This is a genomic window from Halomonas huangheensis (assembly GCF_001431725.1).
Taxonomy (GTDB): Bacteria; Pseudomonadota; Gammaproteobacteria; order Pseudomonadales; family Halomonadaceae; genus Halomonas; species Halomonas huangheensis.
Window position 1 is genome coordinate 4,087,571 of sequence record NZ_CP013106.1, and the last position, 56,199, is coordinate 4,143,769.

Below are 56,199 nucleotides of genomic sequence, written 5' to 3' on the forward strand. Positions count from 1 at the left end.
GGTCGAAGCGACGATTGGACACCGATACCTCGAGCACCACATCGGGATGCAGTGACTGGAATGCGGCGAACACCGGCGTCAACATGCCGCCCAGCAGCGTATCGGTGGTGGTCACACGGATCACACCCGCCAGACGCTGATCACGCCCCGCCACACGGCGCGTCGCCCCATCCACTTCCAGGGCGATACGCTCGGCAGTCTGCGCCAGGTCGTCTCCGGCCAGCGTCGGGCTGTAGCCACTCGGCCCTCGCTCGAAAAGCACCACGCCCAGCCGCTGCTCGATCCTCGCCAGACGCCGGAACACCGTGGCATGGCTGACATCGAGCTGTCGTGCCGCCGCGGATAACGACCCTGATTGAGCAATGGCCAGAATGGTATGCAGGTCGTTCCACTCCAGCATCTGTTCATGCATATGATCGTTCTCTCGACACCAAACTGTTCGTTTTTGCAATACCTATTTGCATCTATGAGGAATTATATTGCAATAGCGAACAGTCTAGTGTGATGCACATTCACTGCAAGGGAGCACCGCCATGAATGTGCTGATCGTGTACTGCCACCCGGAACCGCAATCCTTCAATGCGGCACTGAAGAACATTGCGGTCCAGAGTCTCATCGAACTGGGCCATGAGGTGGACGTTTGCGACCTCTACGCCGAAGGCTTCGACCCCGTTGAGCATCCGCGTCACTATCAGAGCAGACGCGATGATCAGCGGTTTCTGCCGCTCAACGAACAGCGCCATGCCTTCGATAACCGCCAGCTTGCTGCAGATATCGACCACCAGATCGCACGCCTGCAATGGGCCGATCTGGTGATATTGCAGTTTCCACTCTGGTGGCACGCGCAACCCGCCATGCTCAAGGGCTGGTTCGACCGAGTGATGGTCTACGGTGGCCTGTATTCCGGCAGTCGCCGCTACGACCGAGGAGTGCTGCGCGGCAAGCGCGCCATCTGTTCCGTGACCACTGGCTCACCGGAGGCAGCCTTTGGCCCCTTCGGGCGCGGCGGGGATATCTCACGCCTGATGTATCCCATTCACTGCTCGCTCTACTACCTGGGCTTCGAGGTCCTGCCGCCGCAGCTGTCCTTCGGTGTTCAGGGCGGTGGACTCAGCTACCAGGCGGAAGATCACTTTCAACAGCACCTGGAAACGCTCAAGGATGACTGGCAGATGCGTCTGCCGCGGCTCGAAAGTGAAGCGCCGATTCCGTTTAGCGGTTGGGATGACTGGGATGAGCAAGGCGTACTCGGGCTGCGCCACCCTCAACGCTGGCTTTAGGCCCTATACGAAAGCGCCAAGTCCCGAGCGGATTCCAGACACAAGAAGGACCCGGGCAATACCCGGGCCAAGGAGGATTCTGTCAGGGGAGAAGCGTCAGCCGGGATCGCCGCCGGCAACCGGCAGGATGCTGCCGGTGATGTAGCTGGCCTCGTCGGAGGCGAGGAACAGGATCGGGCCGACCTGCTCGTCCAGGTTGCCATAACGATGCATCAGGCTCGATGTCAGGGTCTGATCGACCAACTGCTGATACCAGACCTGATCCTGTTCGCTCTGCGGCTCGCTATTGCGTGGTGTCAGCCTCGGCGGCGCTTCGGTGCCGCCCGGTGCCGTAGCATTGACGCGCACGCCCTGCTCCGCCATCTCGATGGCCAGAGTGACCGTCAATGCATTTACACCACCCTTGGCCGAGGCATAGGGCACCCGGTTGACGCCACGAGTGGCAACCGATGACACATTGACGATATTGCCGCCGCTCTCGATCAGATAAGGCAAGGCGGCATGACAACACCATAAGGTCGGAAACAGTGAGCGGCGCACCTCAGCCTCGATCTGCTGGGGTTGATAATGTGTATATGGCTGGGCCCAGATGGTGCCACCAACATTATTGACCAGCACATCGAGACGCCCGAAATGCTGATACGCCTGACGCAGTGCGTCATCGGCTCCGCTCCAGGTTTCCAGATCCGCGTTGAGCGCCAGCACCCTGGTGCCCTGTTGTTCAAGCTCTGCCGCCAGCGCGTGCACATGTTCGGCACGATCGACCAGCGCCAGGCTGGCGCCTTCCTCGGCGGCACGTTCGGCGAGACGCCGCCCGATACCCTGGGCGGCACCGGTGATCAGCATGACCTTGTTATCGAATCGACGCATGGGACTGCCCTTGGTATGGCCTCACGGTGTGTGAGGCTCAGTTGGGAGTGAACTTCTCATAGTGAAAACTGGCCGGGGTGATGCCCTGGCCGTCGAAGTGCTTGAGCACCGCATCGACCATTGGCGGCGGCCCGCACAGGTAGACATCGACGTCACCGTCATGAAGCACTGCCGGATCCATATGGTGGGTCACGTAGCCCTTGAGCGGGTGCGCGCTCTGCTCGTCCGCGACCACTGACACATAATCGAAGTCGAGTGCCTCGCGGGCGGCATCCAACTCCTCGCACTTGACCAGGTGATCATCCCGAGTCACGCCATAGATCATGCGAACCGGTTGATCGCAGCCGCTGGCTCGCAGTTGCTTGAGCATCGACAGGAAGGGCGCCAGCCCGGTGCCACCCGCCAGCATCAGGATCGGGCGCTGCACTGCACGCAGATAGAAGCTGCCCATCGGCCCGGCTACGGTCATCGCATCACCGGGAGCCGCGCCATTGGTCAGATAGCCGCTCATCACACCACCAGGGACGTTGCGGATCAGGAAACTGGCCCGCGAGGAGCCCGGCAGTGAGCTGAACGAGTAGGAGCGATGTACGTCCTGCCCCGGTACCTGCAGGTGCACATACTGCCCCGGCAGAAAACCCAGACCTTCGCCATCGATATCGATCTCGACCTCGATGCTGTCCTCGGACAGCGGCTCGATGCAGGCGACCCTGGCCTGATGGCTGCCGACACCGGTCTTGCACAGGGTCGAGGCCACGGGCACCTGAATCACGCAGTCGGACGATGGCACCATCTGGCAGGTCAGCACCATGCCGCCTGCGGCTTCCTCATCGGTCAGTGCTTCATCGAGAAACTCCTCGCCCAGTTCGAACTCGCCCTGATCGCAATGGCACTTGCAGGTGCCACAGACGCCATCCGAGCAGTCCATGGGCAGGTTGACCTTGTGGCGATAGGCAGCATCCAGCACCGTCTCGCCGGCGTTGCATTCGATAAAGCGCGATACTCCATCCTCGAAGTTGAGCGCAATGGAATAACTCATGTCTGTTGTCCTCCCCCACTTGCCCAGGCCTGCCGACGACCGGCAAGGCGCTGCACGCGTGGACACGCACTCAGATGTGATAGACGTCGATCACCTGGTGGATATAGTCGTTGTTGAGCTGCACCGTCTTGGCGGCGATCAGCGGTTGTTCGCCGGACACATCCAGTTGATAGAAGGACGCACCGAAATAGCTGTCGGTCTGCTTGTAGCGATGGCTGAGGGTGTGCCAGTTGAAGCGGATCTTCACCTGGTTGCCGTCACGCTCCAGCACCTCGATATTGCTGATCTGGTGGGTGGTGCGCGGCTCCGGGGTACTGGCGCCGCTACGTTCGGTCTTGATGCGATAGACGCGATCCTCCAAACCTTCACGGTTGGGGTAATAGATCAGCGAGATTTCCGACTGCGGGTCCTCGACCAGGCGGTCATCATCGTCCCAGCACGGCATCCAGAAGCTGGCGTCCTTGCGGTAGCACTCCAGCCACTCATCCCACTGGCGGTCATCCAGCAGACGCGCCTCGCGATAGACAAAGGCCTGAATCTGTTCATAGGTAATGGACATGGCATTGGCTCCTCGGTCGATACGGCTCAGGATGCGATGGCGATGTAGTGACTACGCTCACGCTCGATGGCACGCAGCATCTCCTCGACCCAGTGCTTGTGATGCAGCACGTAGAGTCCCTCGTCCTCCGGCGACGCCCCGCTCATCAGCGGCTTCATGTCGATGGCCCGGGCATTGTCGTCGGCGCCCTCGATCCATTGGCTGGCCCCGCGCGACAGGTCGTTCCATTCCGCGAGGCCGCCCTGGTAGCCGTTGTGGCAACTACGGAATTCCTCAAGATCGTCCGGTGTACCCATGCCGCTGACGTTGAAGAAGTCCTCGTACTGGCGGATACGCACACGACGACTCTCGGCGGACTCGCCCTTCGGCGCGAAGCAGTAGATGGTGACTTCGGTACGGTCGACGTCGATGGGGCGCAGCACACGAATCTGGGTCGAGAACTGATCCATCAGATAGACGTTGGGGTAGAGGCACAGGTTACGGGTCTGATTGACGATGGAGTCGGCTCGCGCGGCGCCGAACTGTTGCTCGATCCACTCCCGGCGCTGGTGAACCGGACGCACTTCCGGGTTGAGCAGGCGTGTCCACAGCATCATGTGGCCGTTGTCGTAGGAGTAGAAACCGCCCTGACTCTTCGACCAGCCATCGGCATCGACCGCCTTGGTACCACCGGCATCGTAGTTGCGGCGATCCATGGTCGAGGCATAGTTCCAGTGCACCGTGCTGACGTGGTAGCCATCGGCACCATTCTCGGCCTGCAGCTTCCAGTTGCCGCTGTAGGTGTAGGACGAGGTACCACGCAGGATTTCCAGTCCCTCCGGTGCCTGGTCGACGATGTTGTCGATCACCTTCCTGGTTTCGCCGAGGAACTCCTCGAGCGGCATGACATCCTCGCTGAGGCTGCCGAACAGAAAACCCTTGTAGTTGGCAAAGGTCGGCACGCGCTTGAGGTCATGCGAGCCCTGCTGCTTGAAGCCCTCCGGATAGGCACCGGTCTTCTCATTCTTGGCCTTGAGCAGACGGCCATCGTTCTTGAAGGTCCAACCATGGAACGGGCAGGTGAAGGTGCCCTTGTTGCCACGCTTGCGCCGACACAGGGTCGCACCGCGATGGGCACAGGCATTGATCAACGCATGCAGCTCGCCATCCTTGTCACGGGTGATAAGCACCGGCTGGCGCCCCATGGTCAAGGTGAAGTAATCACCCGGCTCGGGGATCTGGCTCTCGTGAGCCATGAACAGCCAGTTGCCTTCGAAGATGTGCTTCATCTCCAGCTCAAAGAACTCGGGGTCGGTAAACATGCTGCGGTGGCAACGGAAGATGCCGTTCTCGGCGTCATCGACTACCGCTCCACGCACACGAGCTTCGATCTGATCGAGTTTATTGTTCATCAGGTGTCTCCTCTGCCGGGAAGCTGTCCGGTCAAGGTGTTGATTGCATCGATTCGAGTCGTCTCAGGCGTCTTCGAGGGCACGAGGACGCTTGTGGCGCTGCTGCAGCTCGGCGGTTTCGGTGGCTGCCAGCTCGACATCGAACACCACCTCGGTGAAGGGGCCCTCCAGACCGCGCTGCCGAGCTGTCGCGGCATCCTCGATACGTGTGGCTTCCACCACCAGTTCCTCGCGGGTGGCGAAGGCAAAGTCGTCGTAGGTATAGGGATCACCGGCCAGGTTGATCTGGGTGGTCAGGTGGCGATGTCCGGGTGCGGAAATGAAGAAGTGGATATGCGCCGGGCGCTGACCGTGGCGACCCAACAGGTCCAGCACCTGCTGGGTGGGGCTGTCCGGTGGGCAGCCATAGCCGGAGGGGATGATGCTTCGGGCACGATAGCGGCCTTCGTCATCGGTCAGGATGGTGCGCCGCAGGTTGTAGTCGGACTGCGAGGGATCGAAGAACGAGTAGTTGCCATGGCTGTCGGCGTGCCAGATCTCGACCCTGGCGCCACGGATCGGCTGGCCTGAGGTATCGCGGACCTGGCCGCTCAGCCACATGACCTCCGCCTCGGCATCGCTGCCATCGTCCATGCGCGCTTCAGCGTGAGACTCCGGCGCTCCAGCCACATACAACGGCCCTTCGATGGTTCTTGGCGTACCACCGGCAAGACCACGAGCGGCATCGGCAGCATCCATGCGCATATCGAGGTAGTGATCAAAGCCCAGCCCCGGAGCCAGCAGGCCAAACTGGGTGTCCTTGCCCAGCGCATTGAGCACCGAGACGCTCTGCCAGAACTCCTCGGGCGTCACATCGAAGTCATCGATCAGGCGATAGATATCCGACAGCAGGCGATGCAGAATCTGCTTGCCTCGATCACTACCGGCCGACTTGTCGAATCCGCTGACGGTTTTGAGAAAGTCCTGCACTTCACTGCTGTCGAAGATGCGGGGCCCGTGCTGCTGAGTCATGCTGTTCATGTTGCGCTCCTCACGGTATGGCGTGTCATTTGTTGTTATTGCTGCGGAATGTCACCGCTTCAGGAATCGTCCCCGCGGACCGAGGATGGATGCCGACACAGCGGCTTGACGCTGATGTCCATGTACGGGAACAGCGGCAGGTTCGAGACCAGCTCCTGCAATTCCGCGTTGTCCTCGACATCAAAGATACTCACGTTCGAATAGCTACCCGCCACGCGCCACAGATGACGCCACTTGCCGCTGCGTTGCAGCTCCTGCGAATAGGCTTTCTCGGTTGCCTTGATCTCGGCGGCTTTTGCAACAGGCATATCCACCGGCAATTTGACCGTCATTTCCACTTGAAAAAGCATTGGCTCTCTCCTGTTCTCGCCGCGCTTCAGCGCGCAAATTCCCTGAGTCGATCTTCATCCAGCTCGACACCCAGTCCGGGGCCCGATGGCAGCTCAACGCCAAATTCTGCGAAGCGCAGTGGCCGGGTCACGATGTCGTCGGTCAGCAGCAGCGGACCGAACATCTCGGTGCCCCACTGCATGGCCGGAAGAGTGGCCCAGGCGTGCAGTGCCGCGACGCTGCCGATGGTGCCTTCGAGCATGGTGCCGCCATACAGGCCGATGCCCGCCGCCTGAGCGAGGTGTGCCAGCTGCAGGGCACCAGAGGGACCACCGCTCTTGGCGATCTTCAGCGCGAAGGCGCCGCTGAAACCCTGTTTGATCAACGCCAGACCATCGGCGCTGTCCTGCACGCCTTCATCGGCGAGCATCGCCACCTCGAAACGCCGTGACAGGCGCGCCATACCGGCATGCTGGTGGGCGGGGATCGGCTGCTCGATCAATTCCACTCCGGCTTCCTGCAGGGCGGCAATCGCTCGCACCGCGGTGTTTTCATCCCAGGCCTGATTGACATCGACCCGCACGCTGGCGTCATCTCCCAAAGCCGCCTTGATCGCGGCCACATGGCGCAGATCCTCAGCGACAGGGCGCAGCCCGATCTTGAGTTTGAAATCACGGTGGCGACGCTCATCAACCAGCCGTTGGGCTTCCTCGATATCACGCTCGGTATCGCCGCTGGCCAGCGTCCACAACACTGGTAGATGGCTGTGACGATCTCCGCCCAGCAAGGTGGCGACCGATACTCCAAGGCGTTTGCCCTGAGCGTCCAACAACGCGGTCTCGAGGGCCGACTTGGCAATCGCATTGCCCTTCGCCACCTTGTTCAGCCGCGCCATCAGCAGATTGATGTTGCTGGCATCCTCGCCAACCAGGACTGGGGCGAGATAGGTATCGAGATTGACCTTCATGCTTTCCGGGCTTTCCGGGCCATAACTCAGTCCACCGATGGTGGTCGCCTCACCGAGCCCTTCGATGCCATCGGCGCAGCGCAGGCGAACGATCACCATGGTCTGGGTGGCCATGGTGGCCATCGACAGCTTGTGCGGACGGATGGTCGGCAGATCGACCAGCAGCGTCTCGATGGATTCGATCAAACAGGACATTGACGTTACTCCTGACGGGCTTGGCCTGACGGGCACTGGAGAGGACATCCCGCCATCTGCCATCAACCACCATTGCCATGGGGCGAGGCTGCCTATCGGTCGGTGGCGGTGTTGTCCTCGGAACTGCTCGCATTCTGGTTGCGGGAGCGGGCGCCAACCAATATGGTTTGAGTGCCATACCATACCCAGGAGGTATCATGGAGCTTCGTCATCTACGCTACTTTCGTGCCGCTGCAGAAGAGTTGAACATCACGCGAGCAGCACAGCGCCTGCATATGGCACAGCCACCACTGACTAGACAAATCAATCAGTTGGAAGAGGAACTTGGAGCAAAGCTGTTCGAGCGCGGCCCACGAGGACTGACCCTGACCCCGGCAGGGCAGTTCTTCTACGAGCACTCGTTGCAGATACTTGAAAAGTTGGACACCACCGTCACCGCGGTACGCCGGATGGTGCGGCACAACCGCGAGCTGTTCGGCATTGGCTTCGTGCCCTCGCTGTTCTACGGCCAGTTGCCGCTGCTGGTGCGTGGGTTACGACAAAAGGACGATGTGGAACTGACGCTGGCCGAGATGACCACCGTCGAACAGGTCCAGGCGCTGAAGGCCGGACGTATCGATATAGGCTTCGGTCGTCTGCGCATCGATGACCCGGAAGTCGAGCAGGAAGTGTTGTTCGAGGAACCGATGATGGCAGCAGTGCCTGTCGGCCATCCGCTGGATGGCAGCATGCCGACGCTGGAAGAACTGGCTCAGTATCCGCTGGTGCTCTACCCCGCCAGCCCGCGGCCGAGTCTGGCCGATATCGTACTGGGGTTATTCAGGAGACGCGGGCTCAAGGTCGAGGTCGCCCAGGAAGCCCACGAGATGCAGACCGCGCTGGGGCTGGTGGTCTCTCACTTCGGCATTACCCTGGTGCCGGAGCAGGTCAAACGTCAGAATCGCGATGGCATCAGCTACCTGTATCTCGCCGAGAAGCACATCACCTCGCCCATCGTCTGTAGCCGTCGACGTGGTGAAGTTCCCAGCGAAACCATGAAGGAAGCCAACGCCATCCTCAAGGTATTGGTCGAGAACCGTATCAGCGGGAAGTATCCGTGAACGTGCCGCAGGCGTATCAGAGTGGCAGGGCCATCGCGCAGCGACTGTCCCTGCGGAAGCCATGGGCGACCTCAGTATCAAGGGTGTTGCGCAAGACCGCCGACAGTTCATGGTCCTCGAGGATGCGAAATCCCAGGCGGGCGTAGAACGGCGCATTCCAGGCGATATCACGAAAGGTGGTCAGGGTCAGCTCTACCACACCCTGCTGCCGCGCCACCTCGATCACATGCTGCATCAGCGCACGCCCCAATCCCTGACGCTGGCGATCGGCATGCACCGCCAGTTCCTCGATATGCAGGCCATCCTCGCCAGGCCGCACGGCGATGAAGGCACATGGCCGGTCGTGCTCATCAGCCACCACCCAACACTGCCCAATCCTCAGTAATTGCCGATGCTGCGCCTCGGAAAGCACAGCATCATCGGCAACCCACGCAAGCTCCGGAATTACCAGGAAAGCCTGGCCCGCCGAGCTCTCGATCATGGGAAGATCGGGGATATCGCAATATCGAGTCGCACGAATACTGATCACGGAACCCTCTCCATAGCTGAGCACGAATTGAAGCCACGACTATCAGGCATCGAGACAGGCAGCGTAAAGGCAATGGGGCCAGGCACACACTGGCGCTGGCCCCATCGGGTGTGTCATTCACTCAGTAGTCGAAGAATACCGTCTCACCTTCACCCTGCAGCACGATATCCAGGCGGTAGCGCGTGCCACCGGATTCATCCGACTCCCTGCAGGCAATCAAGGTCTGGCGGCGCATTGGTGATTCGACGGCATTGAGCACCGGGCATTGGGCATTGGCCTCGCTCTCATCCTCGAAATACAACCGCGTCTGCAGTTGAATGTTCACGCCACGGGCAAACACCGCCAGATTGATGTGCGGTGCCATGATCTTGCCATCGGCGCGAGAAATGGCGCCAGGCTTGATGGTGTGCAGCGTCCACTCACTGTTGCCTTCAGCGGTGGTTGCGGTGCGCCCGAAACTGTTGAAGTTTGCCTGACTGTCATACACGGGTTGATAGTCACCGTTGCCATCGGCCTGCCAGGCTTCGAGCAAGGCATCACGCACCAGGTCGCCGTTGCCGTCGATCACCCGACCAACCACGGTGATGCGCTCGCCATCCGCGCTGTCGCTGGCCATGCGATTCCAGATTTCGTCATCGCGCTCGGGCAGGCCAGCGACATCCAGCGCCAGACCGATATGTACGTAAGGCCCTGCGGTCTGGGACGCGGTCTCGCGCAGCATCAACTCGGCGGTAGGCTTGAAATTAGGCTGTTCCATGGTCATCTCCTCTTGCATCACTGATTCTCGCATCACTGATTTTCGAACCAGGTCTGCAGTTCGCCACGCACCACCAGATCGAAGCGCCAGGCCAACGCGTCCATGGGACGCGAACGCGCCATGTCGAGGCGACCGATCATGGTTTGTACCGCTTCAGGATCGTTGAGGGTCTGGACGATGGGACAGATTGGAATCAATGGATCACCCTCGAAATACATCTGGGTAATCAAGCGTGTGGAGATCGACGGCCCCATGACGCTGACGTGGATATGCGCCGGGCGCCAGCTATTGATGCCGTTGGGCCAGGGGTAGGGGCCCGGCTTGATGGTGCGGAAGCGATACCAGCCATCCTCATCGGTCAGGCAACGCCCGACACCGCCGAAGTTGGGATCGAGCGGCGCGAGGTAGGCGTCCTTCTTGTGACGATAGCGACCACCGGCATTGGCCTGCCACATCTCGACCAACGTATGCGGCACCGGCTTGCCGAACTGATCGACAACACGGCCGAACAGGATTATCCGCTCACCGACCGGCAGCCCCGGTTGTTCAGCATCACGGAAGTTCATCAACAGGTCGTTGTCATGCGCTCCCATGCGCAGCTTGCGGAAGTCAGGTCCGGTCAGCTCGGAGACACTGGGGTTCTGCAGGCTGACCAGTGCCTGAGAGGGAGAACGGGGAATACTGGTCTTGTAGCCAGGCGCATAGGCGGGTGGATGCCAATTGCGATCACGCTCGACGAAGCGGCGTTGAGTTGTCATATCGGTCACTCGGGATGATTGTTGGTTATGTTTCACCGAGTGTGACGCCGAATGCAGCGCATGCCAATTGAGGCTTTCACAGCCCACCATAACCTATGGGTTATAGGAGTATCGGATTGGCGTGGCGAAATATCGGGCAGCGAGTCCCGCCAGACTACTGGGGCCTTTCCAGTGCTGCCAGGCGCAGCACCTCACAGAAGCCATGCAGCGCCGTGGTCGGCTGCATACTGGCATTCAGACACAGCCCCACCGAGCCGCCCTGCTGCTCGAACGCCAGGCTCAATTCCACCAGACTGCCGTCGTCCAGCGCTTCTGCCACCGCCTCGAAGGGCGCGATCCAGATGGCATCGGTGTCCTGCACATAGCGTCGGCTGATCGGCAATGACAGGGTTTCCAGGCATGGGCTGGGCACGCTGATCGCATGACGCGCGCAGAAGCTGTCGACCTGCTGGCGCAACGTGGTGCGTTGCGGCGGTAGCGCCCAGGGGTAGTCGATCAGCGGTTCGGCACCTTGCAACGAGACTCCCGCCAGCGGATGGGCAGCGCGCACCACCAGCCGCAATGATTCGTAGTAGAGATGCTCGAACGCCAGCTCACGGATCTCGCGTGCAGCGGTCATGCGCCCCACCACTATATCGAGCTCCCCCGAGGCCAGTCGCGAGAGCAGAAAGGCACTGGTGCCGGTGACCACCTGGATGCTGACATCCCGTCCCAGGGGCGAGCTCTGCCAACGTTGGATGGCGGTGGGCAACAAGCGACTCTCGACGGTGGATAATGCACCGACTCGCAACCAACGCTGTCCATTATGCGCATCGGCCAGTGCCTCAACCCCCTCCTCCAGCGCACGCACTGCAGGCCCGGCATGCCGCAACAGGGTCAAGCCCGCCTGAGTAAGACTGACACCTTGAGCGGTGCGCTCGAAAAGCACCGCACCGACATGTTCCTCAAGCTCGCGAATCGCCTTGGAAATCGCAGGCTGACTGATCGCCAGCGATTCGGCGGCACGCGCAAAGCTACGCCGCCTCGCCACCTCGAGAAAGGCATTGAGATGGCGCAGCTTGATGCGTTGGTCAAGCATGGAGAAGACCGGAATCCGTCAGCAGATGACTAGCCACGACAAGCGGCAAGAACCCGGTCGATCGGCGCAGAAGCGCCCTGGAGAGAAAAGCGGGCAGGATCGCCCTGATGCGGTGTCACCACGGCCACCTTGCCTCCCTGCAGCGTGGTCAGCAGACCGCGGGGCGCATCGGCGATCCAGATATCGGCCGATGACGAATGGTGTGACTCGAGACGATAGCCAATGCCATCGACCAACACATCCAACGGACGATTGAGGTCGCTACGCGACTCAGCACCGTAACCGCTGAGGGTCAGCGTCGTTTCTCCCTCACGGCACATCAGCGCCAGAGTATGCCCACCGCTGTCCGATGACTGGGCTGTCGCCCCGTCACCCAACGCTTGATGAGAGTCGGCAGAACGCCAATCCGCCCATGCGGATGTCGTCCAACCGGTAATCAGCAGCAAGAGCAGAGTTCTCAACCACATATTGCCTCCTCACCTCGAGAAAAGGGCAAACACGTCAGCGGCGGCATTGCGATGACCACCGGTGCTCGTATCGTCGCCGGCATCATAGCGCAGACGGTCAATGGATTCCCTTCCGGTGTCCGGGGCAGATGCTCGGCCCCGTGTAGTCGCCTACGGCTTGCGTCGTTGGTGCCTACCATAACGACTTCCATGAAAAGAAAACAGTGTTCTGTTAGTCCATTTTCTTCTCTCGAGGTTCCCTGGTCGCTACTCGCCCCAGCCCAGTTCCTTATCCCTTACCCCAGCCCAGTTCCTTTGCCAGCGCAAAGGCGTGGTTGGCCGCAGGCACTCCAGCATAGATCGCGACATGCATCAGTACCTGACGCAGTTCCGCTTCACTCAAGCCTATACGCTTCGCCGTCTTCAGGTGCAACGTCAATTCTTCACGTCCCAGCGCAGCGAGAATGCCAGTGGTGATCATGCTGCGTTCGCGACGTGTCAGGTCATCGTTGCTCCACAGCTCGCCCCAGGCGAGACGAGTGATCATCTGCTGGAAGGGTGCATCGAGTGACGAGGCATTGCGTGTCGAACGCTCGACGTGTTCCTCTCCCAGCACCTGCTTGCGCGTGACCAGCCCGGTATCATAGGCCACGCCCTGAGCGCCGACGTCGCCCAGATCAACGGCCAGCGAATCCAGCAGCCAGGCCGCCATACGTTCCGGAACTTCCACCGAGGGCACGTGGCCGACCTGATCGAATATCTCGACACCAATCTCGACACCAATCTCGACACCACTCCCGGCGCACTCCTCACTCAACGCCTGCAAGCTCTCCGGTGGTGTGGCGAGATCTTCACTGCCTGCCAGCAACTGCACCTTCAGCTCTGCGGCCGCCGATAGTCGGCCTCGAAAATCACTGCGCCCGAGCATTTCGCACAGCTGGGCATAGGACTCATCATCGCCGCAGGCCATGCTGGTCTGCCATCCCGCCTTGAGGGCCGGCTGCGCCTCGAATGCCGCCGGGGCGAACCAGCGCGGTACGATCTCGGCAGACATCGCCGCCAGCCCTTGCTGGCGCACACGCTGGGCGCGGGTGTTCCACATCTCACTGTTGCCGATCACCGCACCGGTATTGGTCAGCGTCACCGACAACAGCCGCTCGGCATGCTGTTCGATCAAGGTCTGGCCAATCACACCGCCGATGGACGTGCCGACATAGTGAAACTGCCCCGCGCCGATATGATCGACCAGCGCCAGCAGCTCCTCAGCCAGCTGTCCCGGGCTGATGTCACCACCTTCTGCCAGCGGTGCACTGGCCCCGTGCCCGGGCAGGTCCCAACTGAGTACACGATAACGCGGCAGCAGACGTGGCAGCAGGTCATCCCATACCGACTGGTTCATCCCCAATGGATGACCCAGCACCAGCACCGGCAGCGCCTCGGCGCCCAGAATACGATAGGCCACACTGCGGCCATTGATCTCGACAAATGCCATGCTGACTCTCCGTTGGCAAAAGCACTGCAGTTATTTCCGAATCAAGCTTACTCGACACGTTCGATCAGCGTAGCAATCCCCTGCCCCACGCCAACACACATGGTGCACAGTGCGTAGCGCTTGTGCTGGCGATGCAGTTCATGGGCCGCGGTCATCAGCAGGCGTGCCCCGGACATGCCCAGCGGGTGACCCAGGGCGATGGCACCGCCGTTGGGATTGACCCGTGGATCATCATCGGCAATATCCAGATCGCGCATGCAGGCCAGTGCCTGGGCAGCGAACGCCTCGTTGAGTTCGATAATATCGACCTCATTGATGCTGACGCCGGTACGTTCCAGCAGGCGGCGTACCGCGGGTACCGGGCCATAACCCATGATGCGCGGCTCGACACCGGCGGTGGCCATGCCGATGATCCGTGCCATCGGCTGCAGACTGTGCTGTTTGACCGCCGCTTCGCTGGCGACCAGCATCGCCGCCGCGCCATCGTTGACCCCGGACGCATTGCCCGCGGTCACCGTGCCGTTGTCACGAAACGGTGTCGGTAGCCTGGCCAGTTTCTCGAGACTGGTGCCGGCACGCAGGTGCTCATCCTGATCGAAGCTCAACGGCTCCTGCTTGCGGCGCGGTATCTGGATGGCAACGATTTCCTCGGCAAAACGTCCAGCCTGCTGCGCGGCTTCGGCTTTCTGCTGGGAACGCACGGCAAAGGCATCCTGGTCCTCGCGAGAGATGCCGAACTGCTCGGCGACATTCTCGGCGGTTTCCGGCATCGAATGCGTACCATGCGCCTTGTCCATCAGTGGATTGACGAAGCGCCAGCCGATGGTGGTGTCCTCGATCTTCTGGCCACGAGTGAAGGCACTATCGGCCTTGCCCATCACATAGGGCGCGCGTGACATGGACTCCACGCCACCGGCCAGTGCCAGGTCCATTTCCCCGGCCTTGATCGCGCGGAAGGCGGTGCCCACCGCATCCATGCCTGAGCCACACAGACGGTTCATGGTCGTGCCGGGCACCGAGCTCGGCACACCGGCCAGCAACGCCGACATGCGCGCCACGTTGCGGTTATCTTCGCCGGCCTGGTTGGCACAGCCCATGAAGACTTCCTCGATGGCAGCAGCATCAAGCCGCGGCGCACTCTCGAGCACCGCCTTGAAGATATCGGCGGCGAGGTCGTCGGGGCGTACACTCGACAGACTGCCACCGAAACGTCCGATGGCACTGCGGCGCGGGTGACAGATATACACAGCGGTCATGTTTCTCTCCTTGCTGCCATCACTGGCCGGCATGGGCACGCGCGGTGCGCGCCTTCAACTCACGCAGCACTTCGAGTTCGTGCGCATCGGGTTCCGGGGTCTGTTCGAGGTTGTCGGCAAAACGAATCTCCCACCCGGTGGCTTCCTGCACCTGCTCGCGGGTCACGCCGGGATGCAGCGAGACCACCGTCAGTTCGCGATCTTCGGGGTCAGGCTTCATCACACAAAGATCGCTAATGACCCGAGTCGGGCCGCGCCCGATGTTGGGCACGTTGTCGCGACCCTTGCCATCACGGCCGAAGCCCAGGGTGGTGATGAAGTCCACGTCACGCACGAAGGCACGCGGTGAGTGCTTGAGGGTGATGAACACCTCACCGGCATTGGTGGCGATTTCAGGCGCACCGCCGCCGCCGGGCAAACGTACCTTGGGAGCCTTGTAATCGCCAATCAGGGTGGTGTTGAGGTTGCAGTAACGATCGATCTGCGCGGTGCCGAGGAAGCCGACATTGACCTTGCCGCCCTGCAGCCAGTAGCGAAACATCTCGGGGACCGACACCGTGGTCAACGCGGACTCGCAGAGTTCGCCATCCCCGATGGATAACGGCAGCACTTCCGGGCGCGTCTGCAGGGTGCCGGATTCATAGATCAGCACCACTTCAGGAGCGTGGGTCAGGCGCGCCAGATTCGCGGCCTCGGACGGCAGGCCGATACCCACAAAGCAGGTCATGCCGTTTTCCAGCGCCCGGGCGGCGGTGACGGTCATCATCTCGGCAGAGCTGTATTCAGGAGAGCGATTTTCAAGAAAACTGCTTTCAAGGCTCATCAGGCATTCCCTCCGGTATTCATGATGTTGTCCTCGATCCAGCGCGTAAAGGCATCGCGGTCGCGGGAAATGCTGTCCCACTCCTTGTAGAAGCGGTTGTCACGCGGGTAGTAGCCATGGGCGTAGGATGGCAGCGAGCCCTTCTCGGCCACGGCAATGGCATCGATTGCCCAGCCCGGAATCACGCAGGCATTGGGATGGGCCTGCAGATCATCGACGATCTCCTCGACGGTCACGATGCTGTGCTTCGCGGCCAGTACCGCCTCCTTCTGCACGCCAACGATGCCCTCGACCAGCACATTGCCGGCACGATCGGCCTTCTGTGCGTGCACGATCGACACATCCGGGCGCACCGAGGGCACCGCGGCCAGGCGCTCGCCGCTGAAGGGGCATTCGATGAAACGAATCTGGTCGTTGACACTGGGCAGCTCACTGCCGACGTAACCACGCAGTACCGCCAGCGGTAAGCCAGCGGCACCGGCTTCGAAGGCACAGGCCATGGCGGCATGGCTGTGTTCGAGAATCTCGATCTGATGGGGCCAGCCCTTCTCGACGGCATCACGCAGACGATGCAGGGAGCCGACACCGGGATTGCCTCCCCAGGAGAAGATCACCTTCTTCGCACAGCCAGCACCGATCATCTGGTCGTAGACCAGGTCAGGGGTCATGCGAATCAGGGTCAGGTCACGCCTGCGCTGACGGATGATCTCGTGCCCGGCGGCAACGGGAATCAGATGGGTAAAACCCTCCATGGCGACGGTGGCTCCGTCCTCGACGTAGCGCGCGACCGCGTCATGCAGGCTGAGAATCTCGGCCATGATGGTTCGCCTCTGTGCTGTTCACCCGCTGCGATCGGTACAGGACGCCAGCGATTCCGGTCACTCTCGTTGCCGGCCTGGCTACCGCATCATCCATCGATTCTCGTATCGATCAATGATGTTCGCTATGTGAACATAGGTTTGTGATACGAACAAAATAATCCTGTGTTTGAGGCGCGTCAAATGCACAAACAACAGCGGGGGTGGCCCATTGCCACCCCCGCATTCATGTTTAAACCATTATTTTCAGATAGTTAAAAAGAATCCAACCACTCGACGGCACGCTTGACCTGGGCCTCGCTGCTACCAAGGTATAAAGCGGGGTCGCTCGCTTTTTCCAACTCAGCCAACGAAACCCGCCCAGCAACATCGGGATATTGCTCGGCAAGCAGTCTCTCCAGCACCTGGCTGTAGGCCTCTGAACTCTGCCGAGCCTGTTCGGAGGCCAGTGAGGCCAGCATCCTGGCCTTGTCCACTCCCAGTTGCGGTGCCAGCAAGCCTGCGACAGGCTCGGCCATGATCGCCCCTCCGGTAATCGCAAGGTTGGCGCGCATGCGCTCCGGAAACACTTCCAGACCTTCCAGCAGCTCGGCACTCAACTCCAGTGCGCCTTCCAGCAACAGGACCATTTCACTCAGCGGTGCCCACTCGGCATGCCATTCTCCCAAACCTCGCTCCAGTGGCTGCGCCATGGCGTTGATGATCACGCCTGTATGACCATGGATGCGCCTTGCCGCCGTACGAATGCGCGCACAGCGCACCGGGTTACGCTTGTGCGGCATGGATGACGACTCACCCATTCCCGGCGCTGAAGGCTCGCTGACTTCCCCCACCTCCGTCTGGGTCAGCAGAGCGATATCCAGCGCCAGGCCATCAGCAGCGCCAGCGATGGCATCCACGGCAGTAGCCAATGCATGTACCGGTTGTCGATCGGTATGCCAAGGCAACACCGGCGTCGCCAGGCCCATACGCTGGGCAACATCATCCATCAACGCCAGGCCTTGCTCTCCCCAGCCGGAATGCACGCCAACGGCACCGCCGAACTGCACCGGCAGTCCCGCTGTACTCAGCGCTGCCAGACGCCGCCGTGCGCTCTCCAATCCCATGGCCCATTGTGCCACCTTGACGCCGAAGGCCATCGGCAGTGCCTGCTGCATCAGCGTGCGACCGACCATCGGCGTCTTCGAGTGGCAGCGCATCAACGCAATAGCCGACTCACGACAGCGCAGCAATAACTCATCAATGCGCGCCAGACGTGGGGTCAGCAGGTGCATCAAGGCCGAATCGATCACGTCCTGGCTGGTCGCACCGAGGTGCCAGTAGCGCCGCAGCTCTTCAGGCAGTGTCGCACGCGCTTGTTTTACGAAGGGAATCGCCGCATTACCTCCGCTGGCGACACCGGCGGCGATGCGCTCGACATCGAATTCATGAGCCTCGAGAACTTCGCGCATCCGCTGACTCGTTCCGTCGGGCATATGACCGTGCTGCTCATGCGCCTCGGCAAGCGCCAGCTCAAAGGCCAGCATCGACTTCACCAGCGCTTCGTCACGGCAGGATTCGAGGGCAGCCTGACTCATGAAGGGGCGGCTCAACAGGGCTGAAGGCATTGATGAATCTCCACAAGTCGTAATGCTGTTGGGCGAGTTGGAAGTAGAGCTATCGGGCAGTCTGGGAACAGGCTACTGGAAAAAAGTCGTACACATGTTCGCACTTCGAACAACTATGCTAGATTACCCGATAGACTCCGGGCAAGCGCCCGGACTGATGTCCTTATCACTGATACCTCTATCACTGATGCTCTTATCAACACGGGGTCAGGGCATGCACAGTACAGCGGTCACCAGCGACGAGAGGCAGGTCACCGCGATTGTTTCTGTGTTTCCCGACCCGCGTAAACCTTGCAGGATGCCAGTATGGATACGGCCCAACAGGATGCCTTGAGCCCCGATGATCGCGACTTTGTGACCGCACTGGCCAGCGGTCTGGATGTCATCCTCGCCTTCGACGACAGCCACCCACGCATGACACTCAGCGAAGTGGCGTCGCGTACCGGCATGAATCGCGCCCGGGCCAGACGCTTTCTGCTGACCTTGCATGCGCTGGGCTATGTGCGCAAGGACCAGCGATACTTCGAACTCGCCCCTCGGGTACTACAGCTCGGTTATGCATTTCTCTCGGCCAACAATTATCGAAGTGTCATCCAGCAGGTACTGGAGGACATTACCGCCGAATCAGGGGAATCCTCATCGCTCGGCGTGCTCGATGGCAATGACATTACCTATGTCGCGCGTTCAGCTTCTCGCCAGCGACTACTGGCCATCACCCTCTCCGTAGGCACGAGACTACCCGCGGCCTACACCTCCATGGGCCGTGTACTGCTGGCCCAGTTCAGCGATGCTGAATTGGACACATGGCTTGAGGGTGTGCAGTTGGAAGGCCACACCGACAAGTCGATCACTGACCCGGTGGAGCTGAAGAAGGCCATCCTGGAAGTGCGCCAGCAAGGCTATGCCATCGTTGATCAGGAACTGGATTCCGGTCTGCGTTCATTGGCGGTGCCATCCTTCGACGCCCATGGTCAACTGATCGGGGCCATCAACATCAGTACCAATGCCGCTCGCGTCAAGATCGACACCCTGCTGCGTCAGTATCTGCCGATGTTGCAGGACAAGGCGCGCCAGATTCGTGCCCATGTCAGCTAACGACGCCCTGAAGAGCCAGTGTCTACTGAATAGCCGATGTCTGCTGAAGAAGCACAGGAGCTGATAGCGTGCTCGATATCCTGACGATCACCGCTCCCATCTTCCTGTTGATTGGCATCGGTTATCTGGCTCGTTGGCGCGGCTTGCTGTCGCCCGTACAGCTCTCGGGAGTCGGCACCTTCGTGCTGTATTTCTCGCTACCCGCTCTGGTCATCAAGGCGCTGACCCAGAGCCCGCTTGAAGACGTGATCAATGCTCACTTCCTGCTCGCCTATGGCATGGGATCCTTGATTACTCTAGCCCTGGTTCTGTACGCCGCGCGCCACTTCATGCGAAAACCGCTTGGCGAGGCAGCAATCCAGGCTCTGGGCATGTCGGCATCCAACAGCGGCTTTATCGGTTACCCGGTGGCAGCGCTGGTGCTCGGCCCTGTCGCTGCGGGCAAGTTTCTGGCGATGTGCATGATGGTCGAGAATCTGCTGATCATTCCTGGCGCGTTGATTCTGGCCGAAGCGGGTCAGCAGCGCGATGTCAGCGCCGGCGTCCTGGTACGCCACACATTACAGCGCCTGGCACGTAATCCGATAATGATCGGCCTGGCCTTTGGGCTTACCGTGGCCATCAGTGGTATATCCCTACCATCGCCGATCGAGAGGGTCATCGAGATGCTGGCTTCCGCCTCGGCTCCTGCTGCGCTGTTTGTCATCGGCGGGACGCTGTATGGGCTCAAGCTCGGCGGTATGTGGCGCGATATCGTCACCATCGCCAGTGGCAAGCTACTGCTCCATCCGCTACTGATCATCAGTTGCTTTCTCGCACTGACACTAGTGGTGCCGGATCTCGACGTCATGTTGCTGGCCGGTGCTCTATTGTTTGCCAGCTGTCCGATGATCAGTGTCTACCCTCTGCTGGGGGCGCGCTTCAACATGGAGGGTGTTGGCTCCGCGGCACTGATGGTCAGCACCCTGGGCAGCTTCATCACATTGAGTGCAGCGATCTGGTTGGTCAACCAACACCTGCTCAACTGACAACGAGCGCCACTCAGCAGAACACTCAATATAGATTCACCTGATGCCCACAATCTTCATCTCACCAACATAAAGATGAACACAGAAAGATGCATTGCTAACGACTTTACCTTACGCTGCGAATTGCATTTCCTGTCACCGCACCATGCTTCGGAGCCTTATGCCCAGTTCTCGCTCTCCTGCCCCCGAAGCGACTCCGATTCAAGATTCAGCGGCCTCCCTTCCGCCCCCCCAAATCGTCAATCGCGACCGTCCTCTCAAGGGCATCGGTTACATGCTGGCGGCGGGACTGCTGTTCACCATGCTCGACACCGGCGTCAAGACGCTGGCTCAGGACTATTCACCGGTACAGGTCGTCTGGGCGCGCTATATCGGCCATGTGGTGATTCTGCTCGGCTACTTCCTGTGGCTGGGAAGAAGTGCTGGCGGAGCCATGCTCAAGACCACCTCTCTGACCGGTCAATGCCTGCGTGGTCTACTGCTGCTCGGCGCCAGCACCTTCGCCTACCTGGCCTTCCGCAGCCTGCCGTTGCTGCAGGTCTACGTCATCAATTTCAGCTCACCGCTGCTGGTCACGCTACTGGCCATCCCGCTACTCAAGGAACGTGTCAGTTGGCGTCAGGCGCTGGCGATTGTAGTCGGATTTGCTGGTGTGGTGATCTGTGTCGGCCCGGTGGATTGGCGCAGCGAGCCCGCCATCCTGCTGCCCTTCGGCCTGACGCTATGCTTTGCGCTCTACCAGTTGACCACCCGACGCTTCGGGCGCGAGGATCATCCGCTGACCTCGCTGTTCTACGCTGGGTTGGCAGGCGCCATCGTCAGTAGTCTGGTAGTGCCTGCGTTCTGGTCGAGCATCGACCCACGGCATCTGCCGCTGTTCATGTTTGTCGGCCTGATGGGAGCAGGAAGCCAGCTAACACTGATTCTGGCGATGCGCTATGCGCCTGCATCACTGGTATCGCCCTTTCTCTATCTGCAGATCATCTGGGCAGCACTGTTCGGATTCGTGTTCTTCGGCGACATTCCGCGCTCTGAAACCTGGATTGGAGCCGCGCTGATCAGCGTGGCAGGCGTGGTGTTAGCGGTGAGCAAGCGGCGCTAACCTGCCAGCGACACCTGACACCAGCACCAGCCGTCAGTCGACCAGCATATCGCTGACCAGAACCCGACCACCCTCACCAGCAGCCCGGCTCACCGCCAGCGTCGCGGCAAGCGTCATCACGCCTTCTCGGGCGCTGACGACAGGCGCGGCCTCGCCACGTGCCACAGCAATGAAATGTGCCAACTGCTCGGGATAACAGTGAGTGCGCGGCGGCTGTAGCCTCTCCTTGAGCAACGCGCCCTTCCAATCCCCTCCACGGTCATGCCGCCAGAGCTCCATGCCCGGCACACTCAAGCTCGCCTGACGCCCGCCAATCACATAGCAGTCATTGGGATAATGTGGAAAGGAAGGAGACTGTCCGGATGCCACGTCCCACATGAAAGGGGATGGCACTGCATCACTGCCGAGGAAGGTACCGATGGCTCCGTTGGCGAAGTTGATGACCACGGCAAAACTATCTTCAACCTCGAAACCACGAGCCCTGGAGCCCGTCGTCGCCTGAACACTTTCTACTTCGCCGCACAGGAAGCGCAGGATATCGATCTCGTGAATCAGGTTGATCAGGATCGGGCCGCCTCCCGCTTCACGACGCCAGGCCTGGTCGAAGTAGTCATCGTTCTTGCGGCATAGCCACATGCCATTGACGGCAATCAGATCGCCGAGCTCACCGGCCTGAATCGCCCGCCGAGCTTCCACCATGTCCGGGCTATGGCGACGGTGATGCCCCACCAGCATGGGCACTCCTGAGGCCTCACTGGCTTCGGCGAGCTCCCGGCCTGCGGCAAGAGTATCAGCAATCGGCTTTTCCATCAGTGTCGGCAGGCCGCGCTCGATACAGGCAAGACCCGCCTCGCGGTGCAGCGCGTTGGGCAGCGCCACAATCACCGCATCCAGTTCCACACTATCGAGCATGGCGTGATAGTCAGCGAAGAAGGCGACACCGGGCTCTGTCGCCAGGGCCCGGCCTTCCTCGGTAACATCGGCAATCGCCGCCAGTTGCGCATCGGCCGATGCCTGTACTAGAGCGATATGCTCACGACCGATGATACCCGCGCCCATCACGCCAATACGTAGCAGTGACATTGTTGATTTCCTGTAATCAGCGTTTTTCCCGAATCAGTTTTCCCGAATCAGTGCGTCCAATGCCGCATGGTAGCCCTGACTACCTAGACCCGCGATAACACCATCGGCACGCAGCGAGACATAGGAGTGATGACGGAAGCTCTCGCGCTTGTGGACATTGGAAAGATGCACCTCGATGACCTTGCCGTCGAAGGCGTTGAGCGCATCGAGAATCGCCACCGAGGTATGGGTATAGGCCGCCGGATTGATGATGATCGCGTCGCTGCCATCGAGGCGCGCCGCATGAATGGCATCGATCAACTCCCCCTCGTGATTGCTCTGCAGGGTGTTGATATCCCATTCCTCGAGCAAGGCATGCTCACGCAGGGCATTATCGATATCGGCCAGCGTCTGATGGCCGTATATCTCCGGCTGACGAGTTCCCAGCAGGTTGAGATTCGGTCCGTGCAATACCAGAACCTTGCCCTTGCTCATCACAGATTCTCCTTCAACAATTCTCGCCGGTAGTGGGCAAACAAGGCCATTGCCTGTTCTTCGGCAGCGGCACGCTTGCTGTCATCCTCACAGAAGTGCTTGAAGGCGTCCACGCCCTGGAACACGAACAGGCTGACTCCACTGATCACCGAGGCCCCCACCGCTTTCGCTGCGGCAATGAATTCCGTCACCGCCGGCACATAGACGGCATCGAAAATCCAGTGATGGGCCTGCACCAGTTCGGGTGGCAAGGGGCAGCCAGGACTCTTTTCATGACCAACTGGCGTGCAGTTGATCAGGCCATCGCAGCGCGGGGCCTCGTCGACGAGCTGCTGTGTCGGCAAGGCTCGAGCCTTGAACCCGAAACGCTGCAGTTCGGCCGCCAGTTGCTTTGCCCGGTCATGATCGAGATCCACCAGCAATACCTCGCTGGCCCCCAACTGGGCGATGCCAAAGGCTACCGCCTTGCCGACACCACCGGTGCCGATCAACAGCACTCTACCGGGCGCACGTTCACCGAGCGTTGCCCGATAACCACGCATGAAGCCGGTAAAGTCGGTGTTCTCGGCGACCACACCATCGGCCTCGAAGACCAGCGTATTGGCGGACCCAACCATGCGGGCACCATCACTGACACGGCCCGCCAGTCCGACCGCCTGCTCCTTGAAGGGATAGGTGACATTGACGCCGCGATAGCCCGCCGCCATGACATCACGCACGGCGGCCTCGAGAGATTCGATGGGCTGCTCATTGGCGTCGAACAGGTCATAGCTGGCTTCGACACCAATCAGCTTACCGAGCCGTACATGCAGGTCTGGTGAACTGGAATTGAGAATCGCCTTACCGATCAGTCCAAGTTTCATCGCATCTCTCCCGATTCAGTTATCGACTCAGTGCCGAGCAGATTGCGCCGCTAGACGGATACCGGCGTTGGCTTCGCCATAGCGTTGGTAGTTGCCACGCCGCTCGACGATCTCGAAGAAGAAGCGTCCAGAGAAGGTATCGGTGTAGGCATGCAGAAAGTCACCATCATCGCGACGGTCAAAGAGGATATTGCGTGAGCGCAACCCCTCGACAAACTCGGGGTCCAGATCGAAGCGAGCTTCCAGATCATCGTAATAGTTGGCGGGGATACGCAGCAGCGGTAACCCTCTGGCCTGTAACTCGTCCACCGTGGCGTGGATGTCATCACTGGCGAAGGCAATCTGCTGCACCCCTCCCCGGAACTCGCTCAGGAAGCGTCCTGGAGAAGTGTCCCGGGCCTGAGAAACGGTCAGCGGAATACGGATGCTGCGATCAGGGCTATTGACGGCCTGACTGACCATCATTCCATGGGGATCAACTATCTCGTGCTCTGTCTCGGCCTCGAAGCCGAGAACGGTGTGATAATAGAGCTGCCAACCCAGCAACTGAGTGGCCGGCAACACATAGGAAAGATGGTCGATGCGCTGCAACCCCGCCTCGTCACGACTGGCCTGGTCGAACAGTTCGAAGTCAGTCCGCCATTGATGGTCCTTCGCCGACGGCTCATCGACCAGATAGATCAAGCTACCCTCGACACCGCGCAATGCCGGAATTTCCATCTCGCCTTCGGCAACCTGGCCGCGATAGACCGGAGCCTTGTAGGCACGCGCACGGGCCAACGCCGTATCGACATCATCGACTCGGAAGCCCACCGCACATACTGAGGTACCGTGCAGTAGACGGAAGGTGTGGGCAAAGCTGTCGGTTTCGAAGTTGAGCACCAGATGGATATCACCCTGCTTCCATAGTTCGACATTCTTCGAGCGATGGCGACCAACATGTCGAAAGCCCAGCGCACCGATGAACTCGCCAAGCGGCGCGGCACTGTCCTCATCAAGAGTGAACTCGATGAAGTGTATCCCGCGATAATCACTCGCGGCAGGAAGCGCGTCAGCCCAATGCCCCTCCGGCACCAGGTTCTCGAGATAGATCAGTGAACGCATGCCATCCATGGCGGTGACATCTGCCGGCGCAGCACGAAAGGCGTCGCTGAATATTTCGTGGGACAGTGGTCCGCGATAGCCAGTCTTCGCCAGCGCTGACATGAAGCTCTTGAGTGGCAACCTGCCCTGACCAGGAAAACAGCGAAAATGGCGGCTCCACTGCAACACGTCCATATCCAGCAAAGGCGCATCCGCGACCTGCACAAAGAAGATCTTCTCGACGGGAATATCGGCAATCGCCGCAGGGTCATGGCCACGCGAGAGAATATGAAAGCTATCGAGCACCAGGCCCAACGCCGGGTGGTCGGCTCGCCTGACCACATCCCAGGCATCACGGTAATCGGAGATATGCCGCCCCCAGGCAAGCGCCTCATACCCGATGCGAAGACCTCGAGCGGCGGCCCGCTCTGCCAGCTCATACAAGTCGGCAACCATCTGATCACGATCATCGAGTGCCTGGGGCGAAACATTGCTGCACACCAACATGAAGTCGGTGCCCAGTTCCTGCATGACATCAAACTTGCGCTCGGCACGTTGCAGATTACGTGTCCGAGCAGGCTCTGGCATGGCCTCGAAGTCTCGGAAAGGCTGGAAGGCGACGATTGCCAGACCCAGTCGCTCACAGAGCAGCCGCACATCGCCGGGCGAGCCATCGAAGGAAATCAGATCATTCTCGAATATCTCGACGCCTTCAAAACCTGCGCGAGCAATGGCTTCAAGCTTGGAGCGCAGGTCGCCACTCAAACACACCGTCGCAATAGCGCGCATACTATCCTCCAGGCGCTGGCCCCGCGCATGCCGCAGAGACACGCCAGTTTGTCATGGGTCCCGTATATAGGGCATTTGCCGCCACAGACACAAATGTTCGTATAGCGGCCTTGTGTTCGCATTATGCACGACAAACAGGGCGTGATGGCAAGCCTACCCTTTCAATACCCTTATGCTTCACGACCATGGTAGAAGATGGGGCGACGAAGCATTGACACACTGCTGACGCCAACCTAATGTTCGCATAAAGCACTTTAGTTCGATAGGCGAACTTAAATTCATACAGGTACGCTATTTATACAGCTACGCTGGATCGCTATCGAAGCACACCTTCAACACTCACCATCTGCCCCATAAGAAGGGCACTGCCGGATACAGCAAATACTCGTTTCCCCTACGGCAGAATCAACAAGATATCCCGGAGGATTCCATGTTTCATTCCGTCTTGAAGACGCTGGCCATACCGATGGCAGCGACACTCAGTACCATGGCTATGAGTAGTCAGGCACTTGCCGAATATCCTGAGCGCAACATCACCGGCACGATTCAGTGGGGCGCCGGCGGCGCCACCGATAATGTTGCACGTAGCCTGACACCGCATGTCGAGGAAGAGCTCGGCACCAGCGTGATACTGACCAATCGTCCAGGCGGCACCGGCGTGATCGGTATGAACTACGTCATGACCCAGCGCCCTGATGGTTACAGCCTGCTCTACGGCGCCGAGAACCCCCAGCTCTATCGCTTGATGGGACTGGCCGATTTCGGCTACGACGACATGCATACCATCAATATCATCGGCCAGGGACTGGTGGTCATTGCCGCCCCCGCGGATAGCCCGTTCGACAACCTGTCCGAACTGCTCGAATACGCCCACGAGCATCCGGGTGAGTTGCGTATGGGGGGTACCGGAGCCGGTGGGCTGCCAAGCACCGTGCACGCGATGATCAACTCGGTTGATGATCTCGACGTACGCACCGTGACGTTCGGTGGCGACGGCCCCGGCATCACTGCCATGCTTGGCGATCACATCGACTTCATGCCACTCAGTCTCGCTGCCGCTGGCGAACAAATCCGCAGCGGCAAGATGAAGGGACTGGCGGTACTGACCAGCGAGGAAATCGAGGCTCTGCCCGGAGTCCCCCCGATCACCGAGGCACTGCCGGACATCGACGCCTTCCTGCCCTGGGGCCCGTTCTGGGGTGTCTTCGTCCGCGAGGAAACACCGGATGAGGTCAAGCAGCAACTCGAGGATGCTTACCGCAACGCCGTGGACAACGAGCAGTTCCAGACGTTTCTGGACAACTTCGGTGCCGAACCGCTCAATCTGAGCGGTGAAGAAGCCCAGCAGTATCTCGACAACTGGCAGTCAGTGACCGGATGGTCGATGTTCGAGGCGGGCAGCGTCGAAGTCTCTCCAGAAGAACTGGGGATTCCGCGTCCCGGTAAAAGCGCTGAGTAAACCGTGATGAAGGTCGGCGCTGCCCTCAGCGCCGGCTGGATACTCACAGGCACCTGAGCCGAGCATCGCTCGGCCATCCTGGAGTTGAGCAATGAAAGACAGATACGAACGCGTCCAGCCTGGCGAGAAGGTCTTCGACTGGCTGCTGCTGCTTTTCAGCGGTGGTCTGCTCTACGAAGCATGGCGAGTCGACGGCATACCGTCGCTGAACTCACCCGGCACGTTTCCCGTCGGCCTGGCCTTGATCATGATTGCCGCCTGCCTGGTGATTCTGTTCAGCCACCGGCGTAAACGTCGTGCCCCCGAGTTGACCACCGCAGGTGATGAACTCAAGGCCTTTGTCGCCGAGCACTTCCAGCCACATATCATCGTGTTCTCGGTAATCTCGATCATCTACCTGGTTGCCATATCGTGGCTGAGCTTCTATCTCAGCACCTTTATCTTCCTGGCCGCGATGTTCATCTATTACCGAGGCGGCAAAGTACTGAGTTCGCTGATCATTTCCAGCGTATCCATCGCCATCATCTACGTCCTGTTCACGCTGGTTTTCCGCGTCTATCTGCCGTGAACCCCAGCAGTGAACTCGGAGCCCTGCCATGACTGACACTCTCCACTATTTCCTGATGGCCTGGATCGATCCGCACCTGCTGTTGCTGACCGCTCTAGGCACACTGGGCGGCATCTATATCGGAGCCATTCCTGGCCTGTCCGTGACCATGGCCGTGTCCATCCTGATCTCCTTTACCTTCGCCTGGGACATCAATGATGCACTGGCGCTGATGGTGGGTATCTATGTAGGTGGGGTCTACGGCGGTTCACGAACCGCGATCCTGCTCAATATCCCCGGCGCCCCCTCGGCGGTGACCACTGCCTTCGATGGCTACCCACTGGCCCAGCGTGGTGAAGCGGGGCGCGCCATCGGCCTGAGCACTGTGATGTCGGTCATCGGCGGCCTCCTCGGCACCTTGATTCTGGCCGGAACCGCGCCATATCTGGCCGACATGGCGCTGGAGTTTGCGCCTCGCGACTACTTCCTGATTGCCGCACTCGGTCTGCTGCTGGTCAGCACCCTATCCGGCAAGTCATTGGCTAGAGGTATATTTTCTGTCGCACTGGGCTCCGCGATTGGCCTGGTCGGTCTCGACCAGGTGACGGCACAGCCACGCCTGACCATGGACAACATGCAGTTGTTGGGTGGCATTCATTATGTGGTGGTAATGATTGGACTGTTTGGCGTCGCCGAAGCCTTCTACCAGTTGCATAACCTCAACAAGGTGCCGATCAAGCAGAAGGTCGACAAGATCATTCCGCCCCTCAAGCTGGTGTTGAAGTTCCTGCCACTATCAATGCGCTCGGGAGTCATCGGGGTCGTCGTCGGTGCACTTCCGGGAACCGGTGGCGATATCGCCTCGCTGTTCGCCTATGACCACGCCAAGCGCAGCGTCAAGAATCCCCGGGTTCCTTTCGGAGAAGGTGCCTACGAGGGGCTGGTAGCACCGGAAACCGCCAACAATGCGGCGGTAGGTGGTGCCTACGTACCGATGCTGACCCTCGGCATGCCGGGTGATGCGGTCACGGCGGTGATCATCGGTGCACTGGTCATCCACGGCCTCAATCCCGGCCCGATGCTGATGATCGAGACACCGCATATCTTCTGGTTCACCGTCGGCAACCTGATGCTGGCCAACATCTTCCTGCTGATCTTCGGCCTCACCGGCATCAAGATCTTCACCAAGGTCGTCGAGGTTCCCAAGGCGATCCTCATCCCCTTGATCCTCGTGCTGTGTGTGGTCGGCACCTACTCGATCAACAGCAATATGACCGAGGTGTACTGGATGCTTGGCTTTGGCCTGCTTGGCTATTGGCTCAAGGTGTTCGGCTTCCAGATGGGTCCGATCATCCTCGGGGTAATCCTCGGCCCATTGCTCGACAAGACCTGGCGCCAGGCGATGTCCTCGGTCGGTGACAGCGGCAGCGCATTTCTTCTCGAACTGGTCAGCAATCCGCTATCGCTGGTGCTGACTAGCGTCATCGTGCTGGTATTGATCGGTCAGACACCACTTCCGGCCTGGCTACGCAGCAAATTGAGCCGTCAATCCTGAGACTGACCCGCAGGCTGCTGTTGAACGGCAGCCTGCGGGTACCAGCGCATGATCAAGGATTTCCCGTGTTCGACTGCCCTTCCCTTGCCACGCCAGGCCCAGCACTGCCTTCGGCTCTGGTATTTGACTGCGATGGGGTCATTCTCGATTCGGCCACCCTCAAGCGTGATGCCTTTGCGGCGCTCTATGACGACCAGCCACGCGTCATTCGCGAGGCAGTTCGTGCCTACCTGGAACGGCGTGGCGGTCAACCACGTGAGGTCAAGTTCCAGCATATCGAAGGACAGATTCTCGGCCGACCGCCGAGTAACCAACGCATCGAAACCCTGTGTAGATGCTTCAGGACAGTCGTTGCCGAGCGCATTGCCCAGGCGCATTTGATTGGTGGTGCCTTGGCAACTCTGCAACATTGGCATGGCCAGTGCCCGTTGATCCTGCTGTCGGCAACACCACAGAGAGAGCTTGATGAAACCGTGGAGCAACACGCTCTGACACTCTGGTTCGATGAAGTGATCGGTGCTCCACCCGACAAGGTCACGGCGCTCGGCAACCTGCTGGTTCGTCGCCAACTGCCGCCCTCACGAACAGTGATGATTGGCGATTCCTACAATGACTTCCGCGCCGCACGTTCCAATGGGACGGCATTCATCGGCGTCGTCGCGGCGGACAGCGACATGCCCTTTCCTTCCGACACAGCCATCGTCAGCGACCTGTACGAACTCAATGCCCAACTCAAGGAGCTGCTTGGCCAAGGATCCTCCGAATAATTCCATCCGTGGAATTATTCAGTGACACCAGCCCACAACAAGTGATGGGCTGGTTCACATTTTCAATGACTTGCAGCCGCCAGAAGGCGGGTAAGCATCGAAAATGCCTGGTGCGTCCCTGCTACCAGCGGGATGCTCTGAGTTGCTCAGGTCATCCCTGAAGCAGTTTCGCCATCTTTATCCTTGCTGCTCCGGCTCCATCCACTTCCGCCAGGCTTTGATCACGACGTCGCGATGATCACGAAACGCTTCGCTATCGCCGCGAGCAGGTTCCCGGGTCAGTGCTGAGCTGTGGTTGGCGGCACGCGCGGCGAGATACGCATCACGCAACGCCTGAGCCTCGTCTGCGGACAGGTATTCTGCTTCCTCGAGAGTTTCGAGGATGCGCATGTTGTCGCTGAAGCGCAGCAATCCCGGAGCCTCGTGCGCGAGCGCCAATACCGCGTACTGGCAGAGGAATTCGATATCGACCATACCACCCGGGTCGTGCTTGAGATCGAAACTGCCAGCGCTGTCTTGAGCTGAGGTTGAGCCCAGATGCTCTCGCATCTTGTGGCGCATCTCGACGACTTCCGTGCGTAATGCCTTACGCTCGCGCTCGCGTCCGAGAATCTCGCGCCGGATGTCCTCGAAACGTTCGGCCAGGCGCTCGTGCCCCGCCACCACTCGCGCCCGAACCAGCGCCTGATGTTCCCAGGTCCAGGCCTGATCGCGCTGATATTCAGCGAAAGCCGTCAACGAGCTGACCAGCAATCCCGAATTCCCCGAAGGTCGCAAACGCATATCGACTTCATACAGGGACCCCGCCGGTGTCACCGCCGACAGCAGATGAATGATCCGCTGCCCAATACGGGTAAAGAACACGCTGTTGTCGATGGGGCGTGCACCGTTGGTTTCGCCCTGACCCGCGGCATCGTGCAGGAACACCAGATCAAGATCCGAGCCATACCCCAACTCGATGCCACCCAATTTGCCGTAACCGACGATCAGAAACTCGGGAACCTCTCCCTGGGGCTCGCCATCCTCGCCCAGAGGGTAACCATGCTTGCGCGTCAGTGCCTTCCACGCCATCACCAGCACCGCATCCAACACCACCTCGGCGATATAGGTCAGATAATCGCTGACTTTCATCAGATGGCGTGTACCCGCAATATCCGAGGCGGCGACGTGGAGGAGTTGGGCGTGCTTGAACACTCGCAGCGCCTCGAGCTGAGCTTCTTCATCGTCCTCGGGAATCCGTGCCAGGGTCTGGCGCAGCTCATCGGCGAGACGTGCCTTGTCGGCCGGGGTATAAAGCGTATCCGGGGTCAGCAGTTCATCGAGCAGCACCGGATAGCGGGCAATCTGTTCGGCAATCCATGGGCTGGCACTGCACAGCCGCATCAAGTGTCCCATTGCATCGGGGTTCTCTCGCAGCAGAGCCAGATAAGCCGTCCGCCGCAATACTGACTCGATCAACGGCAATACGCGTTCCAGAGCAATATCCGGCGAATCACTCTCCGCTACCGCCTCAAGCAACATTGGCATCAAGGCGTCGAGGCGTTCATAGCCAATGCGCTGCATGCTTTGCACCTGACGTGAACCGGACAGTCCGGTAAGACGTTTGAGTGCGGTATCACCATCCTCAAAGCCTGCCTGACCAAGGATTTCCAGCGCCTCGGCAGCTTCCGGCTCGCCTCGCCACAACTGACGCCAGCCTTCCAGTCCATTGCTGGTAGCGGAATCTTCGCCAGCCTCATCCTCGGGATCACTGATCACGGCATCGAAGTGCCGCCGCACTCGTTCACGCACCTCGTCGAGCCGTTCCATCAACGCTATCCAATCGTGCTGACCAAGCGCAAAGGCCACACGCTGGCGATCCAGGTCATCATCCGGCAACGCCTGGGTCTGGCGATCCTCGAGTGCCTGAATGGTATGCTCCAGATCGCGCAGGAAGGCGTAATCCGGCAGCAGTTCATCGACGACAGGTTGAGGCAACAGCCCCAGTTCGGGCAGACGCTGCAATGCCGTCTTCAACGAGGTGACCTGCAGTTCGGTATCGCGACCGCCCCGTATCAGCTGGAACGCCTGGACCACGAACTCGACCTCGCGAATCCCCCCCGGACCGAGCTTGATGTTGCTCTCCATCCCCTTGCGCTTGACCTCGCGGTTGATCATCGCCTTGAGTTCGCGCAACGATTCAATGGCACCAAAATCGAGATACTTGCGATAGACGAAGGGGCGGATACTCGACAGCAACTCATAGCCGGCATCGAGGTCACCGGCTACCGGGCGCGCCTTGAGCATCGCGTAACGCTCCCATTCGCGTCCTTGATCCTGGTAGTAGCTGGCCAGCGAGGCAAAACTTCCGACCAGTGGCCCGCCATCGCCCAGCGGTCGCAGGCGCATATCGACACGAAATACGAAGCCTTCGTTGGTCACGGCATCCAACGCAGCAATCAGTTTCTGGCCAAGCCGAGTGAAATACTCGGCATGATCCAACGACTTACGGCCGCCTTCGGTCTCGCCCTTTTCCGGATAGGCGAAGATCAAATCGATGTCTGAAGACAAGTTCAGCTCACCAGCACCAAGCTTGCCCATCCCCAACACCACGAGGCGTTGATCACCGCCATCTCGCCGCGCTGGGCGGCCCCACCGAGCCTCCAGCCAGTCCTCCAGCCAGCTCAGTGCCGCTTCGAGACAGACCTCGGCCAGGCGCGACATGGCCGCACCGGTCTGCCAGGCATCGACACCCGGCGGCCGCGTAAGATCGCGCCATACAATGCCCAGCATGCGAGCACGGCGAAAACGGCGCAGCACTGCATGCATGGTCGCTTCGTCCTCGGCACCGTCCAGCGCTTCATCCAGCAACTGTCGCAGATCATCGGCGTTCAGCGCTCGATCCAACTCACCGCTGGAGTCCAGGCTGGCCAACCAGTCAGGATGGCGTACCAGGGTTTCGCCGGCAAAGCTGGATATCGCCAGCACTCGCGCCAACTGTTCGCGTCGATGGGATTCCAGCGCCTGGTAGACATCCGAAGGTGGCTCCATGCCACGCATCTCAGCGAGGTTATCAGCTTGCTCCAGGCTGGCCATCAGGCGCTCCCGAACCTTGTCCAGATCGCCGATCAGGCTGGCCGGAATATCATCGCAGTGCAGTGTCTCCAGGCTGGATGGCATGACGGCTCTCCCTGTCGAGTGGCAGCGTAGTCGCGTGCCATGTTTTCGTGAGCGTATTCTTGTGAACGATTTCTGTGAACGTATTTCTGTAAACATGGTTTTGTAAACATGGTTTCCCTTGAGCATACTCAACCCTATCGGGGAAACCTACATCTTCACCTGTGCACTGACCTTCAAGAGCCATTTTCAAAAAAAAAAGCCCGGCACCTCACCAGAGATACCGGGCCCTGTTTTCGTGTGTCGCTCAGATACTCAGATACTTGTCCGCCGCCAGCAGTACCCAGGTCAGTGCGGCCATGATCAGCGCCAGCATCACCGCAGCGGAACCGATATCCTTGGCCCTGCCGGACAGCACATGGCGCTCGGGCCCGATGCGGTCGACCACACTTTCGATGGCAGAATTCACCAGCTCAACGATCAACACCATGAAACAACTGCCCACCAGCAGAATCCATTCCACCGGTGTATCCCCGATCCACCACGCCAGCGGAATCAGCACCAGGCATAGCCCGAGCTCCTGTCGAAAGGCCGATTCATTGCGAAAAGCCGCCTTGAGCCCCTTCAGAGAATAGCGAGTGGAGTGCACCAGGTGACGCCAACCGGTATGTCCAGGTTTCATCTTGCTTTCCTTATGCGCAGCTCAATCGCGTATCAGTGGTTGGCGATCATGCGGTCTAAATCAAGCGACACCAGGTCGAGCACCCTCGACCAACTGATATAGGGCGTACTCGAAGTCCCATTGACCATTACCGTAAATACCCCCCAACGGTTACTGCTGGTGCGGAAATACCCGGTGACCGCACGTACGGCGACCGGTTGGTTCAAGGTTCCGGTCTTGAGCATTACATGGCTCTGGAACGTCGAAGACCCGCGGCGAATGAAGCGCATCGGCCCATTGGTTGGCGTCTGAAGGCCGGCGAGATACAACGGGAACAAGTCTGAGCGCTGGAACATATACTCGTTCAAGGCATTGACGCCCTGGGCTGAGGTGCGGTTACCAACCGTCAGACCACTGCCACTTTCCAGCACCACTGGACCATGGCCGGGCACTCCTGCCACAAAGGCCTCGAGTGCGGCTCCAGCGTCATCGAGCTGCGCTTGAGGGGCCTCCACCAGATCCAGGGCCAGCATATCGGCCATATAGTTGTTGGAGTAATTGAGCATGCGCAACAGGATTTCCTGCAACGGCTTGCCATCCACCGCGGCTAGACGAGTTGCACCGCCAGGCGCCGGATCGCTGGTGACCGAAACGGTCCCCTCGATATCGATACCCACCAGTTCAAGCATCGACTTCAGCGTTGCAGCGGTCTGGCGCGCCGGATCGCCACTAGCGCGATAGACTTCCTGTGGCAGGGCGTTGGAGGCGATACTGCCTCTGAGTACCAGACGCTCCTGACCATCCTCGACAACGCGCACTGCACCAAACCCCGACGTCGAACTGGCGGCACCGGTAGTTACATGGTTATCGACGCCAAACAGCGGCTCATGGCTGTTGCAGCTGGTCACCCGAGCGGGCCCACCCACGGCTCCAGGTGCGACCTGAACACACCAGCTACCGTAGTTGACGCCTGCCGAGGTCAACAGCGCACTGTAGGCATTATCGGAACGCTCCAGAGCATCACAGCGATCAGTGGTGCGGCAGTTTACCGGGCCAAACAGTGCCTGACTGACGACCAGATTACCTGTCACCCGGCGTACACCTGTCTGGTATAAACGCTGCGTGAGACGCCAGAGGTCTTCGCTGACCAGGCTCGGGTCACCACCGCCCTCAAGAATCAGATCACTGTTCAGGGTGCCATCGGTCGACGGCCGAGCGGCACTCTTGAGTTCCGTGGTGAAGCGATACTGCGGCCCCCATGCGTCCAGCGAGGCGGCGGCGGTGTAGACCTTGGTGACGGAAGCTGGTGTCAGCATCAGATCCGGGGTGATACTGCCGAGGACCTCTCCCTGCTGATCCCCGGTTCCCAGCAGACGGGCTTCGGCACTGATCCGGTAACCCTGACTGGACAGTTCGGCAAGATGATCGAGGCCTGCCGCTCTGGAAGGTGAGGCCATAGCTGTCAAACTCAGGACAGCCATGGCGGCGGAAAGAGCGATATATGACCAGAACGGCATTGATCGACGCGACATGAAGACTTCCCTGCGATGAACGGACACAACCCGGCAAAGTCTACCGTCTGGCGGTTCGCTATTCGACACCCCGTTGATGACAGACAGGTGACAGCACAGTTGCCTGGCGGCAGATCAGTGCGCTGATACCGATGAGAACACCTGAATCACGGCGACACCGCCAATGATCAATGTCATGCCGATGATCGCCGGCAGATCCGGCTTCTCGCCGTAAATGACGATCCCCACCAACGTGACGAGCACGATGCCCAGACCCGCCCATAACGCATAGGCGATACCGACTGGCACGCTACGCAGCACCAGCGTCAGCAGGTAGAAAGCCGAAAGATAGCCGACCACCACCAGTACGCTGGGCCATAGGCGTGTGAACTCGTTGGAGGCCTTGAGTGCCGAGGTCGCAATGACCTCAGCAACAATCGCCAGAGCCAGATAGAAGTAGCTCACGCTTATGTACTCCTTTTCAGACGGCTGAGCATGATGCGGTCAAAGGCGCTATTGAACACCATGGCGTAGACAAGAAAGAACAGCAAAAATCCGAAATCCAACCAGAAAGCCTCCACCAGCCCGACATTCAGCCACCAGGCAACCGCCGGTAAGGTCATGATCAACAACCCCAGCTCGAAACCGAGAGCCTGAACGAAGCGCTGCGTCAGGCTACGCTTGCGAGACGGTACCATACGATCAAAACCCCAGTTCCAGATCAGGTTCCACAGCATGGCAGCGGTGGCGATACCTGCCGCCAGAATACCGATCTCCCCCATATCATGGCCGCTCAGCCAGGCAGCCAGCGGTGTAACAATCACCAGTCCACCCAGCTCGAACAGTGTCATATGAGTCAGACGCTCCTTGAACGAACGCATCGCCACCCTCTCCTCTTGGAAAACAATATTTGGCTGTTGGCGGCTATTCTAGGGATTATTGCGATGGTATCGAGTTAGAAGCTATCGTAATTTACGATAGATCAAAGAGCATCAGCGGCCAGCCACCCGCCCTCCGTACCAGGGAGTACCCGACATGCACTGGACCCTCGATCAACTGACACTGTTCGTGGCTTGTGCCGACCATGGTTCCTTTTCCGCTGCCGCGCGCCATGCAGGGCGTGCGCAGTCGGTAGTGAGCACCGCCATCGCCAATCTCGAACTCGATCTCGACTGCGAGCTGTTCGACAGAAGTACGCGTTCACCGACCCTGACCAATGCTGGCCAGGCGCTACTGCCGGAGGCCCGAGCGGTAATCGCACAGTGCCAGCGCCTGACGGCCAGGGCTGAGATGCTGGAACGCGGTGAGGAAGCACAGTTGGTTGTGGCAATTGATGAAGCATTGGTGGAAATGCCTCCAGTGGACGCCACTCTCGAAGCACTGGCGGAACGATACCCCTCACTGGCACTGACACTGCTATACGGCGGAGAAGGTGATGTCGCCAACTGGGTCGAGGAGCGAACCGCCAACCTCGGAGTCCTGCTCAGCCAGGAGCGTTCGCCGGGTGACCTGGATGCCACTCGAATCGCCCTGCTGCGACAGCACTGGGTTGTCGGCTCCCGACACCTCCTGGCACAACACCGCAATATCGGCCCACAGCAACTGATGCGGCACCGCCAGCTGATGATTGCCTCCCGCCGCACCTCAGGCCGCTCTGCAGAAGCCGCACCAATGAGTACTCAGTGCTGGCGCCTGAACAGCTTCTACTCCATGGCGGAGCTCGCCACACGAGGCCTGGGCTGGGCCATTCTCCCCGAGCATATTGCCCACTACCCACCATTTCGCGATCGACTGGTGCGTTTGACCAGCAGCGCACTCGGCCAGGCGCCCAGTATCGAGGTGGAAACCGTTATCCGCCGCGATGCCGGACAGGGACCGATTGCACGCTGGCTGACAGCGCAGCTGGGCGAACGCTTTCGGGCGGTAAGTGAAGAAGAGAAGGAAGAGAGAAGGGGTAAATAAGAATGCAGAGCCGTCTTGCGGATAACAGCACCTCTTGTAACTTACCTTTCTCTTCTTCCAACTACTCTCAGCCCTCCGTGCTCTGAGGCATCAGCCCCGGCCGGTAATCGAGGTCGACTACCAGGTGCCACAGCGGTTGTCCGCTGTCGTGATACTTGCGCTCGAAATGAGTCAGCGGGTCGTCATCGGGATCGAAGGGACCCAGCGGAGCGGAGATGCCGGTGGCCTGAGCAATGGCGATGGCGAACTCTTCGATGTAGATGCGCCAGTTGGACCGCACTTCGAGTCGTCCCCCTAGTCCGACAATGGCCGGAAACACGGGATGCCCCTGCCAGCGCATCTTGAGCTGTACGGATTTGGGATAGGGGTTGGGGTAAAGCAGGTAATGACGCTCTGGCTGCCACTCGGCAGCAATGGCCAGACGCCAGAAATCCACCAGATCAGCACGCACCAGCAATGCGTTGTCAGGTAATGCCCCATGGTCACGCGATAACCGATCGGCACTGCGATCGACTCCGATCACACAGTGCTCGGGAAAACGCTCAGCCAGCTTGCGCGTCGACATGCCGACACCGCAGCAGGCATCGAGAATCAAGCCTCGCGACCCCTGAGTCTCGCGCCAGCGCTCGGCCTGTTGAAAAGCTTCGCGTGTATGCTCGGCAATCGGCTTTCGCCAGACATGCGACAGCGAACGTGACACCCTCCTGTTCAAGTCCTCATGAGGCCCAGCCTGGCTGGTGGAAATACTGCGCGATGCCTGGTGCATGACAACTCTCTGCTGCTGACTCTGGAACGGTGACCCGAGATTGGCCATTCAATCGCTGAAGTGTAACAGCCCAACCGCCAGTGCGCTGGTACTCCCCGTCAGGCTACCGATGGCGCCAGTACTGTTAGTCACCCCGAATTGAAGGCCAGCTGTGTCAGACATACAGCATATCGCGTTGCCACAACCCGCATGACGTTCACAGACTCAAATGCTAAGATCGCTGGCCTCAAACCCTCTCCCATGGCAATATCGAACGGTGTTTTTGCTTGGGGCATATGACCAGGCGCTCGGTTCGAGGCTTCAGCGTATGTACTCGTCTCAGCAGTGCCCCGGCAACAAGGGAAAAACCGGTCATGGCGTGATCGCCGAGAGGCTGTCCGCGGTCAGCGTGAAGACGCCGGAGTCTACACGCGAGCCAGGGGAAATGGTCGAGATCATCTACGATCTCCCATATCAACGCCAGGGTAGCAAGCGAGGCCATTGACCAGTGACACCCTGTTTTTTTTACTGCTTGATTACGAGGACTCCGGCTTGTCACATTTACCGGTGATCGTGGGCATGGGCGGCATCAATCCTGCCGGTCGAACTTCAGGCCATCAGGCCTTTCGTCGTACCGTGTTCGACGCCCTGTCCGAGACCCAACAGGCCAGTACTCTGCTTGGGCTGGCGGCGTTGATGCGCCTCGCCAGCCGAGATGCTGACGAACGCTGGCATGATGCTTCCGGCCAGGTGCTGGATGCGCAGACGCTCGTCGCCCAGTCTCGCGACCTGATACTCAACCACACGCTGATCCGACGTAACGAGGACCCGCGCTTCGGTGCCGAGGGCATTCCCGGTAACCGCCGTGCGAGTCTTGAGCTGGAAGCGCCACTGACCTTCCGCCTGCGCCGCCGCGAACTTCCGAAAGACCTGCCGCCTACCTGGCAGGTGCGTGAGGTCGATCGTCAACACCTCGAAGTCACCGTGCCGGCCGGCAATATGGATGTCATGCTGCCCGAGGCTCGACCGGCTCAGGTACGTGCCGCCGGCCAACTGCCAACGGGGTTTGATCCCAGCCAACTCTATCGCAGTGTCCACCACCCGCGAGGCCTGTCGATGTCAGTGTTCGCCGCCAGCGATTGTCTCGGCGACAGTGGACTGGATTGGGACAATCTCCGCGACCAACTCGACCCGGACAGCGTTGGGGTCTATGCCGGCAATTCCATCGGTCAGCTCGATGAGGAAGGCTGGGGAGGGTTGATCAAGAGTTTCGTTTCAGGCAAGCGCGCCACCTCCAAGCAGATGCCACTGGGCTACGGTCAGATGCCTGCTGACTTTCTCAATGCCTATGTGATCGGTAGTGTGGGAACCACCGGCGCCGCCCTCGGTGCCTGTGCCAGTTTCCTGTATAACCTGCGTCTCGGTGTCCAGGATATTCGCAGCGGTCGTTGCCGGGTGGTTATCGTCGGCACCTCTGACGCACCCATCACTCCAGAGATCGTCGAAGGCTTCCGCACCATGGGTGCGCTTGCCGATGACGATGGCCTCAAGGCACTGGATGCGCTGGAACTGCTTACCGACGCCGACTATCAGCGCGCCTGCCGTCCGTTCGCGCGCAATTGCGGCTTCACCATCGGTGAAGCAAGTCAGTTCATCATGCTGATGGATGATGCACTGGCAATAGAGAATGGTGCCGAGATTCTCGGTAGCGTGCCCGACGTGTTCGTCAATGCCGACGGCTGGAAGCGTTCCATCTCGGCACCGGGCATCGGCAACTATGTCACCCTCGGCAAGGCCTGTGCGCTGGTTCGCGACATGCTTGGTGAGAAAGCCCTGCGTGAACGTACGTTCGTGCATGCGCATGGCACCTCGACCCCCAAGAACCGTACTACCGAATCCCACGTTTTTGACGTGGTCGCCCAGGCCCACGGTATCGAACAGTGGCCAGTGGTGGCCATCAAGGCCTATGTCGGCCATTCCCAGGGAACCGCAGCTGGCGACCAGTTGACCAATGCTCTGGGTAGCTTCGCCCACCACCTGCTCCCGGGTATCAGCACCGTCGACACCATAGCTGATGACGTGCATGCCGAGCGCCTGCGCTTCTTCCAGCAACCGCTGGCCTTCGAAGCCGATGCAGCCTTCATCAATGCCAAGGGCTTCGGCGGTAACAATGCCACCGGAGTGGTGCTGTCACCCGATGCCACTGAGCGCCTGCTGCGCAAGCGTCATGGCGAGGCAACCCTCGACAAGTGGCGTGTCCGTCGCGAGGAAGTACGTGCCCGAGCCGGTCGCTACCATGCAGCGGCCGATACAGGCCACTTCGATGTTCGCTATCGTTTCGGTGAAGGCGTGCTGGAAGGCCCGGAACTGAGTGTGGGGATCGAAAGCATCCATATCCCGGGTTATGCTCGGCCAGTCTCGTTGAACGTCGATAACCCCTTCGGGCGTCTCGACGACGATTGACTCGCGATTCGTGCCCTCCCCCTAGCTCGCTGGACGGGTTCCAGGAGGGTGCCGTTGTCAGGAGAACCTCATGACCATCGCCGTCTATCCCGGCACCTTCGACCCCATCACCAATGGTCACTACGACTTGATCGAACGCGCGTCACGCCTGTTTGACAAAGTGATAGTGGCCATCGCCACCAGTCCAGGCAAAGGACCGGCACTGGACCTCGACACCCGTATGCAATTGGTCCGCGAAGTGGTCAGTGCCCATGGCAACGTCGAGGTGGTTGGTTTCTCGGGGCTGATGACAGAGTTCATGCAACAGCAGCAGGCTCGCGTCCTGTTGCGTGGCCTACGAGCAGTATCCGACTTCGAGTATGAACTGCAGTTGGCCAATATGAACCGCGCTCAGATGCCGGATCTGGAGACAGTGTTCCTGACACCAGAAGTCGAGAATTCCTACATTTCCTCGACGCTGGTCCGGGAAATCGCCCGTCTTGGCGGCGATGTCTCGCGTCATGTCCATCCCAGGGTCGCTGAAACGCTGCGTAAGCATTACAATACCTGACTAAACCAGTGGGATTTATTGCGACTCATTCGCAATCTCCCGGTGCAACACGGATTCCCGCGTTGCGTGGCCCCATGCCAAGTATGGATGAGGACCCCCATGGCCCTGATGATCACCGATGAGTGCATCAACTGCGACGTCTGCGAACCTGAATGCCCCAACGACGCGATTTCTCCCGGCGAGGAGATCTACATCATCGACCCCAACCTCTGTACCGAGTGCGTGGGTCACTATGATGAGCCCCAGTGTCAGCAGGTCTGTCCGGTGGACTGCATTCCACTGGATCCGGAGCGTGCCGAGACCCACGACCAGTTGATGCAGAAGTACCACATCATTACCGCTGCCTGATATTCGCTGACCGAGCCATCGCTCAAGCCAGCACTACATAGAGCACAGCGCCTGTCAACGGGCTGGAACAAGAGCCCCGGGGAGCAGGAAGAGCGGGCAGAACTGGAAGCATGAGGGAGAGGATCTTCTTCGCTCAGGTGTCCGCTCTCTCGATGTCAGTCGCAGTGCTCAGGCTCTCGTCGAGCATATCGTTCTTGCCTCCGCCTTCGAGCAGAATCGCAATCGCTGCGAGCGAGCCATGGCCAATATCAGCAACGAACTCGCATAACCCCGCACAAAACCAACCCCTTCCAGAATGTATCCAGCACACCTATTACAGCCGCCCCTTCGCGACAGCATGAGCTCATGGTGAAAATCACCAGCCCTACAGATGACAAGGTGTGCTGGCAAACATCGGGGAAATTCCCTTGAACGACTCACGACACCCTCCACAAGGCCTTTCCGTACCCACACAGCTGTCAGATTCACGGATCTCGCATCGGATTCGACCGTAGCCCGGCCAGTATTGCTCTGTTGGCTTGCAGCCAGCCGGACACAACGCGATCATGTGAGCCCTTTACCCAGAGCCAGACCGTGCACACCTTCAAGGACGCCCTCTCCAGCTTTCCACGCATCGCCACCATTGCCTGGCCGATCATTCTGTCCAATATCACCGTTCCGCTTCTCGGCCTGGTGGATACCGCTGTGGTTGGGCATCTTGAGGATTCTCGCTACCTCGCCGGCGTTACCCTTGGGGCGATGCTGTTCAGTTTCCTGTACTGGGGCTTCGGCTTTCTGCGTATGGGCACCACCGGACTGACCTCACAGGCCATGGGACGTGAGCAGCACGACTCGGTTCGTCATCTGCTGGGGCAGTCACTGATCATGGCGGCCCTGATCGGTGTACTGCTGATCGCGCTGGGCGACCCTCTTGTCGCACTTGGCCTGTACTTGCTTGACGGTAGCGAAAGCGCCTCACAACTGGCACAGAGCTACGCTGCCATTCGCCTACTCTCGGCCCCCGCGGTACTCGCCAACTATGCCATCCTCGGCTGGTTCCTCGGCCAGCAGAACAGCCGCGTTACCCTGGCACTGTTGCTGGTCAACAATGGCGTCAATATCGTCCTCGATCTGGTATTTGTCGTCGGCCTGGAGATGACCAGCGATGGCGTGGCCTGGGCCTCGGTGATTGCCGACTATAGCGCCTGTGGCCTGGGCCTATGGCTGTGCCGCCGTCGCCTGCTATGCCTTGGCGGTCGTTTCGTGAAAGCCCGCCTGCTGCGACTCTCGGCCTATGCCGAACTGTTCTCGGTCAATGGCAATCTATTCGTGCGTACCATGGGCCTGCTGTTCGCCCAGGCTTTCTTCACCGCCCAGGGAGCGGCTCAGGGCGATACCATTCTTGCCGCCAACGCCGTGCTGCTGCAGTTCATCATGCTGACCTCCTATGCGCTGGATGGCTTTGCCAATGCTGCAGAGGCCTTGACTGGACATGCCATTGGCCGACGGCGTTTTGACCAGTTCGCCACTGCCGTGCGCGGTGCCGCACTCTGCTCGCTGGTAACCGCAGGCGTTGCCAGCCTCGCCTTCGCCTTTGGTGGTAATGCGCTGATCGCCCTACTGACAGGGCTTCCCGAAGTGCGCGCCGCGGCGGCGGACTACATGCCCTGGATGGTCATGATGCCGCTGATAGCCGTATGGAGCTATCTGCTGGATGGCGTTTTCATCGGCGCCACGGCCATTCGTGAAATGCGCAACTCGATCTTCATCGGACTGATCGTCTATCTTCCGCTATGGTGGCTAACGCAAGGTCTCGGCAATCATGGACTATGGCTGGCCTTCATGACCTTTACCGCAGTTCGCTCGGCGGTATTGATCGGCTACTACCTGCGCTACCGACATTCGCGCTGGAGCGACAGTAGTCTTTGACTCGCCTATTGCACTGCGGCAGGGTACGGAAGAAGCGCATTGCCGGGCCCGAGAATATCTCCTACACAACCAGAAGAAGCGAACCACGCCATGCTGAGAGCTCTTTCACGTCCTGCAGTGAAACTGGTCGAGCGCTATCTGCCCGACCCTTATATCTTCGTGTTGTTGCTGACCCTGATCGCGGCTGCGGCTGCCATTGCCATCGAGCGCCAGTCACCGATGGCTGTCCTCACCTATTGGGGTGACGGGTTCTGGAGTCTATTGTCGTTCTCCATGCAGATGCTGTTGGTGCTGGTCACTGGCTTCATGCTGGCCAGTTCACCTCCGGTAAAACGCCTGCTCTCCAGGCTCGCCGGTCTGGCCAACAATGCCGGTGCAGCGATCATTCTGGTAACGCTGGTCTCGCTGGCCGCCAGTTGGATCAACTGGGGGTTCGGATTGGTCGTGGGCGCGCTGTTTGCCAAGGAATTGGCTAGACAGATCAAGGTTGACTATCGACTGCTGGTCGCCAGCGCCTATTCCGGTTTCGTGGTCTGGCATGGTGGTCTGGCCGGTTCAGTACCTCTGACCATCGCCACCGACGGGCACTTCTCGATGGAGCAGATCGGTATCATCGGCACGTCCGAAACGATCTTTTCGGCGTTCAACCTACTGATCGTGGCAGCGCTGTTCGTCTCCGTACCATTGGTCAATCGCATGATGCTGCCGAGCGAGCGGGAAAGCGTCTATATCGACCCGACCCTGCTCGGTGAAGAGAGTGACAGCACACGTCCCCGCCTCACCCGTCCTGCCGAACGTCTGGAAAACAGCATCACACTGGCACTGCTGGTCGGCGTGCCCGGCCTGATCTACCTGGTGAGCTACTTCATCGGCGGCGGCGGGCTGAACTTGAATGTGGTCAACTTCATGTTCCTGTTCCTCGCCATCGTGTTGCACCGTACGCCACAGAGTCTGCTCAACAGCCTCCATGAAGGCATCAAGGGCGGTGCAGGTATCGTCATCCAGTTCCCGTTCTATGCTGGGATCATGGCGATCATGATTCAGTCTGGCCTCGCCGAGACCATGTCTCAGGCGATGATCTCCTTTGCCACCGAAAAGACGCTGCCATTCTGGACCTTCATCAGTGCCGGCATCGTCAACATGTTCGTACCCTCAGGTGGAGGCCAGTGGGCCGTGCAGGCACCGGTTGTCATCCCCGCGGCTCAAGCGCTGGGCGTCGACATTCCCCGCGCTGCCATGGCCGTCGCCTGGGGTGACGCCTGGACCAACCTGCTGCAGCCGTTCTGGGCGCTGCCCGTGCTGGGTATTGCTGGCCTCAAGGCCAAGGACATCATGGGCTTCTGCCTGATCCAACTGATCATCACCGGGATCATCATTTCCATCGGCCTGACCTGGCTATAGACTGAACCTATCTCGATAGTACATAGCGCCTTGCCTCCATTGATGGAGCAAGGCGTTTGTCATGAAGACACATATAACGAAATACACCCAAGGACCGCCCCTATGGACGAACACCGTCTCCCCGGCCAGCACGAGCTGACCATGACCGTACTGATGACTCCTGATATGGCCAACTTCAGTGGCAAGGTACACGGTGGCGCAATTCTCAAGAAGCTCGACGAAGTCGCCTATGCCTGCGCCAGCCGCTATTCGGGGAACTATGTGGTCACGCTGTCGGTGGACCAGGTAACGTTCAAACAACCTATCCATGTCGGTGAACTGGTTACCTTCCTGGCCACAGTCAACCACGTCGGTCGTTCATCGATGGAAATCGGTATCAAGGTTGTCGCCGAGGACATCCAGCAGAAGGTGATTCGTCATACCAACAGCTGCTACCTGACCATGGTCGCCGTGGATGCCGACGGTCGCCCTGCCGCCATCGCTCCGCTGGAGCTCAAGACCGAGTTGCAGAAACGTCGCTTCGAACAGGCTACACGACGCAAGGAACTACGCCAGCAGGCTCAGCAGCAGAAATGACTCCCGCTATACCCGCCGCTCAGTAGATGACAACAACATGCATCACAACAACATGCATCATAACAACAAGGCCGCCCCTCACGGACGGCCTCCGGTCCTGCTGCCCTACCGAGCAGTGTCTCAACCACAAGTGACGTCGATGATCACATCATTGTCGTCCAGCTTGACGTTGAGACGGTCCATACGCAGGTCCATGGTCGCAGCGGTATTCGGACGCAGCACTCGCAAGGTTGCGGCACCGCTATCGCTCAGCAATTGAGCATCCAGGCCCTGCTGATAACCCTGTCCAATCAGATTCTGGACGGCATCGACATCGCACATATCCTGACGATCGTCAGTCATGGCGGGCGGCAAGGGTGCGGGGGCCTTCTCGGCCTGACTACCGCTGGAACCCGTGGAGCATCCCACCAGGCCCAACGAGGCCACCATCAGAAATACGCAGGAAATTCGGATCATGGTTGGCCTCCAATGCCTATCGGATCTACAGACTCATGCTCTTCAGATTCACCCTCTCAAGAGTCAGCCTGCACAAGAACAGGAAAAGTCCGGCGCCGCTGAACAGCGGCGCCTCGCGCCGGCTACTTGTTGGCGCTGTTCTGAATGCCTTCACCGGCCTTTTCGATATCCTGGCCAACACCCCGCCAGGTGTTGCAGCCACTCAGCATCGCCAGTGTCAGCAGCGACACCAGCACAACAGACAGGGTTCTTCTCATTGTCGACTCTCCTTGAGCATATTCTGGCTTGATACCCGACTAATTTAGCATGAAGGGTCCACAAAGTGAGCCAGTTCATGGGGCACAGCTCTCTCTACAGCACCAGCAGCTTGAAAATGATCGCAACAATGACGGTCAGCGTCAGCCACTTGACCACCTGGGCGCCTCGCGGACTCATATTGACCTTCACCGCCAACCAGGCCCCGGTCATGCTTCCGGCTGCAAGCATCAGACCGTAGCTCCAGCGCACCTGGTCATGCCACAGGAACATTGCCAGTGCAGGCAGCGTGTAAACCAGAATGATCACAACCTTGAAGGCATTGACTTGCGCGAGATCAATCTTCAGCGCGCGATACAGCACGATTATAAACAGAATACCTACGCCGACCTGCAGGAATCCACCATAGACACCGATCAGGAACATCACCAGATACACCGCCGGTGTCAGGCGTTCCCTTGTGAGAGGGCGCGTATCCAGACGCGGTTGAGGGAGGATCATGATCACTGCAGCGGCAACCATCACCGTCACCAGAATCGATTCAAACAAGGCATCACTGACCTGAAGCGCCAGCCACACTCCTACCAGCGACCCCAGAACTGCCGGCATCGCCAGACGTAGACTCAGGTTGATGTGACGAGCCCCGGCGCGGAAGAAGTTCCAGGTTGCCGACACACTCTGTAGAGCAATCGACACCCGGTTGGTACCGTTGGCCACCTGAGGTGGTAACCCAAGAAACATCAACAATGGCAACGTCAGCATCGAGCCGCCAGCAGACAGCACATTGATGAATCCAGCAACAACGCCGATACCCAGTAGGGCAAAGGCTTCCATGTATGTCATGTGTGTATTCCTTGCAGAGTCCCAACAGGGACTAAACCTCGAGTGGAACTGTCGTGTACTCTGTCAGACATCCCTGAGACTGGAGCCCATCATGCCTGATATTCCGCTGGATCCGCGCCTTGTCGCCGACAGCTACCCGCTTACCGAACTGCCACTGTGCCAGTTGCGCTTGATGGACGACTCACGCTACCTATGGCTGATACTGATCCCGAGACGAGCCGGTGTCAGTGAGGTATTCGAACTCAGCCCGGAAGACCAGCATCAGCTGTGGCGCGAAGCGGCCATCATCGGCAAGGCCATCAAGGCGCACCGCGATGGCGACAAGCTCAATATCGCCAGTCTCGGCAATATGGTGCCGCAGTTGCATATCCATGTAATCGTGCGCCACCAGGGCGACGCCGCCTGGCCCGGCCCGGTGTGGGGGCAGGGACAAGCCGAGCCTTACGACAAGGAATACCTCGCGGAAGTCCGCGAGCGAGTACTGGCCATAGTCAGCGGCATCCGTTTCAGCGATTAGCTGCCGAAAGGCCCGGAGCCGCTGCCACCTCCGGCAGGTACCAGCAGCGGCAAGCCACCAACACTTTGATCCACCTGACTGAGCAGTAGAATACCCAGCGCACAGATCGCCAGCCCACCCGCCAACGACACCAATGGCGACAGCATCGACCAGGGGATCCGCGAGCGTCGCGTCAGGCGACGCTCCGCCCAATGACGCGCCATGACACTAGCCAGCCCCAATGACGATACCGTGATCGCGGTCCCCACTGCCATGACCAGCACTGCGGCTATCCCCATCTGAGGGTGGCCGAGCAGGGTCGTTACCGCCATCAACAGCACGGCACCACTACAGGGTCGGGCACCGATAGCCAGCACCGCCATCCAACTCCCCTTGCCCTGAGCGACCTGCTCCGGAGTGACATGATGATGCCCGGAACAGCAGGCGTGGTCGTGGTCGTGGTCGTGGTCGTGGTGATGATCATGAGCCGCCTTGCGCGCGATCATACTCCGGCGCAGATCACGCAGTGCTCGCAGACACAGCCACAGGCCGAGCAACGCCACCATGGTGAAACTCAGTCGCTCCACCCAGACCACGCTGCCTAGAGCCTCTCGAGTCAACCAGCCAAACCCAACCACCAACACCACTACCAGCCCGATGGCGACCAGCGCCTGCAATAGAGCGGCCGCACAGGACAGGCTCAAGGCACGACGCCAGGCTCCGCCCTGAGAGACCAACCAGGTGGCCAGCACCGCCTTGCCATGCCCTGGTCCAGCGGCATGAAAAATACCATAGAAGAAACTCAACCCCAGCAGCGTCAGCCACGCATGCAAAGAGGGTGCCCGGTCCAGTGCGGTCACCGCATAGGTCAATTGATGGTGCAGGTCACGCTGCTGGGTAATGATCCAGTGGCTGAACTGCGTCAGGCTATCGCTCAACACCCAGTACAACCCCGCCAGGACCACCAGCAGTCCAACGACCCAGCCCAGAGAACGCCATGCGGCAGTATGTTTCATCGACGGCCCGCCTCTCATCGACAATCCACCTCACCGGTTTCCGCGAAGAAACGCCCGAGGCCTGGCGAAGCGATATCGGTTTTATCCAGCGCCGAGGCTTCCATAACCTTCTCTGGATCAGGGTCCGCGAGCAGAATCTGATGACGGCATTGCAGGGAAGCCGGGGGCACCAGAGCTGTCGGCATCGGGTGACGACCATCATCAGACTCGTGTACCACCTCCACGTAATAGCTGGGGTCGTAGACTTGATAGGTCAGCAAATGGCCTGCAAGCGGAACCGGCTCAGTGAGAGGCAACCGGAAATGCAGCACGATACGGCCATCGTTGTTCATCACCGAGGCTGCGGTGACCGGGTCGAACTCGACTGCCTGATCATCGACACTGGCCTCCGTGAAGAAGCCTTGTGGTGCCAGGCTCTGCAGCATGTCGCCGCCCAGCTTGTCGAGCGCGGCTTCCATGCCATCACCGTCCGCCTGCAACTCCTCAAGCAGAATGGCGCTGTAGAAGGGGTCCAGTCGCCAGGCCTCCTCAAGCGCCACCAGCCGTCCTTCGTCGTCGGCAATAACACGTATTGACAGGTCGACCCAGGAATGGGGGTGAGCCATCGCCGTTGCCACGGGCAGCATCAGTAGCGCGAGGAACAGCACCTTGCCTGCAATCATGAAGCCGGCCCGAGACGATGCTGAAGTTCGATGAACAGGGGTTCAACGACATCAGCCGACAAACGCTGTCCGCCACGGAAACCCTGCAGCGCAATATCGGCGCCGGTTGCGCTCTCGCTGACTCGTACCTCGACACGATAGATCGGCCAACGCGCCAGGCTGGCATCAATGCGTCTCAGGTTGCCATCCGCCGAGGTAATGACATAGCCCTGCTCCATCAGAAGCGCCAGCGTTTCACGAATGGCGACATCGGCACTGGCTGTCGTCGGCATGCTACGTACCGGCGCCGATGGCGGAGGGCTGGTAACACACCCCGCCAGCAACACCGATACAAGGAGTACGGGTAGCAGTCGTCTCATTTGCTCACCTCGACACCGCCGGTGGATACAGGTCTGCCCTCGAGCTGTGCCCGCAAGTCCTGACAGAAATGCGCATCGCTGGCGGTACGCGACTCACGCAACTCACCAGCCCAATCATAGAGACGAATATCCCGCGTCACCCGCACATCGGTATCGGAGACGGCTACCGAGACGCGTTCAATGCGAGTCGCATCATCATTGGTTCCCCAGCCACCGCCACCAATACCGATGCCAATACCGGTACCTACGCCGATATAGCCACCCGAGCCACCCACAATCACGCCGCCAATATGCGGCCGCATGGCGTCGGCATTATGATAGACCGCACGTTCCGAGCGATCGGCGCTGACCACGCCCAGAGCGGTATCGGTATCGCGCACCAGGAAATCACGGTTCTCGAGCACATTGACCACATCCGCGAGGTCGACACTATCGGGGGTAATGGTCCAATGACAGCTGGCCGCAGGGGCAGGCTCAGCGACAGGCATGCTGCTGGGAGCCGTCTGGCAGCCGGACAACACCAGCGCCAGACCGGCAATCGTCCAGCAGACGATCCGACCGCCTCGATCGGAAACGTGCATGGCAACCTCCTCGTACCTGGTTGATTGAGCCTTGCAGACAGCGGAACCGGCCGCCATCCAACGTGGCCGACGTTCCGGCCCGGTTGAGTCCTGATTGTGCAGCAGGCAGCTCTCTTCGCCTGCTCTGTGAAATTGGCTTAATGTGGAGTTTACGCGCAACGGAGCCCTCGGCAAATCCACACTGGCCGATACGCCCGGACGTCGGATAGACTGAAGAAACGGAAACTTTTTCCAAAAACAACACCGAACGAGATCATTGTCCATGAAATTGCTTATCTGTCCCGATAGCTTCAAGGATGCTCTGCCTGCCAGTGAGGCCGCACGCGCCATTGCCGAAGGTGCACTCCGCGCCGACCCTTCCATCGAGATTGACGAGTGCCCGATGGCAGATGGTGGCGAAGGTAGCCTCGACGCCCTGCTCGCTGCCACCGATGCCGAGCGTCGTAGCACCCGAGTTCAGGATGCCCTGGGTAGGCCCTGTGATGCAGCCTGGGGCTGGCACGCCAGTTCCCGCACCGCCTATATCGAATTGGCCGAGGCCAGTGGTCTGCAGGCCTTGACCCGTGAGGAACGCACGGCCCTGCACAGCACCACTCACGGTGTCGGGGAACTGATTCTCGCCGCACTCGATGCGGGGGCAAAGCGCCTGCTGGTCACACTCGGCGGCAGCGCCACCAACGATGGTGGCGCGGGCATGCTCACTGCGCTGGGCGCGCGTCTACTCGATGCCCAGGGTCAGCCACTGGCTCCTGGTGGCGCGGCACTGGAGGACCTCGCTCAACTGGATCTTGCCGATATTGACCCACGCCTCGCCGAGCTGGATGTCGAGGCCGCGGTCGACGTCGACAACCCACTACTCGGGGAGAATGGTGCGAGTGCGATCTTCGGCCCCCAGAAAGGTGCCAGCGAAGCCGATGTGAAGCGACTCGATGCTGCTCTGGCACGGCTTGCCGATCAGGCCCGTGAGGCAACCGGTCAGGATCTGCGCGACCAGCCCGGAGCGGGAGCTGCGGGCGGCATGGGCTTCGCCGTGGCAGCGTTCCTTGGTGGCCGCATGCGCCCGGGAATCGAGATGATCATGGAACAGGCCGGGATGGCGGAGCGCCTGGAGGCTGCCGACCTGGTGATTACCGGCGAGGGCCAGCTTGATGGTCAGAGCCTGTCAGGCAAGACGCCTATCGGTATTTCACGCGCTGCACGTGCTCAAGGTGTCCCGGTGATCGTCCTCGCCGGACGCATGGCGCCAGGTTGGCAAGCTGCACTGGAGGAAGGCGTCAGCGCCGCCTTCGCGCTGGCAGATGGGCCGATGGACCTCGATGAAGCCCTGAGCCGTTGTGCGGATTTGCTGCGAGACCGTACGGAAAACCTGATTCGTCTGATCCAGGCCACCGGACTTTCGACAACCGGGCTCTCGAATTCAGGTCGCTGACCGCCAAACAATGGCATTGGGTTGAAATACGCTAGCGTCGTCGGCATGTCATCAATTGCCACTATGGTGATGATCGAAGGATTTTGCTTACCTCACCGCGATCAACCCCATACACTGGCTACAGATTACGCGATCAAGGAGGTTCCGCATGAGCAACACCAATGCAATCGGTCTGCACGAAGGCAGCGCCAGCGATCTGGCCACCAAACTCAATGAGCTACTGGCCAACTACCAGCTCTTCTACATGAACGTGCGTGGCTACCACTGGAACGTGAAAGGCCCCAACTTCTTCGAACTGCACGAGAAGTTCGAGGAGTTCTACACCGACCTGCTGCTCAAGGTCGATGAAGTGGCCGAACGTATCCTGACTCTGGGTCACAAGCCGGTACATGCCTACAGCGATTACATCGAGCTTGCGCGCATCAAGGAAGACAAGGATACCAACGACGGCGAAGCCTGCGTGCGCGGTGTCGTCACCGGCTTCCAGACGCTGATCGAGCTGCAACGCGAGATTCTCTCCGTGGCATCTGACGCCGACGACGAAGGCACTGCGTCTCAGGTGGGCGACTACATCCGCGAGCAGGAAAAGACCATCTGGATGCTCAACGCCTGGCTGGGATAAGCATCCTGCAGCGTTGCATACCCGAGGCCCGTTTCCCTAACGGGCCTCATTTCGTTGCTTCTCTCTCGCACTGAATCACCCACCTGTCATGTCTCTCCTGGTGGGTGATTCAGTGTTGATGAAAGGACCGTATGGGTAAAAGGGGTAAGCTGTCTGCCGGCGGTCAGTCCTGATCCGGTCCAGTAAGGCCATTGTCCTCGGCATTGCGCCGCAGTTCATCGGGCAAGGGCTTCTTCATGCGTGCTCCCAGTCGCTCCAGCTCCATGGCCTGCGCGACCAGGCTACCCTGCCCTCGCGACAGACGGTTCATGGCCTGGTGATGGCTATCACGAGCCCGTTCGAGGTGCTTGCCGACATCCTCGATACTGGTGACGAAGCCTGAGAACTTGGCCAGCAGCCGCTCCGCTCGGGCGACGATGATGCGTGCGTTCTCGTTCTGGCGCTCCATGCTCCACAGACCCGATACGGTCCTCAGACTGGCAAGCAGCGTGGTGGGGGTCACCACCACCACCTGACGGTCGAAGGCTTCCTGAAACAGCGAGGGATCACGCTCGAAGGCAGCGGCAAACGCCGGCTCCACCGGGATGAACAGGAACACGAAATCAGGAGAGTTCAAACCGGGCAGTGCCGGATAATCACGCGCCGCCAGACCACGGATATGGCTGCGCAATGACTGCAGGTGCGCGGCCATGGCGGTTTCCCGCTCCACGTCATCCTCGGCATTGACCACTCGCGTCCAGGCCGTCAACGAGACCTTGGCATCGATGATCAGATGACGATCCTCCGGCAGATAGATCACCGCGTCGGGGCGCTGGCGTCCGCTATCGCCATCGATCGACACTTCACGTCGGTATTCGATATCGCGCCGCAGGCCACTGCGTTCGAGCACGGTCTCGAGCATCAGCTCTCCCCAGCCGCCCTGAGCTTTCTGATCGCCCTTGAGCGCGCGTGCCAACCCGGCAGCCTCGTCACCAAGGCGTGCATTGAGGTTGGCCAGTTGCTCGATCTGCGACTTGAGCGAGATACTGTCGCGACTCTGCTGACCGCTCAGTTCCTCGACGCGCCGACGGAAATGATCAACCTGCTCGCGGAACGGCTGCAGCAACGACTCGATGCCTTCGCGGCTCTGCGCCTGCCAGTTCTGTTGACGTTCCTCGAAGATCTGCCCCGCCAACTGGCGGAACTCGCTCTTGAGCCGTTCCCGTGACTCCTCGATCAGCGCCAGCTGCTCACGATGGCGCTCGCTCAGTTGGGAGCGTTCAGTTTCGAGCCGCGCATTGTGCTCGCGGGCATCACCCAGCCGTTGGCGCAGCTCTTCCAACGACGACTGGAGCGCCTGGGCCTGCTCACGGCTGGCATCGAGTTGCGAGTCACTGACGGTCAGTTCCTGTTCCAGCTGGCGCGTCAGTGTCTCGCGGTCACGGGCAAGGGAGCGCTGCTGCTCGACCTCCGTCAACGCGTGGCGCAGTCGCTTGTACGTGAACAACAATGCACCAGCCATCAACAGCAGCCCAACAGCAAGCGCCAGGCTTAGCGGCTCACTGACGATGCGTTCAACGTACTGTAATGGTGTCACATCAGCTCCGTGCGTCGGCGAGGTCGCGAATCAACACCCGCAATAGCCCGTAGAACTCGGCCACCGAAGCGATCTCGACACGCTCATCCGGCGAGTGGGCGCCACGAATCAGCGGGCCAAAGGAGATCATCTCAAGATGAGGATACTTGCCACCCAGAATGCCGCACTCAAGGCCGGCGTGAATCACCTTGATCTCCGGATCGGCATCGAGACGCTCGCGATGCAGCGCGCAGAAACGTTTGAGCAGATTGCTGTCAGGCTGAGGCGTCCAGCCGGGGTAGCCATTCTCGACTCGAGTTTGCGCACCAATCAGTTCGAACAGGGCACGGAAACGTTCGGCCATGTCCTGAGTGGCACTATCTCGCAGCGAACGAACCAGAGCGCAGAGGTGGAAGCGGCCCTTGTCGAGACTGACCACTCCGAGGTTATTGGAGGTTTCGACCACCCCGGGGACCTCGACACTCATCCGCTCCACACCACAGGGAGCGGCGTGCAGCGCCGCCACCAGCAGGTGGGTAGCATGTCGCGATAATGCCTGATCCGGCATCGCTTCAGCCCGATCCAGCGTGAGCGCCAGGCCATCGTCGATTCCGGTCAATTCCTTACGCATGACCTGCTGCAGTGCCTCGACACGAGACTCCGCAGCCGACACCTCGGCCTCAGGCAAGGCCAACACTGCAAAGGCCTCACGGGGCAGGGCATTGCGTAATGTACCGCCACGGTACTCGACCAGCCGTACATGGCAATCTTCCAGCGTACGCAGCGCACGAACCAGCAAGCGGTTGGCATTACCCAGCCCCTTGTGAATATCGATCCCGGAGTGTCCGCCACGCAATCCGGTCAAGCTCAGGACCAGTGCGACTTCATCCTCAACCAGCGGCTCCTCGGGCAACATGGCTTCCACCTTGACGTCCGCGCCACCGGCACAGCCGATATACACCTGCCCGCGATCCTCTGAGTCGAGATTGAGCAGCAGCGAACCCTGCAACCAATCTTCGGCCAGATTCAGCGCGCCTCCCATCGATGTCTCTTCTTCGAGTGTGAACAGCGCTTCGATGGGACCATGCTCGATATCGTCCTCTTCAAGGATCGCCAGCGCCGCGGCAACGCCCAGACCATTGTCAGCACCAAGCGTAGTGTGGCGTGCCGTCAACCAACCATCACGAATCTCGGTTTCAATCGGGTCGCGGGTGAAGTCGTGCGGATGGTCGGCGTTGGCCTGGGCAACCATATCGAGGTGCCCCTGCAGGATCACCCCTGGCGCATCCTCGTGGCCGGAGGTTGCGGACTTGCGGATGCGCAGATTACCGAAGGCATCACGGTCATGAGCCAGCCCTCTGGCATCGGCCCATTGCTCCAGCTTGCCGACCAGTTCGGCTTCATGGCCCGAAGGGCGCGGTGTATTGCAGAGTGTACGGAAATGTCGCCATACCACCGTTGGTGCCAGGGTTTCGAGGTGCGCGTTCATGTCAGGTTCTTCCAGATCTGGCTGTGCAGGAATGATGCTGGCACTCTACCCTCGCCGGCTGTTCGAGGAAAGCTCAGAGACCACCCTCAACAGCCGCTCAGCCCTGCCACGCAGCCAGTGTTTGACTTGTGCTCGACCACTGAGCGCCAGCCCCCGAGCCAATTGTGCCTCGCTGCGGCCCTGGAATGCCCAGGCGCTCAGCCAGGCGTCCTCAACTTCCAACATTCCCACCCCGGAAGCGACATGTATCAGCTGCTGGATGGCCGGGCGTACCAGGGCCAGGTCGCGATGCCCAGTCGTGACATCGTCAAGATCCGCCTGATCGAGGTCATCGAGTGCATCCCGACCAGCACAAGCGCACAACAGCGCCAGTACCATGCTTGGTGCCAGTTCGCGGAGTTCAAAGGCCAGCAAACGCGGAAGAAGGCGTCTAAAACGCCTTTCGAGACGTTCCAGCTGCATGGCTCCTCGCTCGGTACAGGCCTTGAGTACCATCAATGCATGCTCACCCGTCGCGGTTTCTCGCGTCAGTCCCAGGCGCACCACGCGATACCCCTGGCTACGCCAGAAGGCCAACAACTCGGCATCACCACCAAAACTGGCACCCAGCAGGTCCATACCATCGGCGCAGGCCTGCTGGAACGCGGCCTCCAGCAACTGTGATCCCGCTCCCTGACGTCGCACACCGGGATGCACCGCAACCCGGGTAATACGGCGCACGCGCGCCGTGAGGGCCCCGGGTTCACCGGCATGTACCGCCAGCGATTGCGCCAGAAGATGACCTCGTGGACGGCGTCGGCCACAGGCGACCTGCTCCGCCAACGCGGTATCGAAGCCTCCTTCATCACCCCATACCACAACGCCTGCCGGGGCAGACGGTGAACCCAGCGTCATCAGTGCGCCTTCGGGGGCATCCAGCAACGCCCGCAGGTCCGCCGGAGTCGTTCGGTAGTGCGCCTGAACCAACAAACCGAAGATGCCCCGCAACGCGGGTTCATCGGTAGCGAGATTCGCGCGGTCAACGAGTGTCGTCTGTGTGGACGGCCTGGGTGTGT

Annotated in this window: 58 protein-coding genes (2 of these 58 only partly in view); 20 read left to right on the forward strand and 38 right to left on the reverse strand. The window is 59.9% G+C overall.

All coding sequences use genetic code 11. The annotated features are described in order from the left end of the window. Positions 1-412 carry the 5' end (the start) of a LysR family transcriptional regulator gene (locus AR456_RS17670; protein ID WP_021817989.1) on the reverse strand. It extends 485 nt beyond the left edge of the window, so the window shows 412 of its 897 coding nt (coding positions 1-412); its start codon is at positions 410-412; its stop codon lies beyond the left edge, outside the window. Positions 413-533: 121 nt separating this feature from the next. Here AR456_RS17670 and AR456_RS17675 point away from each other — a divergent pair, with 121 nt between their 5' ends. Then, positions 534-1,280, forward strand: a complete 747-nt coding sequence (locus AR456_RS17675; RefSeq protein WP_021817988.1) for an NAD(P)H-dependent oxidoreductase — start codon at positions 534-536, stop codon at positions 1,278-1,280. Between the two features lie 96 nt (positions 1,281-1,376). On the opposite strand, the gene AR456_RS17680 is transcribed toward AR456_RS17675, so the two are convergent. From AR456_RS17680 to AR456_RS17710, 7 genes are all read right to left on the reverse strand, one after another. Continuing rightward, positions 1,377-2,150 (reverse strand): 1,6-dihydroxycyclohexa-2,4-diene-1-carboxylate dehydrogenase, encoded by a 774-nt coding sequence (locus AR456_RS17680; protein WP_021817987.1) that lies wholly within the window; start codon positions 2,148-2,150, stop codon positions 1,377-1,379. A 37-nt stretch (positions 2,151-2,187) separates the two neighbouring features. Next, positions 2,188-3,189 (reverse strand): benzoate 1,2-dioxygenase electron transfer component BenC, encoded by a 1,002-nt coding sequence (gene benC, locus AR456_RS17685; protein ID WP_021817986.1) that lies wholly within the window; start codon positions 3,187-3,189, stop codon positions 2,188-2,190. A gap of 70 nt (positions 3,190-3,259) precedes the next feature. Further along, positions 3,260-3,748, reverse strand: a complete 489-nt coding sequence (gene benB / locus AR456_RS17690; protein ID WP_021817985.1) for a benzoate 1,2-dioxygenase small subunit — start codon at positions 3,746-3,748, stop codon at positions 3,260-3,262. 26 nt (positions 3,749-3,774) lie between these two features. Beyond that, entirely contained in the window at positions 3,775-5,139 is a 1,365-nt protein-coding gene (locus tag AR456_RS17695; RefSeq protein ID WP_021817984.1) for a Rieske 2Fe-2S domain-containing protein, read from the reverse strand. A gap of 63 nt (positions 5,140-5,202) precedes the next feature. Then, on the reverse strand, positions 5,203-6,159 hold the full coding sequence (catA, locus tag AR456_RS17700; RefSeq protein WP_021817983.1) for a catechol 1,2-dioxygenase: 957 nt from the start codon (positions 6,157-6,159) through the stop codon (positions 5,203-5,205). A 59-nt stretch (positions 6,160-6,218) separates the two neighbouring features. After that, entirely contained in the window at positions 6,219-6,509 is a 291-nt protein-coding gene (gene catC, locus AR456_RS17705; protein WP_021817982.1) for a muconolactone Delta-isomerase, read from the reverse strand. 26 nt (positions 6,510-6,535) lie between these two features. Then, positions 6,536-7,651: a muconate cycloisomerase family protein gene (locus tag AR456_RS17710; RefSeq protein ID WP_021817981.1), complete on the reverse strand. Its 1,116-nt coding sequence runs from the start codon at positions 7,649-7,651 to the stop codon at positions 6,536-6,538. Between the two features lie 197 nt (positions 7,652-7,848). Between AR456_RS17710 and AR456_RS17715 the strand changes: the two genes are divergently transcribed. Beyond that, entirely contained in the window at positions 7,849-8,751 is a 903-nt protein-coding gene (locus tag AR456_RS17715; RefSeq protein ID WP_021817980.1) for a LysR family transcriptional regulator, read from the forward strand. A gap of 16 nt (positions 8,752-8,767) precedes the next feature. Here the strand turns inward: AR456_RS17715 and AR456_RS17720 are convergent, their stop codons facing one another. From AR456_RS17720 to AR456_RS17765, 10 genes are all read right to left on the reverse strand, one after another. Next, the gene (locus AR456_RS17720; protein WP_021817979.1) at positions 8,768-9,280 is read right to left on the reverse strand and encodes a GNAT family N-acetyltransferase; all 513 of its coding nucleotides are present in this window, start codon (positions 9,278-9,280) and stop codon (positions 8,768-8,770) included. A gap of 121 nt (positions 9,281-9,401) precedes the next feature. Next, on the reverse strand, positions 9,402-10,037 hold the full coding sequence (gene pcaG / locus AR456_RS17725) for a protocatechuate 3,4-dioxygenase subunit alpha (RefSeq protein ID WP_021817978.1): 636 nt from the start codon (positions 10,035-10,037) through the stop codon (positions 9,402-9,404). Between the two features lie 32 nt (positions 10,038-10,069). Beyond that, on the reverse strand, positions 10,070-10,795 hold the full coding sequence (gene pcaH / locus AR456_RS17730) for a protocatechuate 3,4-dioxygenase subunit beta (RefSeq protein ID WP_021817977.1): 726 nt from the start codon (positions 10,793-10,795) through the stop codon (positions 10,070-10,072). Between the two features lie 154 nt (positions 10,796-10,949). Further along, positions 10,950-11,873, reverse strand: a complete 924-nt coding sequence (gene pcaQ / locus AR456_RS17735) for a pca operon transcription factor PcaQ (RefSeq protein WP_021817976.1) — start codon at positions 11,871-11,873, stop codon at positions 10,950-10,952. Between the two features lie 29 nt (positions 11,874-11,902). Beyond that, positions 11,903-12,340 carry a hypothetical protein gene (locus tag AR456_RS17740; RefSeq protein ID WP_021817975.1) on the reverse strand — a complete coding sequence of 146 codons (438 nt, stop codon included), beginning with the start codon at positions 12,338-12,340 and terminating at the stop codon, positions 11,903-11,905. 268 nt (positions 12,341-12,608) lie between these two features. Then, positions 12,609-13,811 carry an alpha/beta fold hydrolase gene (locus AR456_RS17745; protein ID WP_021817974.1) on the reverse strand — a complete coding sequence of 401 codons (1,203 nt, stop codon included), beginning with the start codon at positions 13,809-13,811 and terminating at the stop codon, positions 12,609-12,611. A 47-nt stretch (positions 13,812-13,858) separates the two neighbouring features. Further along, positions 13,859-15,067: a 3-oxoadipyl-CoA thiolase gene (gene pcaF / locus AR456_RS17750; RefSeq protein ID WP_021817973.1), complete on the reverse strand. Its 1,209-nt coding sequence runs from the start codon at positions 15,065-15,067 to the stop codon at positions 13,859-13,861. A 19-nt stretch (positions 15,068-15,086) separates the two neighbouring features. Continuing rightward, a complete protein-coding gene (locus AR456_RS17755) occupies positions 15,087-15,890 on the reverse strand; it encodes a CoA-transferase subunit beta (protein WP_021817972.1) in 804 nt (267 codons plus the stop codon). After that, positions 15,890-16,708: a CoA transferase subunit A gene (locus AR456_RS17760; RefSeq protein WP_021817971.1), complete on the reverse strand. Its 819-nt coding sequence runs from the start codon at positions 16,706-16,708 to the stop codon at positions 15,890-15,892. The genes AR456_RS17755 and AR456_RS17760 overlap by 1 nt, the downstream gene beginning before the upstream one ends. A 254-nt stretch (positions 16,709-16,962) precedes the next feature. Continuing rightward, a complete protein-coding gene (locus AR456_RS17765) occupies positions 16,963-18,315 on the reverse strand; it encodes a class-II fumarase/aspartase family protein (protein WP_021817970.1) in 1,353 nt (450 codons plus the stop codon). A 306-nt stretch (positions 18,316-18,621) separates the two neighbouring features. On the opposite strand from AR456_RS17765, the gene AR456_RS17770 reads away from it, so the two are divergent. From AR456_RS17770 to AR456_RS17780, 3 genes are all read left to right on the forward strand, one after another. Continuing rightward, positions 18,622-19,410, forward strand: a complete 789-nt coding sequence (locus tag AR456_RS17770; RefSeq protein WP_021817969.1) for an IclR family transcriptional regulator domain-containing protein — start codon at positions 18,622-18,624, stop codon at positions 19,408-19,410. Between the two features lie 68 nt (positions 19,411-19,478). Then, a complete protein-coding gene (locus AR456_RS17775; protein ID WP_021817968.1) occupies positions 19,479-20,438 on the forward strand; it encodes an AEC family transporter in 960 nt (319 codons plus the stop codon). A gap of 160 nt (positions 20,439-20,598) precedes the next feature. Next, positions 20,599-21,540 (forward strand): DMT family transporter, encoded by a 942-nt coding sequence (locus AR456_RS17780; RefSeq protein ID WP_021817967.1) that lies wholly within the window; start codon positions 20,599-20,601, stop codon positions 21,538-21,540. 33 nt (positions 21,541-21,573) lie between these two features. Here the strand turns inward: AR456_RS17780 and AR456_RS17785 are convergent, their stop codons facing one another. Genes AR456_RS17785 through AR456_RS17800 form a run of 4 tightly spaced genes read right to left on the reverse strand, consistent with a single transcriptional unit; the run spans position 21,574 to position 25,832 of the window. After that, positions 21,574-22,623 carry a Gfo/Idh/MocA family protein gene (locus AR456_RS17785; RefSeq protein ID WP_021817966.1) on the reverse strand — a complete coding sequence of 350 codons (1,050 nt, stop codon included), beginning with the start codon at positions 22,621-22,623 and terminating at the stop codon, positions 21,574-21,576. A gap of 33 nt (positions 22,624-22,656) precedes the next feature. After that, positions 22,657-23,097: a type II 3-dehydroquinate dehydratase gene (gene aroQ / locus AR456_RS17790; RefSeq protein WP_021817965.1), complete on the reverse strand. Its 441-nt coding sequence runs from the start codon at positions 23,095-23,097 to the stop codon at positions 22,657-22,659. Further along, positions 23,097-23,960: a shikimate dehydrogenase family protein gene (locus AR456_RS17795; protein WP_021817964.1), complete on the reverse strand. Its 864-nt coding sequence runs from the start codon at positions 23,958-23,960 to the stop codon at positions 23,097-23,099. Before AR456_RS17795 ends, aroQ begins: the two co-directional genes overlap by 1 nt. A gap of 27 nt (positions 23,961-23,987) precedes the next feature. Continuing rightward, complete coding sequence (locus tag AR456_RS17800; RefSeq protein WP_021817963.1) at positions 23,988-25,832, reverse strand: bifunctional sugar phosphate isomerase/epimerase/4-hydroxyphenylpyruvate dioxygenase family protein; 1,845 nt, start codon at positions 25,830-25,832, stop codon at positions 23,988-23,990. Between the two features lie 430 nt (positions 25,833-26,262). Here AR456_RS17800 and AR456_RS17805 point away from each other — a divergent pair, with 430 nt between their 5' ends. The 4 genes from AR456_RS17805 to AR456_RS17820 all read left to right on the forward strand — a co-directional run bounded on the left by AR456_RS17805 (position 26,263) and on the right by AR456_RS17820 (position 30,160). Continuing rightward, positions 26,263-27,291, forward strand: a complete 1,029-nt coding sequence (locus AR456_RS17805) for a tripartite tricarboxylate transporter substrate binding protein (protein WP_021817962.1) — start codon at positions 26,263-26,265, stop codon at positions 27,289-27,291. A 91-nt stretch (positions 27,292-27,382) separates the two neighbouring features. Then, positions 27,383-27,859, forward strand: a complete 477-nt coding sequence (locus AR456_RS17810; protein ID WP_021817961.1) for a tripartite tricarboxylate transporter TctB family protein — start codon at positions 27,383-27,385, stop codon at positions 27,857-27,859. A 28-nt stretch (positions 27,860-27,887) separates the two neighbouring features. Further along, complete coding sequence (locus AR456_RS17815) at positions 27,888-29,393, forward strand: tripartite tricarboxylate transporter permease (protein ID WP_021817960.1); 1,506 nt, start codon at positions 27,888-27,890, stop codon at positions 29,391-29,393. Between the two features lie 65 nt (positions 29,394-29,458). Next, positions 29,459-30,160 (forward strand): HAD family hydrolase, encoded by a 702-nt coding sequence (locus AR456_RS17820; RefSeq protein ID WP_021817959.1) that lies wholly within the window; start codon positions 29,459-29,461, stop codon positions 30,158-30,160. A gap of 177 nt (positions 30,161-30,337) precedes the next feature. Here AR456_RS17820 and glnE read toward each other — a convergent pair whose 3' ends face one another. The 5 genes from glnE to AR456_RS17845 all read right to left on the reverse strand — a co-directional run bounded on the left by glnE (position 30,338) and on the right by AR456_RS17845 (position 36,309). Further along, positions 30,338-33,319, reverse strand: coding sequence for a bifunctional [glutamate--ammonia ligase]-adenylyl-L-tyrosine phosphorylase/[glutamate--ammonia-ligase] adenylyltransferase (glnE, locus tag AR456_RS17825; protein WP_021817958.1), 2,982 nt, complete (start codon positions 33,317-33,319; stop codon positions 30,338-30,340). A 244-nt stretch (positions 33,320-33,563) separates the two neighbouring features. Beyond that, entirely contained in the window at positions 33,564-33,938 is a 375-nt protein-coding gene (locus AR456_RS17830; protein ID WP_021817957.1) for a diacylglycerol kinase, read from the reverse strand. A 32-nt stretch (positions 33,939-33,970) separates the two neighbouring features. Next, the gene (dacB, locus tag AR456_RS17835; protein ID WP_021817956.1) at positions 33,971-35,449 is read right to left on the reverse strand and encodes a D-alanyl-D-alanine carboxypeptidase/D-alanyl-D-alanine endopeptidase; all 1,479 of its coding nucleotides are present in this window, start codon (positions 35,447-35,449) and stop codon (positions 33,971-33,973) included. A 114-nt stretch (positions 35,450-35,563) separates the two neighbouring features. Continuing rightward, on the reverse strand, positions 35,564-35,893 hold the full coding sequence (locus AR456_RS17840) for a DMT family transporter (protein WP_021817955.1): 330 nt from the start codon (positions 35,891-35,893) through the stop codon (positions 35,564-35,566). 2 nt (positions 35,894-35,895) lie between these two features. Then, positions 35,896-36,309, reverse strand: coding sequence for a PACE efflux transporter (locus AR456_RS17845; RefSeq protein ID WP_021817954.1), 414 nt, complete (start codon positions 36,307-36,309; stop codon positions 35,896-35,898). A 154-nt stretch (positions 36,310-36,463) separates the two neighbouring features. Between AR456_RS17845 and AR456_RS17850 the strand changes: the two genes are divergently transcribed. Next, positions 36,464-37,390 (forward strand): LysR family transcriptional regulator, encoded by a 927-nt coding sequence (locus AR456_RS17850; RefSeq protein ID WP_021817953.1) that lies wholly within the window; start codon positions 36,464-36,466, stop codon positions 37,388-37,390. Between the two features lie 67 nt (positions 37,391-37,457). Here the strand turns inward: AR456_RS17850 and trmB are convergent, their stop codons facing one another. Beyond that, a complete protein-coding gene (trmB, locus tag AR456_RS17855) occupies positions 37,458-38,156 on the reverse strand; it encodes a tRNA (guanine(46)-N(7))-methyltransferase TrmB (protein ID WP_021817952.1) in 699 nt (232 codons plus the stop codon). A 307-nt stretch (positions 38,157-38,463) separates the two neighbouring features. Here trmB and AR456_RS21355 point away from each other — a divergent pair, with 307 nt between their 5' ends. From AR456_RS21355 to AR456_RS17890, 7 genes are all read left to right on the forward strand, one after another. Then, complete coding sequence (locus tag AR456_RS21355; RefSeq protein WP_155829188.1) at positions 38,464-38,640, forward strand: hypothetical protein; 177 nt, start codon at positions 38,464-38,466, stop codon at positions 38,638-38,640. A gap of 74 nt (positions 38,641-38,714) precedes the next feature. Beyond that, a complete protein-coding gene (locus AR456_RS17865; RefSeq protein WP_035588080.1) occupies positions 38,715-40,598 on the forward strand; it encodes a beta-ketoacyl synthase in 1,884 nt (627 codons plus the stop codon). A 70-nt stretch (positions 40,599-40,668) separates the two neighbouring features. Next, positions 40,669-41,148 (forward strand): pantetheine-phosphate adenylyltransferase, encoded by a 480-nt coding sequence (coaD, locus tag AR456_RS17870; protein WP_021817949.1) that lies wholly within the window; start codon positions 40,669-40,671, stop codon positions 41,146-41,148. A 99-nt stretch (positions 41,149-41,247) separates the two neighbouring features. Continuing rightward, entirely contained in the window at positions 41,248-41,496 is a 249-nt protein-coding gene (locus AR456_RS17875) for a YfhL family 4Fe-4S dicluster ferredoxin (RefSeq protein WP_021817948.1), read from the forward strand. Positions 41,497-42,069: 573 nt separating this feature from the next. Next, a complete protein-coding gene (locus tag AR456_RS17880) occupies positions 42,070-43,404 on the forward strand; it encodes an MATE family efflux transporter (RefSeq protein WP_021817947.1) in 1,335 nt (444 codons plus the stop codon). A 90-nt stretch (positions 43,405-43,494) separates the two neighbouring features. Beyond that, a complete protein-coding gene (locus tag AR456_RS17885; protein WP_021817946.1) occupies positions 43,495-44,805 on the forward strand; it encodes a short-chain fatty acid transporter in 1,311 nt (436 codons plus the stop codon). 102 nt (positions 44,806-44,907) lie between these two features. Beyond that, positions 44,908-45,381: an acyl-CoA thioesterase gene (locus AR456_RS17890; RefSeq protein WP_021817945.1), complete on the forward strand. Its 474-nt coding sequence runs from the start codon at positions 44,908-44,910 to the stop codon at positions 45,379-45,381. A 120-nt stretch (positions 45,382-45,501) separates the two neighbouring features. On the opposite strand, the gene AR456_RS17895 is transcribed toward AR456_RS17890, so the two are convergent. The 3 genes from AR456_RS17895 to AR456_RS17905 form a co-directional block, all read right to left on the reverse strand. After that, a complete protein-coding gene (locus AR456_RS17895; RefSeq protein WP_021817944.1) occupies positions 45,502-45,837 on the reverse strand; it encodes an I78 family peptidase inhibitor in 336 nt (111 codons plus the stop codon). Between the two features lie 122 nt (positions 45,838-45,959). Next, complete coding sequence (locus AR456_RS17900; protein ID WP_021817943.1) at positions 45,960-46,094, reverse strand: entericidin A/B family lipoprotein; 135 nt, start codon at positions 46,092-46,094, stop codon at positions 45,960-45,962. 94 nt (positions 46,095-46,188) lie between these two features. Further along, positions 46,189-46,935: a sulfite exporter TauE/SafE family protein gene (locus AR456_RS17905; RefSeq protein WP_021817942.1), complete on the reverse strand. Its 747-nt coding sequence runs from the start codon at positions 46,933-46,935 to the stop codon at positions 46,189-46,191. 91 nt (positions 46,936-47,026) lie between these two features. Between AR456_RS17905 and AR456_RS17910 the strand changes: the two genes are divergently transcribed. After that, complete coding sequence (locus tag AR456_RS17910) at positions 47,027-47,452, forward strand: HIT domain-containing protein (RefSeq protein WP_021817941.1); 426 nt, start codon at positions 47,027-47,029, stop codon at positions 47,450-47,452. Here AR456_RS17910 and AR456_RS17915 read toward each other — a convergent pair. Genes AR456_RS17915 through AR456_RS17930 form a run of 4 tightly spaced genes read right to left on the reverse strand, consistent with a single transcriptional unit; the run spans position 47,449 to position 50,049 of the window. Next, the gene (locus AR456_RS17915) at positions 47,449-48,447 is read right to left on the reverse strand and encodes a nickel/cobalt transporter (RefSeq protein ID WP_021817940.1); all 999 of its coding nucleotides are present in this window, start codon (positions 48,445-48,447) and stop codon (positions 47,449-47,451) included. The genes AR456_RS17910 and AR456_RS17915 overlap by 4 nt on opposite strands. A gap of 14 nt (positions 48,448-48,461) precedes the next feature. Then, positions 48,462-49,109, reverse strand: coding sequence for a DUF1007 family protein (locus tag AR456_RS17920; protein ID WP_021817939.1), 648 nt, complete (start codon positions 49,107-49,109; stop codon positions 48,462-48,464). After that, entirely contained in the window at positions 49,106-49,468 is a 363-nt protein-coding gene (locus tag AR456_RS17925) for a hypothetical protein (RefSeq protein WP_021817938.1), read from the reverse strand. Before AR456_RS17925 ends, AR456_RS17920 begins: the two co-directional genes overlap by 4 nt. Beyond that, complete coding sequence (locus tag AR456_RS17930; protein ID WP_021817937.1) at positions 49,465-50,049, reverse strand: hypothetical protein; 585 nt, start codon at positions 50,047-50,049, stop codon at positions 49,465-49,467. Before AR456_RS17930 ends, AR456_RS17925 begins: the two co-directional genes overlap by 4 nt. A gap of 262 nt (positions 50,050-50,311) precedes the next feature. On the opposite strand from AR456_RS17930, the gene AR456_RS17935 reads away from it, so the two are divergent. Further along, on the forward strand, positions 50,312-51,478 hold the full coding sequence (locus tag AR456_RS17935; protein WP_021817936.1) for a glycerate kinase: 1,167 nt from the start codon (positions 50,312-50,314) through the stop codon (positions 51,476-51,478). Positions 51,479-51,626: 148 nt separating this feature from the next. Beyond that, positions 51,627-52,100, forward strand: coding sequence for a Dps family protein (locus AR456_RS17940; protein ID WP_021817935.1), 474 nt, complete (start codon positions 51,627-51,629; stop codon positions 52,098-52,100). Between the two features lie 163 nt (positions 52,101-52,263). Here AR456_RS17940 and AR456_RS17945 read toward each other — a convergent pair whose 3' ends face one another. The 3 genes in view from AR456_RS17945 to AR456_RS17955 are tightly spaced (at most 45 nt apart) and all read right to left on the reverse strand, a layout consistent with a single transcriptional unit that may run on beyond the window. Then, entirely contained in the window at positions 52,264-53,676 is a 1,413-nt protein-coding gene (locus AR456_RS17945; RefSeq protein WP_021817934.1) for a DNA recombination protein RmuC, read from the reverse strand. A 1-nt stretch (position 53,677) separates the two neighbouring features. Continuing rightward, entirely contained in the window at positions 53,678-55,144 is a 1,467-nt protein-coding gene (locus tag AR456_RS17950) for an aminoacyl-histidine dipeptidase (protein ID WP_021817933.1), read from the reverse strand. Positions 55,145-55,189: 45 nt separating this feature from the next. Further along, positions 55,190-56,199: the 3' end of a GNAT family N-acetyltransferase gene (locus AR456_RS17955; RefSeq protein ID WP_081694605.1), read on the reverse strand. It continues 1,315 nt past the right edge of the window; only the last 1,010 of its 2,325 coding nucleotides appear in the window; the start codon falls outside the window, past its right edge — the gene reads right to left on this strand; it ends in the stop codon at positions 55,190-55,192.

What these genes read in the sequence shown, in the direction of transcription:
- AR456_RS17675 (WP_021817988.1), top strand. Translation starts at nt 534, where the DNA reads ATGAATGTGCTGATCGTGTACTGCCACCCGGAACCGCAATCCTTCAAT.
- AR456_RS17680 (WP_021817987.1), bottom strand. Translation starts at nt 2,150, where the DNA reads ATGCGTCGATTCGATAACAAGGTCATGCTGATCACCGGTGCCGCCCAG.
- benC (WP_021817986.1), bottom strand. Translation starts at nt 3,189, where the DNA reads ATGAGTTATTCCATTGCGCTCAACTTCGAGGATGGAGTATCGCGCTTT.
- benB (WP_021817985.1), bottom strand. Translation starts at nt 3,748, where the DNA reads ATGTCCATTACCTATGAACAGATTCAGGCCTTTGTCTATCGCGAGGCG.
- AR456_RS17695 (WP_021817984.1), bottom strand. Translation starts at nt 5,139, where the DNA reads ATGAACAATAAACTCGATCAGATCGAAGCTCGTGTGCGTGGAGCGGTA.
- catA (WP_021817983.1), bottom strand. Translation starts at nt 6,159, where the DNA reads ATGAACAGCATGACTCAGCAGCACGGGCCCCGCATCTTCGACAGCAGT.
- catC (WP_021817982.1), bottom strand. Translation starts at nt 6,509, where the DNA reads ATGCTTTTTCAAGTGGAAATGACGGTCAAATTGCCGGTGGATATGCCT.
- AR456_RS17710 (WP_021817981.1), bottom strand. Translation starts at nt 7,651, where the DNA reads ATGTCCTGTTTGATCGAATCCATCGAGACGCTGCTGGTCGATCTGCCG.
- AR456_RS17715 (WP_021817980.1), top strand. Translation starts at nt 7,849, where the DNA reads ATGGAGCTTCGTCATCTACGCTACTTTCGTGCCGCTGCAGAAGAGTTG.
- pcaG (WP_021817978.1), bottom strand. Translation starts at nt 10,037, where the DNA reads ATGGAACAGCCTAATTTCAAGCCTACCGCCGAGTTGATGCTGCGCGAG.
- pcaH (WP_021817977.1), bottom strand. Translation starts at nt 10,795, where the DNA reads ATGACAACTCAACGCCGCTTCGTCGAGCGTGATCGCAATTGGCATCCA.
- pcaQ (WP_021817976.1), bottom strand. Translation starts at nt 11,873, where the DNA reads ATGCTTGACCAACGCATCAAGCTGCGCCATCTCAATGCCTTTCTCGAG.
- AR456_RS17740 (WP_021817975.1), bottom strand. Translation starts at nt 12,340, where the DNA reads ATGTGGTTGAGAACTCTGCTCTTGCTGCTGATTACCGGTTGGACGACA.
- AR456_RS17745 (WP_021817974.1), bottom strand. Translation starts at nt 13,811, where the DNA reads ATGGCATTTGTCGAGATCAATGGCCGCAGTGTGGCCTATCGTATTCTG.
- pcaF (WP_021817973.1), bottom strand. Translation starts at nt 15,067, where the DNA reads ATGACCGCTGTGTATATCTGTCACCCGCGCCGCAGTGCCATCGGACGT.
- AR456_RS17755 (WP_021817972.1), bottom strand. Translation starts at nt 15,890, where the DNA reads ATGAGCCTTGAAAGCAGTTTTCTTGAAAATCGCTCTCCTGAATACAGC.
- AR456_RS17760 (WP_021817971.1), bottom strand. Translation starts at nt 16,708, where the DNA reads ATGGCCGAGATTCTCAGCCTGCATGACGCGGTCGCGCGCTACGTCGAG.
- AR456_RS17765 (WP_021817970.1), bottom strand. Translation starts at nt 18,315, where the DNA reads ATGCCTTCAGCCCTGTTGAGCCGCCCCTTCATGAGTCAGGCTGCCCTC.
- AR456_RS17770 (WP_021817969.1), top strand. Translation starts at nt 18,622, where the DNA reads ATGGATACGGCCCAACAGGATGCCTTGAGCCCCGATGATCGCGACTTT.
- AR456_RS17780 (WP_021817967.1), top strand. Translation starts at nt 20,599, where the DNA reads ATGCCCAGTTCTCGCTCTCCTGCCCCCGAAGCGACTCCGATTCAAGAT.
- AR456_RS17785 (WP_021817966.1), bottom strand. Translation starts at nt 22,623, where the DNA reads ATGTCACTGCTACGTATTGGCGTGATGGGCGCGGGTATCATCGGTCGT.
- aroQ (WP_021817965.1), bottom strand. Translation starts at nt 23,097, where the DNA reads ATGAGCAAGGGCAAGGTTCTGGTATTGCACGGACCGAATCTCAACCTG.
- AR456_RS17795 (WP_021817964.1), bottom strand. Translation starts at nt 23,960, where the DNA reads ATGAAACTTGGACTGATCGGTAAGGCGATTCTCAATTCCAGTTCACCA.
- AR456_RS17800 (WP_021817963.1), bottom strand. Translation starts at nt 25,832, where the DNA reads ATGCGCGCTATTGCGACGGTGTGTTTGAGTGGCGACCTGCGCTCCAAG.
- AR456_RS17805 (WP_021817962.1), top strand. Translation starts at nt 26,263, where the DNA reads ATGTTTCATTCCGTCTTGAAGACGCTGGCCATACCGATGGCAGCGACA.
- AR456_RS17810 (WP_021817961.1), top strand. Translation starts at nt 27,383, where the DNA reads ATGAAAGACAGATACGAACGCGTCCAGCCTGGCGAGAAGGTCTTCGAC.
- AR456_RS17815 (WP_021817960.1), top strand. Translation starts at nt 27,888, where the DNA reads ATGACTGACACTCTCCACTATTTCCTGATGGCCTGGATCGATCCGCAC.
- glnE (WP_021817958.1), bottom strand. Translation starts at nt 33,319, where the DNA reads ATGCCATCCAGCCTGGAGACACTGCACTGCGATGATATTCCGGCCAGC.
- AR456_RS17830 (WP_021817957.1), bottom strand. Translation starts at nt 33,938, where the DNA reads ATGAAACCTGGACATACCGGTTGGCGTCACCTGGTGCACTCCACTCGC.
- dacB (WP_021817956.1), bottom strand. Translation starts at nt 35,449, where the DNA reads ATGTCGCGTCGATCAATGCCGTTCTGGTCATATATCGCTCTTTCCGCC.
- AR456_RS17845 (WP_021817954.1), bottom strand. Translation starts at nt 36,309, where the DNA reads ATGCGTTCGTTCAAGGAGCGTCTGACTCATATGACACTGTTCGAGCTG.
- AR456_RS17850 (WP_021817953.1), top strand. Translation starts at nt 36,464, where the DNA reads ATGCACTGGACCCTCGATCAACTGACACTGTTCGTGGCTTGTGCCGAC.
- trmB (WP_021817952.1), bottom strand. Translation starts at nt 38,156, where the DNA reads ATGCACCAGGCATCGCGCAGTATTTCCACCAGCCAGGCTGGGCCTCAT.
- AR456_RS21355 (WP_155829188.1), top strand. Translation starts at nt 38,464, where the DNA reads ATGTACTCGTCTCAGCAGTGCCCCGGCAACAAGGGAAAAACCGGTCAT.
- AR456_RS17865 (WP_035588080.1), top strand. Translation starts at nt 38,715, where the DNA reads ATGGGCGGCATCAATCCTGCCGGTCGAACTTCAGGCCATCAGGCCTTT.
- coaD (WP_021817949.1), top strand. Translation starts at nt 40,669, where the DNA reads ATGACCATCGCCGTCTATCCCGGCACCTTCGACCCCATCACCAATGGT.
- AR456_RS17875 (WP_021817948.1), top strand. Translation starts at nt 41,248, where the DNA reads ATGGCCCTGATGATCACCGATGAGTGCATCAACTGCGACGTCTGCGAA.
- AR456_RS17885 (WP_021817946.1), top strand. Translation starts at nt 43,495, where the DNA reads ATGCTGAGAGCTCTTTCACGTCCTGCAGTGAAACTGGTCGAGCGCTAT.
- AR456_RS17890 (WP_021817945.1), top strand. Translation starts at nt 44,908, where the DNA reads ATGGACGAACACCGTCTCCCCGGCCAGCACGAGCTGACCATGACCGTA.
- AR456_RS17895 (WP_021817944.1), bottom strand. Translation starts at nt 45,837, where the DNA reads ATGATCCGAATTTCCTGCGTATTTCTGATGGTGGCCTCGTTGGGCCTG.
- AR456_RS17900 (WP_021817943.1), bottom strand. Translation starts at nt 46,094, where the DNA reads ATGAGAAGAACCCTGTCTGTTGTGCTGGTGTCGCTGCTGACACTGGCG.
- AR456_RS17905 (WP_021817942.1), bottom strand. Translation starts at nt 46,935, where the DNA reads ATGACATACATGGAAGCCTTTGCCCTACTGGGTATCGGCGTTGTTGCT.
- AR456_RS17910 (WP_021817941.1), top strand. Translation starts at nt 47,027, where the DNA reads ATGCCTGATATTCCGCTGGATCCGCGCCTTGTCGCCGACAGCTACCCG.
- AR456_RS17915 (WP_021817940.1), bottom strand. Translation starts at nt 48,447, where the DNA reads ATGAAACATACTGCCGCATGGCGTTCTCTGGGCTGGGTCGTTGGACTG.
- AR456_RS17920 (WP_021817939.1), bottom strand. Translation starts at nt 49,109, where the DNA reads ATGATTGCAGGCAAGGTGCTGTTCCTCGCGCTACTGATGCTGCCCGTG.
- AR456_RS17925 (WP_021817938.1), bottom strand. Translation starts at nt 49,468, where the DNA reads ATGAGACGACTGCTACCCGTACTCCTTGTATCGGTGTTGCTGGCGGGG.
- AR456_RS17930 (WP_021817937.1), bottom strand. Translation starts at nt 50,049, where the DNA reads ATGCACGTTTCCGATCGAGGCGGTCGGATCGTCTGCTGGACGATTGCC.
- AR456_RS17935 (WP_021817936.1), top strand. Translation starts at nt 50,312, where the DNA reads ATGAAATTGCTTATCTGTCCCGATAGCTTCAAGGATGCTCTGCCTGCC.
- AR456_RS17940 (WP_021817935.1), top strand. Translation starts at nt 51,627, where the DNA reads ATGAGCAACACCAATGCAATCGGTCTGCACGAAGGCAGCGCCAGCGAT.
- AR456_RS17950 (WP_021817933.1), bottom strand. Translation starts at nt 55,144, where the DNA reads ATGAACGCGCACCTCGAAACCCTGGCACCAACGGTGGTATGGCGACAT.